Raw genomic sequence first — 56,986 nt, forward strand, 5'->3', positions numbered from 1 at the left:
ATCGGTGCGGTGGTCATCAACGAACCGGAAGCGGATCACCAGTTCGTCTCTTCCATGAAATATTTGGCTGCCTTACGCAAAATATCGCGTTCTTCTTTCAGGCGGGCGTTTTCCTGTTGCAGCTGACGTAGCTTCTCAGCATCGGTCAGTTGCCTCGCACTATCAGCACGTAAGCCCGCTGAAAGCTGGGGTTTCGTGCCAGTTCCGTACTTATCAACCCATACGCGAAGCGTGGAGCGGTTGATCCCTAAATCAGCGGCCGCAGCGTTCAACGACACCTGTGGATCGTTCTCGTACATCGCGACCGCGTCGCGCTTGAACTGATCCGAATAAACCTTCCTAGGCATGGAGGTAGATTACCTTTCCCCGACTCAACACAGCCGGACTCAGAGGTGTCTACCAAACAGGGGTCAGGTCCGGGTGGTTGCTGCTAAGGGGGATAACAGTTTGGGGGGTCGTACGATTGACAATCTGGTGTTTCGGTGGGTTGTTGATCAGATTGATCATGATGATCCGGATTTGGCGGATTCGTTGCGGTCTGCTCCTGCGTCGGTGATGAATGCGTTGCAGGAGAATATTCGTGAGGCGAAGGAGATGTTGTCGGATACGTCGTCGGCGACGGTGACGATTTCTTCGCCGTCGGGGGAGCGGGATGTGTTGATTACTCGTGATGAGTTCAACCGGGTGATTTCTGCTCCGATTCAGCGTGCGGCTGAGATGACGCGTGCTGTGTTGGGTGAGGCTGGGGTGACGTCTGCGGATACGCCGATTTATTTGACGGGTGGGTCGTCGCGGATTCCGTTTGTGCAGGATGAGTTGGGTCGTGTTGGGCGTGTGATGCGTCTTGATGATCCGAAGACGGTTGTGTGTCGTGGTGCGTTGGTGGCGACGTTGCGTGGGTTTACGCAGCCGGCGCAGGGTGGGGGTCAGCGTTCTGTTGCTCCGGGTGCGAATCCGTTTGGCGGCCCAGCCCAACCCCCGCAAACTACGCAAAGCCCGCAGCGTCCCCAAGGCCAGCCTGCCCCGGGCGGTGTGAGTCGGCCGATTGGACAAAACGAGACGGCGCAGCTTCCGCAGTCGCCACGGCCGGTCCAGCGAAGCCAGGCTGGCATGCCTGGTCAGCCGGGTCAGTTTGCTGGGGCCGGTGCCGCCGGTGGCGGTGGCCCATACGGGCAGGGTCCCAGCCAAGCGTCTGGGTTTGCGTCAGTGCCGTCGAGTGGTGCTGGTGGCAACAAGGGTGGCAAGGGTCCGTTGATTGCTGCTGGTGCGTTGGGTGCTGTCGCGCTGTTGGGTATTGGTGGCTGGGCAGTGACCCGTGGTGGGGATGATACTGACGGGTCGACCGAGGCATCCTCAACGGCACCGGCTGCGACCGAGTCTGAGTCTGCACCGGCAGATGGTGCGACATCGTCCCCGACAAGCTCGTCACCAACGAGCTCTACATCTTCTGCACCTGGTTCTAAGTACGTCACGATTGGTGAGCTCGTCGATGATGACTCATTCCTGCCTGAAGGATTCAAGGGCGCAGTCAGGAAGTGCGACATTGAGGGCGAACCCGCGAATGATATCTGGATTAAATGGATCGATGATCCCGCAGTGACTTCGCACTATTGCACCATGAAGTTGGCAGAAGGTGACACGGATGGTGTCCACAACGTGCAAATTCTCATGGACGACAACGCCACTGAGGCTATCGAAACCATGAAACGCAAGGATGGCAAAGATGAGTTCGAGGTCGAAGATGTTAGAGGTGGCGGCCCCGATGTCTACATTGTCAAACCCGAGAAGTACAGGTCGCCCCAAGCCGTTGTGCACTACCCAGACAAGCAGCTGGTGGCGCACTTCTCAGGCAAAGGCGACTCTGACGAGCAGGCGAAAGAGTACCTACAAGGCGAGTTGAAGAAGTTCGGATTCCGCTAAAAACCCGGCGAGCAGGTTGCTCGCGCTGCTTTGCCGTTAAAAAGAAACGCCCTACGGGCCAGCACCGCTGGCCACGAGGGCTTCTTTGAGCTTGTTTCGCGCCCGGTTGAGGCGGCTTTTCACTGTTGCAACGGGGATGCCCTGGTGCGCGGCGATCTCGTCGTACGACAGGCTCGCGTACTCACGCAGCACCAGGACTTCCTTGAAGTCCGGGTCCAACGACTCAAGGGTCTCACGCACCACCATCGTGGTGGTCACGCGCTGCTGGATGGGGGCGGCGCTATCAGCTTCCTCCGCACCGGCCTCATCGTCGGGAAGCTCGCGCTTTTTGCGCATGATGTCCAACGCAGCGTTGGACGTGATGCGGTAGAGCCACGTGGAGAACCTCGCCTCCGGTTTGAACCGTTCGATATTCTTCCACGCGGAAATCATGGCGTTCTGCATGGCGTCCTCGGCGTCGTGCTGATTGCCCGTCACCGACATCGCCACCGCCCACATCCGTCGGTTCGCATCGCGCACAAGTTCAGCGAATGCTTTCTCGTCGCCGTTCTGCGCGCGAGCGACCAACTGCTTTTCTGCGTCCCTATCCACGCGCCCTCCTTAAAGCCCTGCCAACGGGTCGTCAGCGCCGAAATCGTCCAAGTCGTCAGAACCGAAGTCATCGGAACCGAACTGGTCGAGATCATCGGAGCCGAGATCGCCGGAATCAGCCGAGCTGTCAGCGAACTCGTCCGGCTGGTCGGGCTCCGGCCAGTCGATCTCGTCGGCATCGTCAGCTGCGCCGGCATCGTCGGACGGAGGAGGGGCTTGTGCGCCGTCGTCAAGCGAGGACTCGTCGAAATCCGCCAGGTCGATGTCGCCCTCCTCCTCGTACGGCACGAGGCTGTCGGAGTCGGGAACGAGATCGCCGTCGGGTTCGGGTGTTGCGGGGTCAACCGCGATGTCGAGCATGCGCGCAAGCGCATCTTCGGACGGGGCACTTTCAGCGAAAAGAGAGCTGAAGGGCGGAAGATTCATGGTTTCAGTGGACTCAGTCATCGTCGGGACCTCCTTTCTTGAACAGGTGAGCGCGAAAAACCGCGTGTGTCTTCCGCCAGTGTAATGCTCCGAACGCAAGAAAGGTTCCCGGGGCTGTTTGGTTTTTCTCCTGGGTGCGGTGTAGTCTTTGACAGTCGCCGTTTTGGGGCGCGCCCTGCTGTAATACAGCATGCGGGCAGGGCTGCCTGGTAGAACCCCCGAAACGCTCAAAGAGTCTTAAGTGATATTCGGTGCCGTGGCATGCCGGCGCCGGACGAGTAGAAGAAAGGGGTAACCCGCTATGTACGCTATCGTCAAATCCGGTGGTAAGCAGCACAAGGTTGCCGAAGGCGACCTCATTCGGGTCGAGAAGATCGAGGGTGAAGCTGGCGATTCTGTGGCGCTCACCCCGGTTCTCCTCGTCGACGGCGCCAACGTTAAATCCACCGCCGATGACCTGTCCAAGGTCAGCGTCTCCGCCGAGATTGTGGAGCACGGCAAGGGCCCGAAGATCAACATTCTCAAGTACAAGAACAAGACCGGTTACAAGCGTCGCATGGGCCACCGCCAGCCCAACACCACGCTGAAGATCACTGGCATCAAGTAGGGAGATACACACATGGCAACCAAGAAGGGTGCATCCAGCTCCGCGAACGGTCGTGACTCCGAGTCCAAGCGCCTCGGCGTCAAGCGCTTCGGCGGCCAGCAGGTCAAGGCCGGCGAGATCCTCGTCCGCCAGCGCGGCACCAAGTTCCACCCGGGCGACAACGTCGGCCGCGGCGGCGACGACACGCTGTTCGCTCTGACCGAAGGTTCCGTCCAGTTCGGGATCAAGCGCAAGCGCCGCATTGTCAACATTGTCCCCGCTGACGGTGAGGGCGTGTCCTCCGAGGTCCTCGAGGCTGCGAACGACGCTAACCTCGTCGAGGATGAGGTCGTCGAGGAGAAGTCCGCTTCCGCTACCGCCTAAGCGCGGTTTGAGCGTCATGCGCCGGTGAACCCAACTGGGTTTCCCCGGCGCTTTTCGCTTAATGTCGACAAAAACGCGTGTGAAACACCGTGTGAAAGGAGCACCACAATGGCACAGTTCGTTGATCAAGCCGTCCTGCACCTGCAGGCCGGTGACGGCGGCCACGGCTGTGTTTCCGTGCACCGCGAGAAGTTCAAACCGCTCGGCGGGCCCGACGGCGGCAATGGCGGGCACGGCGGCGACATTATTCTGGTGGTGTCCCCGCAGGTGCACACCCTCTTGGACTTCCAGTACCGCCCGCACTTGAAGGCGAAGCGCGGCGGCAACGGCGAAGGCGACAACCGCAACGGCGCCCGCGGTGAGGACTTGGTGCTCGAGGTGCCGGTGGGCACCGTCGTGCGCGATGCGGACGGGGAGATCCTGGCTGACTTGAATGCGCCGGGCATGCGTTTCATCGCCGCCGAGGGAGGCTACGGTGGTCTGGGCAACGCTGCTCTAGCGACGGCCAAGCGCAAAGCGCCTGGGTTCGCGCTCAAAGGTGAGCCCGGCCAGGCGCACGACCTTGTGCTCGAGCTGAAGTCGATGGCGGATGTCGGGCTGGTCGGCTTCCCGTCTGCAGGCAAGTCCTCGCTCATCTCCACGCTCTCAGCGGCCAAACCGAAGATCGCCGACTACCCGTTCACCACGTTGCAGCCGAACCTGGGCGTGGTGGATGTTGGACACGACACCTTCACTATCGCCGACGTGCCGGGGCTGATCCCCGGTGCGAGCCAAGGCAAGGGCCTGGGCCTGGACTTCCTGCGCCACATCGAGCGCACCGCTGTCCTAGTGCACGTGGTCGACTGTGCCACGCTCGAGCCGGGCCGCGACCCGCAGTCCGACATCGAGGCGCTCGAGGCGGAACTGGATTCCTACGCCGAGCTCATCGAGGCCGAGAGCCTCGAATCGGGCCTGGGGGATTTGCGGGAACGCCCCCGCATCATCGTGCTGAACAAGATCGACATTCCGGATGCCCGCGAACTGGCCGATTTCCTCCATGACGACCTTGCAGAGCGCTTCGGCTGGCCGATCTACACCATCTCCACGGCTACTCATGAAGGTTTGGAGGAGCTGAAGTGGGCGCTGTGGGACGCGGTCAAGCAATCGCGCGCGGCGCGCCCCAAAGTCGAAGTGCAGACCGACCGGCAGGTTATCCGTCCGCGCGCTGTCGACCACCGCGACGAGATCACGGTCATTCCGGACCCCGAGTTCCCGGGCGCGTGGATGGTTGTCGGCGACAAGGTCGACCGGTGGATCCGCCAGACCGACTTCGAGAACGACGAGGCTGTCGGCTATCTGTCGGACCGCCTCAATAAAGCCGGTGTCGAGGACCAGCTGCGTGCGCTCGGCGCGAACGAGGGCGACACGGTAACTATCGGCGACATCTCCTTCGATTGGGAGCCGTCCATCGGCGGCGATCCGACGCTCGCAGGCCGTGGCCAGGACGCGCGTTTGGGTGGCACGCAACGTGCGTCAGCAGCCGAGCGCAAGCGCGCATCCCAGGCTCGCCGCGGACTTATCGACGAGTACGACTTCGGCGACGACCTGCTCGACCGCCGCGAAGCCGACCGTGAGCGTTGGCAGGGTTAGATGGATCTCCGCCGCGACATCGCCACAGCCAAACGCATAGTGGTCAAGCTGGGCACGAGCTCGCTCGTCGATACCTCATCCGCCGTCTCCCAGGCCAAGATCGACCGTATCGTCGACGCGATCGAATCCCGCATCGCCCGCGGTAGCGACGTTATTGTCGTCTCTTCGGGCGCAATTGCGGCGGGAATGACGCCGCTCGGGCTGAAAACCCGCCCGCAGGACTTGGCGACAAAGCAGGCCGCTGCCGCCGCCGGGCAGATCCACTTGGCGCAGTCGTGGGGCCAATCGTTCGCCCGTTACCGCCGGACCATCGGCCAGGTGCTGCTCACCCAGTCCGACGCCGGGGTGCGCGAACGCGCCCGCAACGCGCAGCGCACCATCGACCGGCTGCGGCAGCTGGGGTCAGTGCCGATTGTGAACGAAAACGACACGGTGGCGACGTCTGAAATGCGCTTCGGCGATAACGACCGCCTCTCCGCGATCGTGGCCACACTGATTTCTGCCGACGCGCTCATCCTGCTCTCCGATGTCGACGGCCTCTATGACCGCAACCCCGCCGACCCGGCCGCGAACTTCATCGAAGAGGTCCGCAGCGGCAAAGACCTAGACGGGGTCGTTGCTGGTGACGGCGGACGCTTCGGCACCGGCGGCATGGCGTCGAAGGTGTCCGCCGCCCGCTTAGCTACTCGTGGGGGAGTTCCGGTTCTGCTCACCTCCGCGGAGAAAATCGAAGAGGCGCTGAGCGATGCCCAGGTGGGGACCGTGTTCCACACCCGGCCCGATTCGCGCCTGTCCGCGTGGAAGTTCTGGGCACTCTACGCCGCTGACGCCGAGGGCATCCTGCGCCTGGACGAAGGCGCGGTCAAAGCTGTCACACGTGGCGGAACGTCGTTGCTCGCTGTCGGCATCACCAGTGTCGAAGGCGAGTTCCACGCCGGGAACATCGTGGAGATTCTCGGGCCCGACGGACAGGCAATTGGCCGTGGTGAAGTCGCCTACGGTGCTGCCGAGCTGCAAACGATGCTGGGCAAGCACACTGACGAGCTGCCTGCGCACCAGCGCCGGGCTGTTGTTCACGCGGACTATCTGTCCAACTACGCGTCGCGTCTGTAGGCAGGTTCGTTCTGACGGTAAATCACCACTGCCGATACACGAATGGGCGGTGAAGGGGGCATTAGTTTTTAATATCGCCTTTCGCTGCGCTGGCGCAGCGTTTCCGCAGGTCAGATTCGAGCGGTGGGGTCAAAAGGCGATAATCAAAATGTAGGTGCGCCCGTAACCTGACCGCCCGCATCTATCAGTAGCTCACGAGCCACCGTGCCTCCCGCACTTCAAAACTCTTATAGGCTCGAAACCATGAAGTTCGCTATGCTGCCCAAACCGTGGCCCCGTGCCGTTGCCGAGCTCGAGGGTGCCGGCCACGAGCACGTCGATATCGATGCCGATCCGGACGTGCTCGTCTATCACGGGGGAGCGGATGGTTTCCCGGAGCAGCTGCCAGAGAGTGTTCAGTTCGTGCAGTTCGCGTGGGCGGGTGTTGATGCCCTCGATGAGGCCGGGGTGATGCGCAATTCTGGTGTGCGCTGGGCCAATGCCGCGGGGCTGTATGACGATACGGTCGCCGAAACCACCCTCGCGCTTATCCTGGGCATCTTGCACCAGTTCCCGCGCGTGAAACCCGACGGGTCGACCACTCGCGACATCGCCTACGAGACGCGCTACCTTATCGAGGACATGACAGTGGCGGTCATTGGTGCCGGTGGAATCGGTAAGAAACTCATTGAATTCCTCTGTCCATTCCGCCCGCATGTGGTTGCAGTGAACCGCTCCGGCCGTCCTGTTGACGGCGCCGACGAGACTATCGCCATGGCCGATGCTGGCGACGTGTGGGGCCGCGCTGACGTGGTGGTTCTGCTCGCCCCACTGACGAAGGACACCCGCGGCATGGTGGACGCTGACGTGTTGGCGCAGATGAAGGACACCGCTGTGCTGGTGAACGTGGGCCGCGGGCCGCTCATTGTCACAGATGCCCTTGTAGACGCGCTGAAAAACGGCACGATCGGCGGCGCCGCGCTGGATGTCACTGACCCGGAACCGCTGCCGGCCGATCACCCGCTGTGGGAGCTGGACAACTGCCTGATCACGCCACATGTGGCGAATATTCCGCGCGTGGGCAAGGAGCGCATCGGTGGGTTGACATTGTCCAACTGGGAAGCGCTCGAACGCGGTGACGAGATGCCGACCGAAGTCGACGTGGAGGCTGGGTACTAGCGCTAGTCTTGGTCAGCATGACTATTACGCCTGAGCGCGCCGCCGAGCGCGACGATGTCCTCGCGAAAGCCCGCGCCGCGAAGGCCGTCGCACCCAGGCTGGCCACGTTGCCAACGCCGGAGAAGGACGCGCTGCTCCACGCCGCGGCCGACGAGTTGATTGCGCGCACCGACGACATTCTCGCGGCGAACCAGCGCGACATCGAAGCTGGCCGCGAGGCGGGCTTGGATGAGGCACTCATCGACCGGCTGGCCCTGAGCGCGGAACGCATTGAAGGCATCGCCGGCGGTCTGCGCCAGGTCGCAGGTTTGAAGGATCCGGTGGGGGAGGTGCTGCGCGGCGGCATCATGCCCAATGGCATCACGATGAAGCAGGTCCGCGTGCCGCTCGGTGTGATGGGCGTGGTGTATGAGGCGCGTCCCAACGTCACTGTCGATGCCTTCGGCTTGGCGCTGAAATCCGGGAATGTGGCGCTGCTGCGCGGGTCGAAGTCGGCGCGCCAGTCTAACGCCGCACTGGTCGGCATCCTCCAGGACGTCGCGGCATCCCGCGGCTTGCCGCGTGAGATCGTTCAGCTTTTGCCGTGCGATACGCACGATTCGGTTCAGGACCTCATCACCGCTCGCGGACTGGTCGACGTGGTCATTCCCCGCGGCGGCGCTCGCCTGATCGAAGCTGTGGTGACGAATGCGACCGTTCCTGCCATCGAGACGGGTACCGGCAACTGCCACTTCTACATCGACCGCGACGCGGATCTGGATTCCGCCATCGAGATGCTGCTCAACGGCAAGACGCGGCGTGTTTCGGTGTGCAATGCCACAGAGACGGCGCTTATCGACGCTGCCTTGCCCGCTACCGACCAACTCCGCATCATTACTGCGCTGCAGGAGGCTGGGGTGAGGGTGCACGGAGACGTCGATAAGCTCTCGGCGCTTGGTGCGCGCGACATTGCTCCGGCGACGGACGTGGACTGGGCCGAGGAGTATCTCTCCATGGATATTGCCGTGCAGATTGTCGACGGTGTCGGCGGCGCGATCGAGCACATCGCGCGCTTTTCGACGATGCACACCGAAGCCATCGCGTCTCTGAATGCGATTACTTTGCAGAAGTTCGCTGCGGAGGTGGATGCAGCGGCCGTCATGCTCAACGCGTCCACCGCGTTCACTGACGGGGAGCAATACGGAATGGGGGCAGAAATTGGAATCTCCACCCAGAAGCTGCACGCCCGCGGGCCGATGGCGTTACCAGAGCTGACCAGCACAAAGTGGATCCTCGAGGGGGCCGGGCACACGCGACCCTGACTGGAGCTTTGCCCCCGCGGGGGTAACGGCGCGACGTGCTTCGCAAGGCCGCAGGGGGCGGTAACCACGGCCGTTACTGCATCAGCCCGTCCCAATGGGGCAATTTAATTTCAGGCCGTTTCGGATCTTGGGTTGATCGAGTAAGATATCGGTAGGTTTACCGCACTTGGTTATCCCTAATCACCCCCCCCTGAGTAGAAGGAAAATAGCATGCGACCTGCACGTAAGCTCGCTGTGGCGACAGTTGCGTTAGCAACGAGCGTGTCTTTGATCACGGTTGCGCACGCCGAGGAGGCTGCGGAGAAGCCGAAGGACACCTCCTCAGCCCCGTCTAACGCCGCTCAGACGGCCACGAGCTCGTCCCCGTCATCTCCGACTAAGGCTTCTCAGCTGGATCCGGAAAAGGGTCCTCCGCCGATTCTGCTTATTGATGGGGGTGCGAAAGTAGTTGCACTCGTTGACGACAAGTACGTCCCGGCTGAGCTCCCCCCAGAACAGACAACGCCCGTTAAGCCCGACGGCAATGCACCTCTGCCGAGTCCCGCGCCGACCACAACAGTGACTCCAGCGCCGGATCCGGCACCGATTGTGGTTTCGGCTGTGGCCTCAATGTTGCTTGTCTTCGGCGGCATGATGGCAGTATTCAAAGCGATGTTCCCCACTGCCTCGTTCAAGATGTACGATATGCCGGACGGCACCTTAGAACCCTACCGGAAGCTTTAACCTGCGCAGATTCTGGTTAGATTGGCCTCAATGAATTCAGAAGCCTTTCCCACCGAGAACTCCCACCATCCCGGCAGCCCAGAGGCAAGCAACTCTGGCTCGGGTGGTGGGAGTGGTGTTTCTGGCCCACGCCGGATTGGCATCATGGGCGGGACCTTCGATCCGATCCATAACGGCCACCTCGTGGCGGCTAGCGAAGTCGCCGACATCTTCGACTTAGAAGAAGTGGTGTTCGTGCCCACGGGTGAGCCGTGGCAGAAGGCTGACAGGAATGTCTCCGACGCGGAGGACCGATACTTGATGACGGTCATTGCGACTGCGTCGAACCCCCGCTTCCACGTCTCCCGTGTGGATGTGGATCGGCCGGGGCCGACATACACCGTCGATACGCTGCGCGATATGGCCCAGCTCTACCCGGGGGATGACTTGTTCTTCATCACGGGGGCTGACGCGTTAGCCTCCATCATGTCGTGGCGTGACTGGGAGCAAATGTTCGACCTCGCTGAGTTCGTCGGCGTCACCCGCCCCGGATACGAGTTGGCGGAGGACATGCTGCCGGAGGTGCACCAGGAGCGCACGCATCTCATCGAGATCCCCGCGATGGCTATTTCCTCGACCAACTGCCGTGAACGCGCCGCTGACGGACGCCCGGTGTGGTACTTGGTGCCGGACGGGGTTGTCCAGTACATCGCAAAGAACAACATGTACGTCGGGTGGAAATGACCACCCGCCACATGGGAGAATACACACTGCCCATCACCGCACGTAAGGACCTGAACGTTTGACTGCTTCCGATACTGCCCGCGAACTTGCCGTTGTCGCCGCAAAGGCGGCTGATGAGAAGCTCGGCCGAGACATCGCCGTCATCGATGTCTCCAATGTCTTGGCCATCACCGATGTTTTCGTGATCGTCTCGGGTGATAATGAGCGCCAGGTCGCCGCGATTGTCGATGAGATTGAAGATGCGCTGACTAAAGCTGGTGCCGAACCAAAGCGTCGCGAAGGTAACCGCGAGTTCCGCTGGGTGCTGCTGGATTACGGTTTGTTTGTGGTGCACGTGCAGCGCGACGCTGAGCGCGAGTTCTACGGTTTGGATCGTCTGTACACAGACTGCCCGCTCATTGAGGTTGAAGGCATCGAGCCGCCGCAGCGCCCCGGCCAGTTCACCGACGACGCGGGGGTGCGTAACCTCGAATCCATCGAGGACCTTCCGCTCGCCGGCGAGGGCCCTGCCAGCGACGATCTGTAGGAACCCCGCCATGACCCCCACCCGACGCCTGATCATGCTGCGCCACGGCCAGACCACGTATAACGCCGGCGGGCGCATGCAGGGGCAGCTGGACACGCCGCTGTCGGAGAACGGCGTTGAGCAGGCGCGTGCGGCCGCGGCGTGGGTCAAAGACCATGAGCACCCGGTGGTCAAAATCGTCTCGTCTGATCTGATTCGCGCCCGCGACACCGCGGAGATCATCGCGGAGCAGCTCGGCATTGACGTGGAGCTGGATCCGCGCCTGCGTGAGACGCACTTGGGTTCGTGGCAGGGGATGACGCATCACGACGTCGACGCGGAGTTCGCAGGTGCCCGCGCGTCATGGCGCCACAATCCAGGCTGGGCTCCGCCGGGCGGCGAGTCGCGTCTCGACGTTGCGGCGCGTGCGCGCCCGCTTATCGACGATCTGATGAACACCTTCCAGGACTGGGACGGCAACACAGTTCTTTTTGTTGCCCACGGCGGCACGATCTCGGCGCTGACGTCGAACCTGCTCGGCCTCGACGTCCCCCAGTACCCCCTGCTCAAAGGGTTGAACAACACCAACACCTCCCAGTTGATGGCCCGGCCCCGCTTCGAGGGCGCCGAGACTGCCGACGGATTCGTTTCTCCCGTCAACCCTGATGACGTGCAGTGGTACCTGGAGGCCTGGAATCAAGGGTTGGCGCGCTAATGGCTATCCGGGTGGTCACTGACAGCGCGTCTGGTATCCCGCAGGACATGGCAGACGAGCTGGATATTACGGTTCTTGACCTGCACGTCATGAATGACGATGAGGACAAGGAAGACACCACGTCCGGGCTGAGTTCCCTGGAGCTCGCTGCCGCGTATGCCCGCCAGCTGGAACGTGGCGGGGACGACGGGATTGTCGCGTTGCATTTGTCGAAGCGTCTGTCCTCGACATGGTCGGCGGCGGTGAGTGCCTCAGCTGTCTTCGGCGACCTCGTACGCGTGGTGGACACTAATTCGGCCGGCATGGGCGTGGGGACGGCCGCTGTCATCGCCGCGGCCTTTGCCCGTGCGGGCGCGGACCTTGACGGATGCGTGGCCGCCGCCGAAGGGACTCTCGCCTTGACCGAGACGTGGCTTTACCTGCCGCAGCTCGACGAGATCCGTCGTTCCGGCCGCATTTCCGCCACCACAGCTGTCCTGTCTGCGGCACTGCTGGCCACGAAGCCGATTCTGCGGCTGAACGACGGCAAGCTGGAGCTGGCTATGAAGACGCGCACGCAGTCGAAGGCGTTCAGCAAACTCGTCGGTCATGTGGCGCAGCGCGCTGACGACATGGCTGTCTGGGCTGCAGTCCAGTACAGCGGTGACAAGGAGGCGGCCGACGCGCTGCGCGATGCGCTCGAGGAGGCTCTTCCGGAAGGCTCCACGGTAGGGGTGTACCCGATGACCGATGTGATCACCGCGCACACAGGTGAGGGTGCGATCGGGTTGACGGTCCTGTTTGCCACACCTGCCGTCGATTAGCGCTCAGGGGCCCTCAGAGCTGTGGAGTTCTTGGGCTTTGTGGATAACGTCAGCGGTTCGGTGACGTGTCATCACGGTTATCCACAGGAAAAGCGATGGGGGCTTCACGTAGCACTGACACGCGCATACCTTGAGCGGCATGACCACGACGAAGGCAGCTGAACGCCTCAAAGAACTAACACGGCCGACGGGGGAAGAAGACGTCATGCGCGTCGAGTACCCCGAAGCGCGCCTGACCGTCACGCCCCGGCAGGCCGGGGTAGCGGTGGCTGTCGTGGCCGCCCTTGTCATCGGCTGGTTCTTGCTGCGCGACGGGCCATCGTCAGCAGAATCCTTGGAACCGCAGTGGTCAGCGTCCGAAACCGAAGAGGGGGCTAGTCCCGAAACCATCGTCGTGTCGGTGGTGGGGGCTGTGGCGAATCCAGGGTTGGTCACGCTCGACAACGGCGCACGCGTGGCAGATGCACTGGAGCAGGCATCCCCGCTCCCCGAGGCGGACACGATGACGCTCAACCTGGCCCAGTTGCTTGTCGACGGTCAACAAATCCACGTCCTTGCCCACGGGGAATCCCCACCGCTCCCGCCTGCAGGCGACCCAGCGGGAGGCCCCGGGGGAGCCGGAAGCGGGAGTGATTCAGGCGGTGGGATCTCATTGAATTCCGCTTCTGCCGGTGAACTGACTGAGTTGCCCGGGGTTGGTGAAGCTACTGCCGCGGCGATCGTCGCTCATAGGGAAGCCAACGGGCCTTTCACGGCTGTGGAGCAGTTGATGGATGTCAAGGGCATCGGCCCGGCGAAGTTCGACGCGGTCAAGGACCTAGTGACCCTCTAACGAGAACCGGGCAAGAGGGGGAGGGGAGAATGTCCGAGCTGCGTCTTGTGCCCGCCGCCGCGACCGTGTGGGGCGTGACTCTCGTGGCCATTATGTTCGGGATCCAGCCTGGAGCGCTTCTCGTGGTTGCCATCGCACTGGCAGCTCTCGCGCTTCGACAACCGGGGCATGCCATGCTCACTGCTGGGTTAGGCGCCTGCGCGCTGGCGGTGACATGGGCGCGGATTGTCGCAGCGCAGGCGTATGAGATCGGGCACACTGTCGTCGGGACCATCAGCGGCACACCACGGGAAGTGACCGGCGGAGGCTGGCTGGTGAAGCTGTCCGTGAACGGGTATCCCGCGGCGATTCCGGTGTTCACGGAGACGGTACCGGATGGCGCTGCTGCTGGATCCCTTGTGGAGGTGTCGGGCCAGGTGGGGGAGAGCAGCCGACCCGGGGTGGGGACGGTTGTCATCAACGGGGACGTGGCCGTGCTCGGGCCACCAACGGGGTTCGCCGCCTGGGCGGGGGACGTGCGGGAAAAGTTCGCGGTCGCTGTCGAGAACGCTGTAGGCGAGCATGCCCAAGGCCTCATCCCCGGCATGGTTCTCGGAGATGTCTCACTGCAATCCGCCACAGAGCAGCAAGCGTATGTCGACACGGGCTTGAGCCACTTGAGCGCGGTGAGCGGAGCGAACTGCATGTACGTCGCTACATCGGCTTTATTGGCGGCACGGATGATGCGGGCGGGTTTGCGCGTGCAGCTCGTCGCTGCTGGGTGTGCGCTGCTCGTCTACGCGGGACTGGTCGGACCGGAACCGAGCGTGCTGCGGGCGTCCGTGTCGGGCCTGGTCGGGTTTGTGGCGGTCATTAGTTCAACCCGGGCCGAGCCCATCCACGCACTGTGCCTGTCCGTCATCGGCCTGGTATTGGTCGACTCGGATCTCGCCGTGGACTTCGCCTTCGCGTTATCGGTGGCGGCGACAGCCGGCATCGTCGCGGTGTCACCGCTGTTCTACCGGATGCTCGCACCCCTTGGATGGCCGGACATTCTCAACCGGGCACTATCGGTAGCGTTGGCAGCCGATCTGGCTACCGCCCCAATCATCGCGGGGATGGTGGGGCGGGTCTCTGTGGTGTCTGTGATAGCCAACGTTGTGGTCAGCCCCGTTACGGGGGCGGTGACGGTGCTGGGCATGGCGGCAGCGATCCTTGCGCAGATTCATTCTGCCCTCGCGGCACCGGTGCTGTGGGTCGTAGCGCCTATGGCGGGGTGGATCCGCACCGTGTCTGAGATCGGTGCGGGGCTACCGGGGGCGACTGTCAGCGCCGCGCCACTGGTGGTGGTTGTGTGTTACGGATGGATCATCGCGGGCTTTTGGGCCAGGCGGCCGAGACTGACCGTGGCGTGCGGGGCGGTAGTTCTCACCATCGCAGTGGCCGGAGGAACCACGAACTCCCCGGGGTGGCACGATCCAGGGGATGTTGACGCAGAACAGGCACATGTCGTGAACACAGAAGAGGACGTGGAGCCGGTTCCACCCGGCACGACATTGGTGGTCGTGCTTGATCGGGAAGCTGGCCAACAGTCACGGCCGGTGTTCACCCGCAGCGGCATTCCGGTCATATACACAGGACGGGAGGGCATACAATGACGGTCATGCTCCACCCGGTCCACTTCGTCGTCGGCGAGGATGACTTCCTCGCTGAGCGCGCGACGCAGAACATCATCGCCCAGGTCAGCCCAGCCGCCGAGGTGACCACTCTGCGCGCCGGGGACGTCACCGAGGGTGAGTTGCTGCAGGCGACCAGCCCCTCGTTGTTTGCCGAAGAGCGCGTCGTAGTCATCAAAGACACCGACCTCGCCGGCAAAGAGCCCACCGAGCTGCTGCTCCAAGCGGCCGTGGATCCCGCACCGGGCATGACGTTGATCATCGTGCACAGCGGAAAGGGTCGCAATAAGTCCTACGTGCAGAAGTTCCGCAAGGTGGCGGAAGTCCATGCCGCGGACCCGCTGAATCAGCGCGACCGCCAGGGCTGGGTGATGAACGAATTCCGCAGCCACGGCATCCGCCCCACCCCCGACGTCGTCGGGGCGCTGCTCGAATCGGTCGGCTCGGATCTACGTGAGCTCGCCTCTGCGATCGCGCAGTTGGTGGCCGACACCAAAGACGCGAGCGGCACCAACAGTGAGATCACAGTCGCCGACGTGCGGGCCTACTACACCGGCGTGGCCGAGGTGTCCGGCTTCGATATCGCCGACCAAGCCGTTGCCGGGCGCACAGACCGCGCACTGGCGAGCACTCGGCGCGCGCTGCAATTGGGCATAAGCCCGGTAGCGATCGCGGCAGCGTTGGCGCACAAGGTGGGCGACATCGCCAAGCTCTACCAGACTCGCGGCAACCCGGACCAGGTCGCGCGCACCATCGGCATGAACCCGTATGTGGCCAAGAAGACAATGCAGATTGCCCGCGGCTGGTCGGGGGACGCGGTGAGCCGGGCGGTCATCATCGTCGCGGAACTCGACGCGGAGGTCAAAGGCCAGGGTGGTGACCCGGACTTCGCCATCGAGGACGCAGTGCGCCGCATCGCCCAGCTCGCCGCCTAACGGTGCGTGCTATTCTGCGGACCGTGACCGACAACCAGCAGATCCCAGACGATGTTCAAGAGTTCGCCACCCGCCTGTTCAACATGGCGCGTACCGGCGACATGACACTGCTGGACTACGTTAACCAGGGCGTTGACCCGGATTTGAGCAACCAGGATGGCAATAGTTTGCTCATGCTCGCCGCCTACGCGGGCCAGCTGGAGGTGGTGCGCGGGTTGATTGCGTGCGGGGCGGACGTCGATAAGCAAAATGCGCGTGGGCAGTCTCCGCTCGCAGGCGTTGTGTTCAAGAAGGAGGACGCGATCGTGCAGGTGCTTATCGACGCTGGAGCTGACCCGCACGCTGGCGCCCCCTCCGCCATCGACACTGCTCGGATGTTCGGCCGCGACGACTTGGTGGAGTTGATGGGCGGGTGAATCCCGCCGACTTCGCGGTCCTCTTCCTGCTCAATCTCGCCGGGGTGATCACCCCGGGGCCGGATGTCGTCCTGATCACGCGGCTGGCCACTCGGTCGTGCAAGCACGCCGCGGCGGCATCGCTCGGTATCTCGCTGGGCGCGTTGATGTGGATCACTCTCACTGTGCTTGGCGCGGCGGCGGTGTTGACGGCGTTTCCGCGCGTGCTGGTGCTGCTGCAGGTTATCGGCGGAGCCTGGATTGTGTTCATGGGGGTGGCGATGGTGCGGCAGGGCATGCGTGACCGCGGCCAGCCGCCTGCAGATCTTCAGGACGCAGTAGATCGTCTCGGATCAGTTCGCGCGGCATTCTTCACAGGGCTGGCCACGAACTTGTCCAACCCGAAAATCGTTCTGTTTCTCGCAGCACTCATTGCCCCGCTTCTGCCGCCGAGTCCGTCGCTTGGCACGGCGCTGCTGGTGATCGTGGCACTATGGCTGCCCGCACTGCTGATCTTCCTGCTCATCAGCGTCGTGGTGTCCACCAAACGAGTGCGCCGTAAGTTGCTCGGTGCTGGTCCCTCCATAGACATCGGAGCCGGCGCGTTCTTCATCGCGGCCGGCTCCGGATTAGTCATCCGTGGGGTAACGGGTTAGCCCAGAAAGAAGTTCACCGTCTCGCGGGTGGCGCTCGGGTTGGTGAACCAGGTGTGGCCGCCGCCGCTGACCTTCTGCACCTGGGTCTTCGCCTTGCACCCCTGCGGGTCGAAGACAGTGGTGTTGCCAACCCGGCGGTTGTTCACGCTGTTCATGTTGCAGCCGTTCTTCCCGCCGAAGTCCCAGAAGACACTGCGCACGTCGCGGTACTGCCCGCCGTGGCGGTTTCCGCCGTTGTAGGAGACTATGTCGTCATTGTCGGCGTGCATGATGAGTGTTTTCACACGGCCTGAGGCGCAGTTGGTCACCGTCGGGTTGTAGTACGCGCCGGAGACACCGGCCACGCCGTCGACCAGGTCAGGGGCATGGCACGCCAGAGCGAGCGCCATGCCGCCGCCATTAGACAAGCCCGCCGCGTAAACACGGCTACGGTCGACGTTGTGGGTGCGCGCCAGGTCGTTGACCACCGCGCGGGTGTAAGTGACGTCAGTGTTCACCGAGGTGTTGGCGTACGGTGCACCGCCCCAGGCGTTGTTGACGCCCTGGGCGTAGACGATGATGGCGCGGCTGCCGGCCGCAGACTCGAACTTCTCATAGCCGCGGGCCTGGTCGGCGCTGTGCTGCCATCCGCCGAAACCGATGATGACGGGGTAAGCCTGGCCCGGGTTGTATCCCTGGGGAACGACCACGGTGTAGTGGCGCTGCATTCCCCCCACCTGGACGGTGCGCTTGATCGTCTGCGAGCCGGCCCCGGCACCCGCCTTGGGCAGGAAATCCAACAGGTCAGAAGACATCTGCGTCAGCTGGTTCAGGTTCGTCTGGGAGGACAGGTTAGGGATGTCCGAAGAGCTTTGCGCACCCGCTGCGGGCACCCCTGCTGCGACGCTGAGTGCAGCCGCCATGAGTGCTGCTGCACCCCGTCGTTTAAAATTCATGAGGGGATCATACGACGGGGCCCCCGGGCTGTCACTTTAACCCCCGCGAATTCATCAAACTTTCAGCAAAAACCCGCCCACCGCAGTTGCGGAGGGCGGGTAAGCGGTGAACGCAGCCGGAGCTTAACCGAGCTTGTTCAGGGCGCGGGCCATGTTGGACTTCTTGTTGGCAGCGTTGTTGCGGTGGAAGACACCCTTGGACACTGCCTTGTCCAGCTTGCGGGAAGCAACACGCAGCTGCTCTTCAGCGCCTGCCTTGTCGCCGGCCTCAACAGTCTCGTTGAACTTGCGGATCTCGGTGCGCACTGCGGAACGGACTGCCTTGTTGCGCTGGCGGCGCTTCTCGTTGGTGAGAACGCGCTTCTTCTGCTGCTTGATGTTAGCCATGAAAAATACCTCTTAGCTTTGTGATGATCTTGTGCGATTCTGTACGCACCTCACGCGAACCCAAGGTCCTGCCCGCGGTCCATGCCGACGTGAAACGGCAAACGGTGCAAACAACGTGAACACCCTAGCAGTGCGACCCCCGCGCACCCAAAACGGTGAAGACGAGCTATGCCCAGTCGAAGCGCTTGCGCAAGTGCTCAGCCACGCGCTCGAAGCGCCGCGCCGGGAATAGGGCACCGCGACGGCGCAGGTCTGTTTCCGGAATGGACAGCGTCTTATCCATGCGCACCCAGCACGGCTCGCCGGAGGGTTTCCACTCGCCGGAACCGATGGGCATCCAGTCTTTTTCGTCAGCGTGGTTCTCGTCGGCGGAGATGAGCAGGCCCAGCACGTCGTGGCGGTCGCGGCCGACAACGAGCATGGAGCGCTCCTTCGGTGGGGTGGTGGGCACGTTGAACCACACGACCTCCCCGGGCTCGGCTTGGCCGTCCATGTCGGGAGCGTAGAAAATGCTGCGGGCAATGTCGCCGGTGGGCACGACACGGGTGCGGGCTGCGCGGCGGTGCTGGTTCGCCTCGGTGTACCCGAGGCGCTCATTGATCAAGTCCAGACCTTGATCCAGCGGCGAGGCCTCTTTATCCCGTTTGTCCCGGTTTTTCACCCACCGGAGAAGGCCGCGTTCGTCCGCGGAATCTGCCGATTCGCGGCGCCACAACTTCATAGCCACCTAGCCTAATGCCCGACAGATTCCGGAACAAGCATTTATGCGTCGGTGAATCATGGTGTCCGTGGCAGAGCTCTCGGGCCGGGTAGGCGCTGAGTCTGTGGTTGCCGGCACTGCGGTAAGGTGACCTGCGTGGCTAGGGCAACAAATTTCGCGTTGGAGACGTTCACGGATCCGTCCAAGATCCGCAACTTCTGCATTATCGCGCACATCGACCACGGCAAGTCGACGTTGGCGGACCGCATCCTGCAGCTGTCCAATGTTGTCGACGCGCGCGATATGCGCGACCAATACCTCGACAACATGGATATCGAGCGCGAACGCGGCATCACCATCAAGGCGCAGAACGTCCGCCTGCCGTGGATCCCAACCAGCGGACCCCACGAAGGGGAACAGGTCATCCTGCAGATGATCGATACCCCGGGCCACGTGGACTTTTCCTACGAAGTCTCTCGTTCGCTCGATGCGTGCGAGGGCGCCATTTTGCTTGTCGACGCAGCCCAAGGCATTGAAGCCCAGACCCTGGCCAACCTCTACATGGCCATGGAGAACGATCTGGAGATCATCCCGGTCCTGAACAAGATCGACTTGCCGGCCGCTGACCCGGAAAAGTACGCCGAGGAAATCGCCCACATCATCGGCTGCGAACCGGATGAGGTGCTGCGCGTTTCAGGAAAGACCGGCATGGGTGTGCCGGAGTTGCTGGATAAGGTCGTGGAACTGATTCCGCCACCGTCCTCACGGAGTGAAGACGGTGAAACTAACGACGCCGACGCGCCCGCCCGCGCGCTGGTTTTCGACTCTGTCTACGACACCTACCGCGGTGTGGTCACCTACATCCGCATGATGGACGGCAAGCTCGAGTCCGGCCAAAAGGTGAAGATGATGAACACCGGGGTCCAGCACGAGATCCTGGAAATCGGCATTGTCTCGCCGACCATGCAAAAGGCAAAGGGGCTCGGCCCGGGCGAGGTCGGCTACCTCATCACCGGCGTGAAAGACGTCCGCGAGACCCGTGTGGGCGATACTGTCACCTGGGCGAACAAGGGTGCCGACGAGCCGCTCGAGGGCTTCGAAGACGTCAAGCCCATGGTCTACTCGGGGCTGTTCCCCGTGTCCCAGGAAGACTTCCCCACGTTGCGCGAGAGCCTGGAAAAGCTGCAGCTTAACGACGCTTCTTTGACCTGGGAGCCCGAGACCTCCGTCGCCCTCGGCTTCGGTTTCCGCTGCGGATTCCTGGGCCTGCTGCACATGGAAATCACCCGCGACCGCCTCGAGCGCGAATTCGACCTAGACCTGATCTCCACCGCGCCGAGCGTGACCTACCGCGTGGTGGCGGAAGACGGCACCGAGCAGCTCGTGCACAACCCCTCCGACTGGCCCGGCGGCAAGTTGCAGGAGGTCTACGAGCCCGTTGTCAACATGACCATCATCGTCCCGCAGGAATTCGTGGGCACGACGATGGAGCTGTGCCAGTCCAAGCGCGGCACCATGAAGAACATGGAGTTCCTCTCCGAGGAGCGTGTGGAGCTGCGCTACATCATGCCGCTCGGTGAGATCATCTTCGACTTCTTCGACATGCTCAAGTCCCGCACGAAGGGCTACGCCTCCCTCAACTACGAGGATGCCGGCGAGCAGGAAGCAGACCTGGTGAAGGTCGACATTCTCCTCCAGGGCGAGCCGGTGGATGCGTTCTCTGCGATTGTCCACCGCGACTCCGCGCAGTGGTACGGCAACAAGATGACCAAGAAGCTCAAAGAGCTCATTCCGCGCCAGCAGTTCGAGGTGCCCGTCCAGGCCGCCATCGGCTCGAAGATCATCGCCCGCGAGAACATCCGTGCGCTGCGCAAGGACGTTTTGTCCAAGTGCTACGGCGGTGACATCTCCCGTAAGCGCAAGCTGCTGGAGAAGCAGAAGGCCGGTAAGAAGCGCATGAAGAACATCGGCTCGGTCACCGTGCCGCAAGAAGCGTTCGTCGCGGCGCTGTCGACCGACGAGGAATAGTGATCCGGCTCTTCGCTGCACTGTTTCCTTCGGAGGAAGCGCGCGAGCACCTCGTTGCGGCGCTGCGTCCAATCAGGAAATTCTCCCGGCAGGAGATCCGCTGGACCGACCCCGACAACTGGCACGTGACCCTGGCGTTCTACGGCGATCAGCCGAACGATGGAGCTCAGATTAGTGAGCACCTCGCACAGGTGAGCGCTTTCCATACCGCGCCGACGTTGCACGTCTCCGGCGCCGGGGCGTTTGAGCAGAGGACATTGTGGATGGGGCTCGGGGGCGACCCGATCAAAGAGCTCATGGCCGAGTGCGCCCTGCCGGATATGGATGTGAGACAGCGGCCGCACATGACGGTCGGCAGGGCCGGGAAACGCTCCCGCGACCCTTACGCCATCCCGGACATCGTCCGCGCATTGTCTGTCTACCGCGGCCCGGAATTCACCTGCGATGAACTGTGTCTTGTCCAATCCCACCTCGGGGAAGGTCGCGGCGGAGGGCCCCGCTACGAGGTCCTTGAGCGCTTTCACCTGTAGTACGGCGGCACAGGCGGGTACTGCGCAGGCGGGGGATACTGTGGCTGCTGGTACTGCACCGGTAGAGGATTCCGCGATGGGGGATACTGCAGGGGCTGCGGAACCGGTTGTTGGGGGTGTTGCGGCTGCGGCATCTGGTGCGGCGGAACGTGGCCTTGCAGTGCAGGGTGCGGCGGGTACGGAGGTGGCGCAACGGCGGGGTAGTGCACACCGGGCTGGGGTCGGGCCGGGGCGGGTTCGCGGGCTGGCGGCGAGAAATTCCAGAACACGATGAGCAGAATGGCGAACAGGACCCACGTGGACAGTTCGGAAATGAAGATCAGCGAGGGGCGCTCCGTGATGTCGGCGTCGATTCCCATCAGGGCGTACCACTCGACGGACATGTTGTTGCCCGCGTGGAAGGCGATGGCCACCTCCAAGCCGCCGGTGCGGTGGACCAGGATGGACGCGAAGACGGCGAAGATGGCGACGAAGAACAGGCCGGCAGGGTCGTAATCGTGGGCTAACACGAAGAAGGGAATGGGCAGCAGGTACGCCAACCAGGGTTTGCGGATCCATGCCCCGACGATCTGCGGTAATGCCCCGCGGTAGATGATCTCCTCCGCGGCGCACTGCAACGGGGTGTAGGCGGCCACGATGAGCAGGATGATGAGGGAACGCTCGTCAAAATCGGGCAAGAAGGTGCCGGTGGAGGCGAAAACGGCATCCAGGAGCGATGTGACGATGTGAAAGGCCGCGACAACGAGCGCGGCCCGCCCGAACAAACCCCACCGGAATCGGTTGTTCACCGACCACAGTGCACGCGGGCGGCGTCCCGTGATGCGCGCCGCGAGAAACGGAGCTGGGATCATCGCAGCCAGGCTGCCGTAGAGCAGGAACTTCATTGCCGGGTCGGATTCGTCGAGTTCTTCGAAGGTACCCCTCAGTGGAAGCGGATAATCGACAGCCACCAGTGCGAACCCGACGACAAGGATGAACGCGAGCATCAAGGCGAAACTAAAGGCTGTCAGCAGGATCAGCTCGATGAACGGGTGCCACGGCGTGTACTTTCCCAGCCGGTGTGTCCGCGCGAGCCGGTGGTAAGGCAAGCTCATGCCTGTCTAACGTTCGGAGTCTGCCGTTTGTTCGCCCGTTTCGGATTCGACATCGGAATCAGGGTCGTCCTCGTCGACTCGGTCGTCGACTTCCTCGCGGGTGTAGCCGTCTTCCCATGTGTCGGTTTCGTAGTCGTAGCCGACGCGGTTGCCGTCTTCGTCATAACGCTCGTACCAGCTGGTGTACTTGTCATCGGAGGAGTCAAAGTCCTTGCCTGCACCGTCACCGTAGCGCGACTCCTTGATTACCAGCTCGAAGTTGTCGCCATAATCCTCAAGGCCGTGCCACACCGCGTACTGCAACGCGGACTCCGCGTAACGGTCACGGATGGTGTGCGGATCAGTGGTCAGGTCGCGGACGAAGGAGAACAACAGGCCCAACACCACCAGCGAGAAGGGCAGGGCAATCAGCACCGTCAGCGACTGCAGGCCGCTTAGGGCATCCTCGCCGCCGGCCAGCAGCATCACCACGGCCACGCCCATCATGCACAGGCCCCAGAAGATGGAGACCATCTTGTTGGATTCCGGGTCGCCCTTCGAGGACATGGTGCCCATGACCACGGAAGCAGAGTCTGCGGTGGTGATGAAGAAGACGGCCAGGATAGCGATGAGCAGGTAGGGGGTGAAGTTGGATAGCGGAAGAGCGTCGAAAAGCGAGAAAAGCACTTGTTCTGGCGTGGACTCGCCGTCGAACCCGGGGACGCCGTCGCGGGAGAAAGAAATCGCGGTGCCGCCGAAGATGCTGAATGCCAGGATGAGGATGGCGGTGGGCACGGCCGTGGTCATGAGGATGAATTCGCGCAGGGTGCGGCCGCGGGAAATTTTTGCCAGGAACGTGCCGACGAACGGCGCCCAGGAGATCCACCATGCCCAGTAGAACGCAGTCCACTCGGATTGGAACGCCAGCGTCTCTTCGCCCCAGGACAGCGAGCGCGACGCCATGTTGAAGAACTCGTGGAAGTAGTACAGCGTGCCCGACGGAACTAGGTTGATCAGCAGCAAGGTGGGGCCGGTGAGGAAGATGAAGAGTATTGACGCGAAAGTCAGCGTGATGTTGGTGTTCGACAGGATGCGGATGCCCTTGGACACACCAGAGACCGCGGAGATGACAAAGCCCAAGGTGAGGGCCCCGATGATGGTCAGCAGGATCGGGTTGCCCACCTCTAGGTCAGTGACAATGCCGAGACCTTCACCGATCTGCAGGGCGGCGATACCGAGCGACGCCGCGGTTCCGAACAGGGTGGCGGCCACAGCCATGATGTCGATGGTGCGGCTGAGGATGGTGTCGTTCTTCGACTCGCCCATCAGCGGCGCGAAGAGTGAGGACATCAACAGCGGGCGGCCGCGGCGGTAGGTGGAATAGGCGATGGCCGCGCCCACGAGGGAGTAGATCGCCCACGGGTTCAAACCCCAGTGAAAGTTGGACTGGGCGAGCGCTTGGTGCATGGCGGTCTCCGTGCCGGCCTCGTTTGTCAGCGGTGGCGGATCGAGGAAGAACTGCAGCGGTTCAGACGGGCCGAAGAAGAAGATGCCCACGCCGATGCCTGCGGCAAACATCATGGCCACCCACGAGAAGCGGCCGAACTCCGGTTCCTCGTCGTCCTTGCCCAGACGGATCTGGCCCATGCGGCTGAGCGCAATCACCGCAACGAGAAGCACGCAGACGAACATCACGATGTTGAACAGCCATCCGGCGTGCTCCATGCCCCAGGCGAATGCTTCACCTGCTGTCTCCGAAACCGATTCCGGGTTGTAGACACCCCACGCGATGAACCCCACGATGAGCGCTGCCGCGACACCGAAGACGACCTTGTCCACTCCGAATTCGTAGCGCTGCTCTTCAACGCTGATGCCGCGGATCAGACCGGGGTGCATCCCGTCGGGGTACTTGTCTTTGTCGCGGGCCTTCAGGCTGGCGTCGGGGTGCATCACCGAGCGGATCGGCTTCGGCAGGGGGCTGCCGGAGGGCCGTGTGCTTCTCGTGCTGGACATGAAGTATCGCCTTCCTGGGTTTTAGGTGTGCTCAAGATTCAACCAGGTTCTGGCATACTTATCTGATGATCTCCACAATCATCCCCCCGAACGCGCGTACGCGGGAACATACGCTTCAGGTCCCGTGGGACCGCGAGCGCCCGGAGCTGGGCACCTTCGAGCTGTTCGCGCGCGAGCTCTACGCGCACGGGGACGGAGAGAGCCTTCCGCCACTGTTGTTTCTCCAAGGCGGCCCCGGCAACCCCGCACCGCGCTTCATGCAGGGCTGGATTCCGGAGGCGTTGCAGCACTACCGCATCTTCCTCATGGATGAACGCGGCACGGGTCGTTCCGGCAAGATCGACCGCAGCACGCCGGAGCTTATCGACGCACGCATTTTGTCCAAACTCCGCTGCCCCGACGTCGTCGCTGACGCAGAGGATTTGCGCCGGCACCTGGGGTTTGCGAAGTGGGACGTGCTGGGCAACTCGTTCGGCGCGCTGTGCACTGGAAGTTACCTCTCGTGGGCACCGGGCGGCATCGGCCACGCGTATCTCACCGGAGCATTGCCGCAGCTGGGCTGGTCGCCCGAGGTGTACAACGAGGTCACACTCGGCCTTTTCCACGCGCGCATCGAGGACTTCTACGCCACGGTGCCGAATGCGCAAGAGCGCGTCCGGGAGATCTGCGACCATTTGAACAACGTCGAGGAATTCCTGCCCACGGGAGAGCGGCTCACCGCGAACCGGTTCCGTTTCGTCGGTGTCGCGCTCGGCGAGGAGCAGGGTTTTCATTCGTTGGCGATTTTGTTGGAGGAGCCGTTTGACCGCCGTCAAGCGGACAAGCGGTTGCGCAAAGACTTCCTGGCGATGGTCAATGACTTTGTCTCGCTGGAACGCAACCCGCTGTGGGCGGTGCTGCACGAAACGCTCTTTGGCGGGCCGGGGCAGGCGCCGAACTGGGCGGCGGAACGCACGATGGCCGGACGGCCGGGCTTTCGGCTTGACGCAGACCCGACGAACCTGGACGAGCCGTACTACCTGCTGGGCAACTACTTCTTCAAACACCACTTCGACGAAGATCCGGCACTGATCCCGTTCCGCGAAGAGGTGCACAAGCTCGCGCAGAAGACGGACTTCTCCCGGGTGTTCAACGAGGAGCAGCTCTACGTCAACGAGGTCCCGGCAGTAGTTGCTCTATACGAGCAAGATATGTTCATTCCCTTCGAGATGGCCTGCGAGAACGCAGCGAAGATTGGGAACATGAAGGTCTGGTCGCACCCCGATTGGGCCCATGACGCGATCTATGCCCACGGCGCAGAACTGTTCCGTGGGATTTATGACGCAATGCACGGCGAGGGTGCTTCGCAGGGTTAAACTATCCGGCATGGACACCATGTTCGAGACTTTGGATGCCATGTTTGAGTACACCGAAGAGCACGTCCTCGACCCCGCGCTGTTGTTCTACATCTGCCGCTAGCCGGGGCTTGCTAGAGCTCTCCTGCTAGCGGGTAGGAGGCTTGGGCTCCGTGCCGGGTCACGGAGAATGCGCCGACCTTCGCGGCGAAGCGCGCGGCGTCCACGATGTCTGCGCCGTGGACGAGCTGGTGGCACAGCGCACCCGTGAACGCGTCGCCCGCCCCGACCGTGTCCACCGCCTGCACACGCGGAGAGTCGATCTTCTCGCTCATGCCGTCGGCTGCGACGAGTGCACCGTCTGCGCCGAGCGTGATCACCACGGAAGCAAAGCCAGCCTGCATCAACGCGTCCAGCTGCTTCTGCGGGTCGTCTGGGGAGGCGTGGCCGAGCATCTCCAGCACGCCGGCAGCCTCATGCTCGTTCACCACGAGCGGATCGGCCCGCAGGAGAACGTCTTGGTCGACGTCGATGACCGGCGCTAGATTGATCACCACGCGCCCACGGCTCAGCTCGACCGAGCGCTTGAAACCGTCAGCAGGGATTTCGCCTTGCAGCAGGACAAGTTCCGCTGTCTCGATGAGAGCTTTTTGCTTCTCGACGGCACCAGCCCCCATCTCCCCATTCGCCCCCGGCACCACGATGATCGTGTTCTCTCCGTCCTCAGCGACGGTGATCACGGCTAAGCCAGTGACTTCCGTGCCGATGATAACTCCACTGAGATCTACCCCCGCTTCTTTCAGTAGAGCGGTCGCGTCCTCGGCGTTGGTGTCGTCGCCGACAGCGCCGACCATGGCGACGGAACTGCCCAGCCGCGCGGCGGCAACGGCCTGGTTCGCGCCCTTGCCGCCAGCGGAGATGCCCCCGCCAGTGCCCAGAAGAGTCTCGCCCGGATGGGGGTGGCGCGCGACGCCCACGGTCAGGTCTGCGTTGATGGAACCGACCACAACAATCTCTGCCATACCCCCAGGGTAGGGAAGTACTGCAGGGTGTGCGGGGCCGGGTTACTCTCATCGCATGAAGCGTCTCCTCCCTGCCATTTTCTCCACCGCACTGGCCGTTGCCGTTCCTGCTGTTTCGCTCACCGCCGCCCCGGCTCACGCTCAGCCGTTGGGTCACGTGAACTTCAACCTCCCGCCGAACTCCAAGGTCACAGTGCCGCAGCTGCGCGATCCGAACACCGGATCCTCGACCGGACAGGTTCCCCGCGAGGCTAGCGGCGCCCCGCAACCGGTGCCGTTCAGCCCGGATTACCTGGCCGGCTACATTTCCGATATCTCGCCTTACCAGTACGGCATTTACGCCGAGGTCAACCGCCTCTTCCCGTCCCTGCGCGACAACCGCCCCGACGTGATGGACTCCAACCTGCAGCAGGTCATCGCCATCAACAATGCTGCATCCTCCGACCCGGAGCTGGTGCGCCGCGCTCAGGTCGACGCTGTCGCCTCCTCCGACGAGCTGCTGGTGACGCTGTCGGAGGGTCTTGGCGAGGAATTCGGCAAGCAGTTCCGCGACGCCCTGCGCGAAGGCCGCCTACCCAAGACGCAGTACCTGCTGGGTAACGGCTACCTGGCCCGCTCCGGCGGCATCGCCAGCTCCACCTTCGCCGAGAAGCAGATCTTCAACTACAACCGCCCGCACGTGGTCGCCCCGGATCGCATCAAGCGCTACAACCCGCCGGGGGAGGACCTGTACCTGACCTCGAAGTCTTTCCCGTCCGGCCACACCAACCAGGCTGCGCTGGTCACTTCGCTGCTGGCGTACATGGTCCCGGAGGCTGCCCCGCAGCTCCACTACCGTGGTGCTGAAGCCGGTCACAGCCGGATCGTGCTGGGGGTGCACTACCCGCTCGATGTCATCGGCGGGCGCATGTCCGGCCAGGCTGCTGCTGCGGATCGTCTGAATGACCCGAAGATGCGCAACGCGTTCGACCAGGCTGCCGCTGAGCTGCGCGCCGAGATGCAGTGGCGCACCGGCAAGTCCATTCCGGAGCTGGTGGCATCCGATAAACCGTATGTGCCCACCGCGACGGCCGTGGAGCAGACCACGAAGTGGAACACCTACGACTTCAAGCCGATCTACCGCACCGACGCCCCGATGATCGTCCCGCAGGCAGCGCCGACGCTCATCGCGGCGAGCTTCCCCGAGCTCAACTACCACCAGCGCGCGCAGGTCATTGCGCAGACCGCCACCGCGCCGGGCAACCCGCTGGACTGGCAAGCGGAGGGCGGTTCCTGGCAGCGCGTCAACCTGGCCGCGGCGACGTCTGCGAAGGTCAACGTCAACCAGGACGGATCGGTCACCGTTCTGCGTTAGCGGCGATCTCCTTCCTGCGTTTGAGCGCTAATACTCGAACGCAGGGATGGAGGCCAGCAGCTTGCGCGTGTACTCGTGCTGCGGGTTCGCCCACACGTCTTCGGTCGGGCCGGTCTCCACGATGCGGCCCTTGTGCAGCACCGCGATCGTGGGGCACACCTGCCGTACGACGGACAGGTCGTGGGAAACGAAGATGAGGGTGAGTTTGTCGTGGACCACAAGGTCGTCGAGAAGCTCGAGCACCTGAGCCCGCACTGACACGTCGAGCGCCGAAACTGGCTCGTCGGCAATGAGGATTTCCGGGCGCGGGGCAGCGGCGCGCGCAATGGAGATGCGTTGGCGCTGCCCGCCGGAGAACTCGTTGGGAAGACGATCGCCCGTGCCCTCCAGGCCGACTTGGGCCAGCACCTCATCCGCGCGTTGCTTATCGGTGCCGGATTCACGGATCGAATCGCGCACTTTCCGGCGCGGATTCAGCGAGGAGTAGGGGTCTTGGAAGACCATCTGCAAGCCGCCGTCGACACGCACGGTGCCACTATCTGGCTCACCTAGACCTGCGATGAGTCGCAGCAACGAAGTCTTGCCCGAGCCCGATCCACCGACGATGCCGAGGCGCTCGCCTTTGCGGACGGTCAAAGAGACGTCATCAAGCGCGAGCGTGTCACCGCGGCGCCAGGTGACGTGGTCAAGTTCAACGATCGGCTTATCCGCGTCGCGCACCAGCGCCGGTTCCCCCGGCCGCGACGCCGCGACCAACTGTGCTGTGTAGTCCACCTGTGGATTCTTCAGGTCCGCGTTGGGGTCAACGATGCGCCCGTCCTTGAGCACGATGATCCGGTCCGTCATCCGGGAGATGACGCCAAGGTCGTGGGTGATGAACAGCAGCGCCATGTTGCGCTCCCGGACCAGGCGGTCGAGCAGATCGAGGATCTGCGCCTGAACGGTCACGTCGAGGGCTGTGGTTGGCTCGTCGCAAATAAGCAGGTCCGGGTCGCCGGCAATAGCTAGGGCGATGAGCACGCGCTGGCGCTGGCCGCCGGAGAGCTCGTGCGGATAGGCGGCGGTGCGCTCAATGCCGACCTCGCGCAGGAGTTCGCGCGCGCGATCTAGCGAGCTGGCCTCAGCGACTTGGCGCTCGACCGTCATGAGCGGGTCAAGTGCGGTCATCGGTTCCTGGAAGACCATGGCCACGGTGGTGCCGCGCATGCTGCGGGTCACTTCTTGGCCATGCACGGTGATCGAACCGGAGACCTTCAGCCGCGGGTCGACCAAGCCCATGATGGACATGGCGGTCATGGATTTGCCGGAGCCGGACTCACCGATCAGGCCCACGCGCTCACCGGGGGAGATGTCGAAGGAAATGTCCTCCAGGATCCGGGGGATCGAGAGGCTTTCTACCTGCACCAAGGGAGTTGTCATCGTTTCACCTTCCAGGCGGTCTGGAGGCCGTCGCTCAGCAGATTGAACCCAAGTACTGTCGCCGCGATAGCCAGCCCAGGCCACAGCGCGAGGTGGGGTGCGGTGGCCAGATAGGCCTGGGAAGCCTGCAGCATCCTGCCCCAGGAAGCGTACGGGGCGGGCGTGCCCAATCCGAGGAAGGACAAACCGGCCTCAGCGAGGATGGCCAGCGCGAGCGCGACGGAGACCTGAACAATGAGGATCGCAGCGATATTGGGCAGCACGTGCCGCCACGCGATGACCGGGCCGGGCACGCGAGAGACCCGGGCGGAGAGAATGTAGTCCTGCGCCATGACCTGCAGTGTGCCTACCCGCGCCACGCGTGCGAAGCCGGGGATGCCCGCGATGCCGATCGCCAGCACCACGATCCACATTGACGCGCCGAACACCGCGGTGAACACGATGGCCAACAGCAAAGCGGGGGAGGCCAACAGCAGGTCGTTGGAGCGCATGATGAGTGTCTCAATCCAGCCGCGGGACATGCCCGCCCACATGCCCAGCGGCACTCCGATCAGTGCTGACAACGCGACCGAGCCGAACGCGACCAGCAGCGAGATGCGGGCACCGTCCATGATGCGGCTGAGCATGTCGCGGCCGTACTGGTCCGTGCCCATCCAATGGGTGGCGGAAAACGCCTCCAGTCGCTGTTCGGGGTTCGCTTGGACAGGGTTGTACGGCGTCCACACCAGCGCGATGAGCCCCAGCGTGACGACGATACCGACCAGCACCGCGCCCACCCAGAAGGTCGCAGGGAACCGTCTCATGCTTGCCTCCTCAAACGCGGGTCGACCAGCCGGTAGAGCAGGTCCACCAAGAGAGTCACGGCCAGGGTGAACACGACCAGCAGCATCATGATGGTTTGAACGGTAGTCAGGTCGCGGGTGGCTACAGCGTCGAGAAGCATCGAGCCGACACCCGGAATGACGAAGACTCTTTCAATGACGACAGCGCCCACAATGAGCGTGCTCATCTGGAGACCAGCAACGGTGAGTACCGGCAAGAGCGCGTTTTTCAGTGCGTGCCGGTAAAGCGCTTCGCGCGTGGACAGCCCGATGGAACGTGCTGTGCGCACGTAGTCTTTATCCATTTCTTCTGCGACGGCGGAGCGGACGTATCGGGTGAGGATGGCCGCTTGCACGAGCGTCAAAGACACCACTGGCAGTACGAGGTGGGAGAGGAATTTCCCGAATCCCGCATTCGGCGGCGACCAGCCGTTCGCCGGGAGCCAACCGAGCCACACGGAAAACACCGCGATCGCGAGGATGCCGGCAAGGAAGCTGGGCACAGCAATGCCAATCTGCGTCAGAGCCCCGAGCATCGCTGAGTTCCGCCGCGCCAACAATGTGCCCAGCGGGATGGCGATGAGCAAAGAGAGCACCATGGCGGATACCGTCAGGATCAGCGAGACCTGCACCCGGTCCCACACCAGGGGAGTGATCTCCTGCTGGCTGGACAGTGAGACACCGAAGTCGCCGGTGAGCAGGCTGCCGATCCAGTCGAAGTACTGCACCACAAGCGGCCGGTCGGTACCGAGCTGCGCCGCCAACGCCGCGACATCCTCGTCCGTTGCGGTCACGCCGAGCGCGATGCGCGCCGGGTCGCCCGGAACTGCGCGCAGCAGCACGAAGATGATCACGCTGGCGGCGAACAGCATGAGCACGAACCGCAACAGAGCGAGTCCGATCTGCTTCATTTCTTCTTCACCCCCGCTAGGTCGAGACCGTCAGTGACCACGTTCGGGTCCACACCGGTCACTCCGGGTGCAGTGACCACGATGTTCGGGGCATTGGCCAACGTCAGGGCGCCCACGTCCGCCATGATGGTGTTCACCGCTGCTTGCATCCCTGCGACCTGCTCTTGCTGGTCACCGGCGTCGGCGAGGGCGAAATCCTCGCGTACCTTTTCAGAGTCGTAGCCGAGGTAATACTCCGGATTGCCGAACAAGTTCTGCATGTCCCGCGGCTCCACGTGCGCGATGAGCGAGGCCTGGTAATCCGCCTGTTTGAGCACTTGACCCAACCACACGGCGGGGAACTCGACGGTCTCCAGCTTCACGTGAAAGCCGACATCGGATAGCTGCGAGAAAACCAGCTCCGCCGCGTCCTGGGCGTAGGGCAGCGAGGGGATGGTCAGTGTGATCTCGGGTTCGCGGCCGGCAAGAAGCTCGCGGGCTTTGTCCGGATCAAAGGGATAGTAATCCTGCCCCGTGAACCACGGGTCTGTCGGCGGTACGGGTGCGCCACCGGTGTCGGTGGCCATCCCAGACCAGACGACGTCATTGAGTGCGCGTCGATCGATCGCGTAGGCTACCGCGCGGCGCACAGCCGGGTCGTCGAAGGGGGCGCGCCGGTTGTTGAGGCTCAGTACTACTTCGCCGTTGGTGGTGCCCACCTGAACATCGAAATCGTCGGGAAGCGTCTGCAGCAGCTCAGGGGCCTGCAGCGACCACACCACATCCACATCGCCGACGCGCAGTGCGTTGACCGAGGAGACCGCGTCGGAGAAGTACCTGATCGCAGCGTCCTGCTGTGCGCCTTCACCCCAGTAGTCTTCGCGCGCGTCGAAGGAGATCGACTCGCCCACCGCGAAGTGCTTCACGGTGTACGGGCCCGTGCCTACAGGTGTCGTGGCCAGCGCGTCAACACCGCTCGGCGTCATCATGGCGCCCGTGAGCGTGCCCATGGACCACAGCCAGCTATTCGACGGCGCGTCGAGTGTCACCTTCAGCGTGTGCTTATCCGCAGCCTCTGCCCCCACCACCGGGTCCATCTGCGCCTTCAAACCGTTGGTCCAGGAGTCCTTGACGTAGTTGATGGAGAACGCGGCCGTTTCAGCAGTGAACTCGTCCCCGTTGGAAAAGGTCACGCCCTCTTTGAGGTGGAAGGTGTACTCGGTTCGGTCATCGCTGATGTCCCAGCTCTCGGCGAGGAACGGGGCGGGGTTGCCGGATTCGTCGATACGCACGAGCGTTTCGTAGACATTGTTCATGAGCGCCTGCGGAATCGCCGCGCCTGATGTAGTGGTGAAATCGAGCGACTCGGGCGCGGACGTGGTGCCCACGACGACGCTGCCGGGCTCGATCCGCCCCACGTTTGTGGCTGTGCTGCCTGCGGAACACCCTGCTAGTGCCCCTGCTAGGGCAAGAGCAGCAGCGCACATGACTGGTTTCATAGGCGCTGAGGTTACCAAAAAGTTAACAGGGGGTCTTGTTCGGCTAATTGTTATATTCACCGTAGTCACCAGGCTGCGTGCCCGGATCGATGATGCTGAACTTCACCGGCACCGGCCCGCCGCGGACATTCGACATGACCAAGCGCATCATGTCGCCGCGGAAGTCATACTCCGCATACTCGATGTGCTCGCCCTGAAACGTCGACGCGCGCAGTTCCACGTGCCACAGCGGAGCGCCTTCTTCGATTTCCAGCAACGTTGCCTGCTCCGCAGTCGCTGTGGTGATCTGGCCGATGCGCACAGCGTTGTCGGCGTTGATCCCGTGCTGCGCCAAGATCTCGTGCACAGACTCGTTGTCTTCCGACATCGCGAGCAGTCGCTCACCGATCTTGAACGGAAACACCAGACGCTCGATCACGGCGGGCACACCGTCTGCGGAACGCACCCGTTCGACCTCGACAACCGGGTCGCCCTGCTCAAGCTGGAGGGCCCGAGCTGTACGGTCATCAGCCGGTTCGCGAGCTATCCGCAGGATTTTCCCGCCGGATGTGCGGCCTTGCTCCTTCATCAGGGCAGAGGCGGATAGGAGAGCGTCGAAGCTGCTTGTCGACGGCGCGAGCAGAACAATGGAGCGGCGTCCGCGGCCGGAGGAGATCAGGCCGTCGGCACGCAACGTGGCCACCGCTTGGCGCACCGGGCCGCGGGAAGAATCGAACTTCTCGCACAGCTCAGCTTCGGAGGGAAGCGGATCGCCGGGGGCAAGTTCGCCGCTTTGGATCAAATCTTGGAGGTACTCGGCGATTTCCTCGTGCTGCTGCCGGCGTGAAATGATCCCCACTCCTCTTGATATGCGTTCATCCGAATGTGTTCAGCGGCCTTTACTTTAATGAACTGCCCATGAGCGTTGTCGACAGGGTCAGTGCCCGCTAAGCCCACGCATCCGAGAGGATCTCCATCGAGCGCAGCGACTCTTCGTGGGTGGGGGACTGCAGGGAAATCATCAGCTCATCGGCTCCAGAAAGCTCCTGGAACTGCTCCAGATAATCGGTGATCTGCTCGCTTGTGCCCTGGGCCGTGTAGCGCAGCATGCCCACGATCTGCTGGCCCTGCGGCGCGTTCATCACAGCGTCAAGCTGTTCCTCGCTCAGCACGCGCCCCTGGCGACCCAGCAGCGCGCGGACACGAGCACGATGCACTAACTCCGTTTGCCGCGCAGCGTCCTCTTCGCTGTCCGACGCCGTCACGTTCACCGCCGCAATCACATACGGCTCCTCGCAGTACTCGGAGGGTTGGAAGTTCTCGCGGTAGTACTTCGTCGCCTCCACCAGGTGGGTCGGCGCAAAGTGCGAAGCGAACGAGTAGGGCAGACCGATCTTCGCCGCCAACGAGGCACCGAACATCGATGAGCCGAGAATGTACAGCGGCACGTTCGTCCCAGCCCCCGGGACCGCAGTCACGCCCGGGATGACGGGTTTGCCGGCCAAGTAACCCTGCAGCTCCAAGACGTCGTTGGGGAAGTTGTCGGCGGCGCGAGGGTCACGCCGCAAAGCAGCGCCCAGCGTCTGCTGATCCGTGCCGGGCGCGCGGCCCAGGCCAAGGTCAATGCGGTCCGGGTAGAGCTCGGCGAGGGTGCCGAACTGTTCTGCAATGACGTACGGCGAGTGATTCGGCAGCATGACACCGCCAGCGCCGAGCCGGATCTTCTCCGTCTTGGCAGCGATGTGGGAGATGAGCACCGCCGGCGAGGACGAGGCGATCGACGGCATGTTGTGGTGCTCGGAGTACCAGACACGGTCAAAGCCCAACCGTTCACCCGTCTGGGCCAATTCGACCGACCGCTGCATGGATTCACCTGCGGTCTCGTTGTCGCGCACGGTGCAAAAGTCGAGGAGGGACAGGGTTGCTCGCGTGGAAGAAGAAGTTGACTGATCCATGCTTGGTACAACGCTGTGCGTCGCCGATCATTCCCAACCTTGCGGACGGTTGTGAGGTCAGTTTTGCGGAGTGCCCAGGTGACCGATCAGGGGAATTCTGTGCTGAGCATGGACAGTGGAACTGGGTTGCTGCGCGAAGTGGTGACCGCGAAACGGGCTTTGTCGAAGAGGTAGCGGTCATCGGAAGATTCAATCCGCCGACATCTGACGAAGATGCCGGCCGACGAAGTGTTGGCTTGCTAAACGCGCTCGGCGTCGGCGTTCTCAGTGACCGCGTACGGCTCGTCACCGTCGACGGTTCGCTGCGTGCCGATCTCCATTGGAGCAGCCGGGCGTGCCAGGTCGATGATCACGCCGATGACGAATGCGACAGCGGTCGGCAGCAGCCAGCCGAGGTCGTACGCCTGCATCGGGGACCAGCTGACCAGCGGGGTCAGGGCGTCAGCACCCCAGCCCAAGCTGATGAAGGTAGAGATGAGTGACCACGCGACAGCAACCCAGATGGGCAGGAAGAAGCCCCAGCGCAAGCGCGTGCGGGAGCGGAAGAGCGGCTCGATGAGCGTCACGAAGATCAGCGCAATGGCAGGCGGGTAGAGGAACCCGATCACCGGAGCCGCGACAGCCATGACGAAGTTCAGGCCTTGGGTGGCCATGACTGCAGAGGCGACAGCGAAGATGATGGCCCAGGTGCGGTAGGAGCCAGCGACCTGCTCGGAGAAGTACTCTGCGGTGGCGGTGATCAGGCCGATCGCGGTGGTCATGCAGGCCAGCACAACGATCAGGGCGAAGATGATCTGGCCGGGCTTGCCCATTATCTGCAGGGCGGCGTCAGAAAGCAGTGGTGCGCCGTTGTCGTACTGCTCGGCGTTCGGCATTGCGCGGCCGATCAGACCCAGGCCGAGGTAAATGAGCGCGAGCATGATGCCGGCGCCGAGACCTGCGAAGATGGTGCCGCGGACCAGCGGCGTGCCCTCGCCCAGGCCCTTGAAGCGCAGGGAAGAAATGATCACGATGGAAAACGCCAGGGCAGCGATGGAGTCCATCGTCAGGTAGCCCTCGAGGACACCGGTGGTGTAGGCGTTATTCGCGTAATCCTCGCTCGGAGTGTAGCCCTGGTTGGTCATGGTGAAGATCGCGGTGCCGATCATGATGATCAGCAGGATCACCAGCGCCGGGGTGAGGAACTTGCCCAGAGTATCGGTGATCCGGGTGGGGTTCCAGGACAATGCCAGAGCAATGCCGAAGAACACGATGTTGAACAGCGCACGCGGAACAGTGCCCTCCCAGCCGAACACCGGTGTCATGGCCACCTCGAAGGAGACGGCACCGGTACGCGGCAGAGCGTAAAAGGCGCCGATGGACAGGTAGGCCAGGATCGGGAAGATGACGCCGAAGAACGTGCCGGCGCGCTGCGCGAGGTCACGGACGTTTGAGCCGGACAAGGCAATGGCGATCACAGCCAGCACCGGCAGCAGAGCACCGGTGGTGAGGAAGCCGAGGACCGCTGGCCAGAAATTATCGCCGGCTTGAACGGCCAACATCGGCGGGAAAATCAGGTTGCCCGCGCCGAAGAACATGGAGAACAGCGCCAGCGCGGTGACCACAACAGCGGTCTTCGAAGCACCGCCCTGTTCTGAGCCCTTCGCTTTGCCGGTAACAGCAGTAGACATAACGCCTCCCGGGGGAAATGAACGAATTAGTAGGGGTTACCCTAGCATTCCGCCGGCTGGGATCAAGATCCTATTGCATGAAAATCCTCGTGGGTGCCCCTGTTCGTACCCGTTCTCACACATGCGAAAGACCGCATTTTCGTGCCGTCGAAAACCGCGTTCCGTTACCCCAGGTCGAATGTGACGCAGGTGAAACCAGTTACTTGACACGTGGACGGCACGAAAGTGACTGAGCTAATGCTTTTCGACGCCTCCGTCTAACCCAGCTCCCTGATCGCCTTCAGCGGGATATCCACCCAGTCGGGGCGGTTATTGGCTTCGTACACGACCTCGTACGCAGCCTTATCGGCCACGTAGGCAGCCAGCACCGCGTTCATTTCCGTGCCGTACCCCGCGAGGAGATGACCCGTGTTTCCAAGCTCCGCGTACCCGAAGGATCGCACCATTCCCGCCACGTCGCGCAACGCGTGGTCCGGTTGGCGGCGCTGCTCCAAAGGGCGAGCGGGCTCGCCCTCGAAGTCGATGAGGTACCAGTGCCCGGTGCCGGTATCCGGCTCCGAGGCAGGAACGTACAGTGTCTGGCCGAGGTGAAGGTCGCCGTGGATGCGTTGGACGGGCAGGTCACCGTCGGGAATGCGGGAGTAGATCTCACGCAGCGTTCCCTCGTGCGCGCGGAGCTGTTCGGCCTGGTCGACCAGCTCGTCGAGGTGCGCGTTAAGGGAGTCCCGAATCTGGCTGGCCAGGACGTTGTCCACGGCGAAGGCCGATGCGAGAGCGTCGTGCACGGTGCGGATAGCCGCGCCAAGGGCGTGGGAGTCCGAGTCGCTGAGTCCGTTGGTGGTGGCGAGTTGGAAGCCGTCGCGTCCGCCGTCGATAAGCTCCTGCGTCATGGCCAGCGTGCGACCGTCGCGCACGAGGTGACCGCGCACCCCGGCGACGTGCGGGCAGTCCGCGATGCCGGTGAGCAACTCGACATCGGGGTTGAGGCCGTCTTCGAGTTTGCGGAAGACTTTGAGGATCCAGCGCTCGTCGACCACGAGCGACGTATTGGACTGGTCCGCGCCGAGCGGGCGGGCGGTGCTGCCGGACATGTCGCCGTGGACCTCGCCGAACTCGGCGAGCCCTTCGAGGTACGCCTGTGCGCCGGCGTCGGTGTGCAACGAGTCCTCGTCATCGGCCACGAGGACCTGGTAGAAGTCCGTGGTGGCGCCGTGCTGAACGTCCAGGATCTGCCACTCGTAAGAGCCCAAAGGCACCGAGGCGGAGACGGTCTGGGAATCGATCGGTTCCGATTTCGCGCCGTAGAAACGGGTCGCGTGCAAGTCCATGCAACTACCTCCAGGAGACGTCGAACCAGAAGTGGCCGTGCGGGGCGAGGGTGACCAGCCAGGGCAGCTCTCCGATCGCGGGGAACTCGACGTTGCCGGACAGCTCGCGCGGCACCACACCGTTCAAGTGCGACAGGCGCATTTCCACTGGCTGCGGGCGGGAACTCAAGTTGTTCACGCACAGGATGCGCTCGTTGCGGCCGGTCTCATCGTTGTATTCGCGAATGAAGGCGAGGACCTGCTCGTTGTCGTGCTGGACCTCCTGGTAGTCGCCGCGGCCGAACGCCCGGTACTGCTTGCGGATGTGCACGTGATCGCGCACCCAGTGCAGCAGCGAGTTCTCGCGGCCCATCTGGGATTCGACGTTGATGGCTTGGTAGCCGTAGGTGTCGTTGCGGATCGCAGGTAGGTAGAGACGCTCCGGATCGGCTCGGGAGAAGCCGCCGTTGCGGTCAGCGTTCCACTGCATGGGGGTGCGCACGCCGTCGCGGTCAGGCAGCCAAATGTTATCGCCCATGCCGATTTCATCGCCGTAGTACAGGAACGGTGAGCCCGGCAGCGACAGCAACAGGGCATGCGCCAGCTCGAGGCGGTCGCGGTGGCCGCCCAACAGCGGGGCGAGGCGACGGCGAATGCCCACGTTGGCGCGCATGCGCGGGTCGGTGGCGAAGTTGGTGTACATGAAGTCGCGCTCGTCGTCGCTGACCATCTCGAGGGTGAGCTCGTCGTGGTTGCGCAGGAAGATGCCCCACTGAGCGGTCTCGGGAATGTCCGGGGTTTCGCGCAGGATGTCGATGATCGGTTGGGCCCGCTCTTGCCTGATGCCCATGAAGATGCGCGGCATGACGGGGAAGTGGAACGCCATCTGGCACTCGTCACCTGTGCCGTCCTCGCCGGAACCGAAGTATTGCACCACTTCGTTTGGCATCTGGTTGGCTTCGGCGAGGAGGAAACGTCCCGGGTATTCCTCGTCGAAAATCTTGCGGACGCGTTTGATGAACTGGTGGGTCTCCGGCAGGTTCTCGCAGTTCGTGCCCTCGCGCTCGTAGAGGTAGGGGATGGCGTCCAGGCGGATGCCGTCCATGCCCAGGTCGAGCCAAAAGCGGATCACGTCGATGACAGCATCCTGCACCGCCGGGTTGTCGTAGTTCAGGTCCGGTTGGTGGGAGAAGAAACGGTGCCAGAAGTACTGCCCGCGCACCGGGTCGTAGGTCCAGTTGGATTCTTCGGTGTCGATGAAGATGATGCGGGCTTCGTTGTACTTCTCCGGGTCATCCGTCCACACGAAAAAGTCACCGTAGGGCCCGTCTGGGTCGCGGCGGGACTCCTGGAACCACGGGTGGGTATCGGAGGTGTGGTTGATGGGGAAGTCGGTGATGATGCGTATGCCGCGTTTATGTGCAGCGTCGACAAGCGAGACGAAATCGTCCACCGTGCCGAACTCCGGCAGCACCTTGCGGAAGTCGCGGATGTCGTACCCGCCGTCACGCAGCGGAGAATCATAGAACGGCGGCAGCCACAGGCAGTCCACGCCGAGCCACTGCAGGTAATCGAGTTTTTCCTCGACACCGCGCAGCGTGCCCGAGCCCGAATTATCTGGGTCGAAAAAGGCGCGCACGAGCACCTCATAGAACACTGCGTCCTTGTACCACTCCGGGTCCGGCCGCTGCCACGGCTCGTTTCCGGGAGCGGGAGCCGGCGAGGCGAACTCGCTGGCATCAGTTTCAATGAGGTACCCCTGGGCGTCCATCTGTTCGTCCATGAGCTCCGAGGTTAGCGTCAGGAGCGGATCGCTGCAGACATGCGATCAACGGCCTCGGCGAGGATCTCCGGGCTGGTGGCAAAGTTGAGGCGTGCGTGGTGCTCACCGCCGGAGCCGAACGTCGCGCCTTCATTGAGCGCCACCTTCGCTTTTCGACGCAACCAGCCCGCCGGCTCCTTCTCATCCCCAATCGCCGTGCCCGCGAAGTTTAGGAACATGAGATACGTCGCTTCTGGTCGGGTGAACTCAATGCCGGGGATGGCCTCGGGCAGAGTCTCAATGAGCCAGTCGCGGTTCTGCTCAAGCGCCGCCAATTGGTCCTCCAGCGCGGGCGTGCCGTAGCGGTAGCATGCCTCCGCTGCGACAATGCCCAGCGTGCCGGTGCCGTCTTTGGCCACACCGGTCAGGCTGTGCCAGGTTTTCACGTCCTCGTCGTTGGAGAAGATCATCTGGGCGCACTTCAGGCCGGCAATGTTCCACGCCTTCGATGTGGCCGTCACAGTGATACAGACGTTCGCTGTGGTCTCGTTGATGCCGGCGGCGCAGATGTGTCCGCTTTGGCCGTTTATTCCGCTTGCGGAATAAACGATGGGGGCGTGAATCTCGTCGACAAGCACTCGCGCGCCGTACTTATCCGCGATGGCGCACAGCTGGGTGAGCTCTTCTTCGTCGAACGTGTAGCCCCACGGGTTGTTCGGGGCGGCTAGCAGGATCGAGCCTGCGCCATTGCGGAACGCGGCATCGATCTCCATGAAGTCTAGGCCGCCCTTCGCACCGACCTCGACCATTTCACGGCCGGCCGTCGCCGGGATCTCCAGAAACGGCGGGTAGGAGGGCACCGGAACGATGACGGGAGAGTCCGGCTTGGTGAAGTACTGAACACCCAGCAGCATCCCACGCACAACATCGGCAACTGGAAAGACCCGCGCCGGGTCAGGCCGCCAGCCGTAGCGTGCAGCGTAGAAGTCGCTCAACGCGTCGCCGAGCCTGTGGTGTGCCGGGGTGTAACCAAGGGTCTCGTGCTCCACGGCGTCCTGGATTGCGCGCTTGACCGGCTCAGCGGTGGGGAAGTCGGATTCCGCCACCCACAGCGGCAAAACGTCGTCGTCGAACTGGGTCCACTTGCGGGTACCGCGGGTGCGGAGGGTCTCAAGGCTAGGGAATTTCATAAGGTCCAACTTACGCCTTCCAACATTGGCTGGAAATACAACAACCCGGTCACGAGGACCGGGTTGTGAGAAGATGCGACGATCTACATCGCCGCCCGTGGCCCCAATTCTATATACTCGCCACGAACTACTGCAAGGGGGAATTGTGGGTGAGTTGCCGGCTTGGGGCCAACTTCTTGGTGAAGCACGATTTCACACTTACATGTCCGAGTCAGGTGAAGATACTCACAGGGCGATCGAACTCTATCAGTGGAGTACTGCCCTGGCTGGAGCTTTCGTACCTCAGCTCGCACATTTCGAGGTTCTTACCCGTAATTCCCTGAACTCAGCATTACGCGTGTGGAACAGCCGACAACCCGGATACCTCAACGTATTCGACTGGGCTTTAGACGATCAAACAGCACCCCGCTTGTACTCGCTTATTGGCAAGGATCTGGGCCGTGCGCGTGTGTGGGCACGACAGCAAGCCTCAGACCGCGAAGTTGGACATCCTCGAAGGAATGCGGCCATTACTCATGACGACGTGCTCGCCCAGCTGACTATGGGAACGTGGGTCAAGCTTCTTGGGGCAGGTGCGAAGCAAGATGCTGCCGCGAAGCAGACATCGAAGGACATCTGGGTGGAACATCTGCACGTGGCTTTTCCGAACGCAGGGAGCGTGAACATTGCCGATCCGGGGCGGAGGAGAAGCCTCGGGGCAAGATATGCTCGCATTGCTAAATTGAGAAACAGGATCTCCCATCACGAGCACTTACTCCACGTAGACGTTCGACGTCGCGTCAACGACCTGTTGTCCGTGTTGGGTGAGATCAATCCGGACCTTCCAGCGTGGGTTATGGAAGGGAGCCGTATCCGGCAAGTCAACTCCCAGGACCCTCGAAAAACGCGCTGAATCGGGCTCAGATCTCACCGAACTGGGTCCACTTGCGGGTACCGCGGGCGCGGAGGGTCTCAAGACTAGGGAACTTCATAGCTTCCACGCTAGCGCTTGACCTTGCCCTAACGGCAAACTTTATTCTCGCGGACATGATTGATCGTTCTATCTACCCGATGCCCATGTTCGTGACTTTGCCTGTGACTGATCTCGGTGCTGTGGAGGAGTTCTACCACGCCGCCGGCTTCATTTCCCTGGCCACCATTCCAGGTGAGGACGGCAGCCCGGCTCTGATCCACTTCCGGCGCCAGCGCTACCAAGACATCCTCGCAGTCCCCTCCGGCGACATCACGCCGGGCTCATCCTCGGTGACGTTCGCCGCCCACGACGATGACCTAGGTGCCATCGCCGAGGCAATCCGGGCGACCGGAGCCGCCGTGGAGGGACCGGTAGACACTCCGTGGTACACCACCGATGTCACCGCCACCGACCCAGACGGGCACACCATCGTGTTCACCAAGCAGCGGCCGCAGGAGGCTGCACAAGCTCAGGAGTGGGCGGACACCTTCGAGAGGCAGTAGTGGCTAGTCGTCGGCGCCGTCTGTGCCGTCAGTGTCATCTGTGTCGGCGGCATCTTGAAACCCGAACGCCTTGAGCCGCTCCCTGTCAGCAGCCGAGCTGGACGCAGTGAGCGCCAGTAGCTCCGAGTAAATGCCCCCGGAGGCTGCCAGCTCGGCGGGTGAGCCCATCTCGTCGATCCGTCCGTCCTTGAAGGTGATGATGGTGTCGACGTCGGCGATCGTCGATAAGCGGTGGGCGATCATGATGGTGGTGCGATCCTTCATCAACTCGTCCAGGCCGGCTTGAACGGCGCGCTCGGATTTGGTGTCCAACGCCGATGTCGCCTCGTCGAGCACCAGCACTGGCGCGTCCTTGAGCATCGCGCGGGCGACCGCGACGCGCTGCTTTTGGCCGCCGGACAGGCGCAAACCGCGCTCGCCGATGACCGTGTCGTAGCCGTCCTTGAAGGACGAGATGAAGCCGTGCGCGTTGGCGCGCTTAGCCACGTCTTCAATCTCGGCATCGCTGGCATCCGGCTTGCCGTACGCGATGTTCTCCCGGATCGTGCCGGAGAACAACGCCGGTTCCTGAAAGACCACGCCGGTGGAAGCGCGGACGCGCTCAATATCGGCGGTGTTGATGTCTTTGCCGCAGACTTTCAAGCGGCCCTGCGTAATGGGGTATAGGCCCAGCAGTAGGTTGACCAGCGTGGACTTGCCGCCGCCGGACTCTCCAACGAGTGCGATCTTCTCCCCGTGGCGGGCTGTGAAGCTGACGTCCTCGAGCACAGGCTCACCGGGCGTGTAAGCGAAGGAAACGTTGTCGAAGGCGACCATCGGCTCGCCCTCCTGCAGGGCGGGCACCGCGGCGGTGTCCACCTCCGGAACATCGGACGCCTCTGTGGCAGCGACGATCTGGGAGTTGGCGGCTTCCTCGATCGGCTCGTCCATCACCTTGAAGTAGTCGCGGGAGCCGGCGATGGCGCGCTGAGCGGAGTCCACCAGGAAGCTCATCATTTGCACCGGCTGCTGGGCCATCGTGACCATCTGGACCAGCATGACCATGTCGCCGATGGAAAAGCGGCCGTTCAAGGTCTCGCGGAACAGCACAAGATAAATGAAGAAGAAAATGACGTTCATGGCCATGCTGCGCCCGACATCCATTGAATGCCACCAACGGGACTGCGGCCGGGTCAGGTTGATCGTCTCGCCGTAGCGGGTACCAAAGGAATCCAGCTCCCGGGCCTCCGCAACGAAAGACTTGGTCACCTTCACCTGGCCGACGACCTCCGCGAAGCGGCCGTTGGCCAGGTCGATCTCTTCGTTCTTGGCCTGCTCGAACTTCTGCCAGCGTTTTGAGGTCAACGCCGTAAGCACCAAGTAGATCGGGAAGAGCATGAGCAGCAGCACGGTCAGCGGCCAGTAGTAGAAGGCCGTGATGCACAGAATCGCAATGAGCTGGAGGAACATCGGCAGCAGCGAGTTGGAGAAGCTCTGGATCGTCTGCGTGATGTTCATGATCGAGCGGTCCAGCCGCGCGATGATCGTTCCTGTCACCTGGCCGTCGAAGTAGCTTTGCGGCAGCGACAACAGTTTGGCGTAGTAGCGGGTGGACAGCGCCTGCCGGATGCGCGCGGAAACGACATCGCCCAAATAGCCGCCGATGTTGCGGCCTAACGTCCACAACGATTGGGTCAGCAGGAGGGCGGCGGCCAGCCACGTGAGCGTCGTTAAGCTTCCACCGTCGACAATGGTGTCCGTCGCTTCGCGAAGAATGAATGGGGTGAGCAAGTTCAGCGCGACCGTCAGTGAGGAAATCACCACGATGCCGAGGTAGTACGGCCACAGGGCGGAGGCGCTCTTCATGACGCGGAAAAGAGGTTGCACGTGTCCACAACATACACCTGGGTGCGCGTGTGTTCGGATCCGTGCTGTCGGCGCTGTACAGTGAGGGGACCTGTTGGTTTGAAACTTTTCGCAGAAAGGCGCCCCATGGCCCGTACCCCAGTACGCATTGCCGCTGTCCTCGCGGCGAGCTCTCTTGCGCTCGTCGCCTGCGTCGACGACGAAGGCATCGTGGACCAGGAAGGCACCCTGACCCCGACGACGGGTGTGGCCACGCCGACCGAAGAGCCGGAGGCGTTTGAAACCAACGACGTCTCACCGGAGGAGACTGACGAGATCAGCGGTGAGATCGTGGAAGATCCGGGCATGAGCGTCCATTACAAGTGGCAGGGCACCAAGTCCGCCCCGAACGGTGGCACCGTGGTCACCATCGCTGTGACGAACACCGCCGACGCGATCATGCCCCCCGAAGCACTCGGTGAGCCCCGTTTGACGTACTCCGGTGACAACGCCAGCCGCCTCAGCGCCGAGGAAGCCGGCATTGAGATTGAAGGCCTGGACATGCCGCTGGGCAAGGGCGCCACCGCCAATCTCCAGTTCGCGTTCGACGTGAGCACAGGCAACCTCTACGATGCTGAATTCCAGATCGGCAACGTCGTCTTCACCGGGAACCTGAACAACTAATGGAGCAGGTAGTTCTGTGCGACGATGACGGCCGCCCCACCGGCACCGCCGACAAATTCGAGGTCCACACGACGGACACGCCGTTGCATTTGGCGTTTTCCGCTTGGCTTTTCGACGCCTCCGGCCACCTCCTCATCTCCCGCCGCGCGTTAGGGAAGAAAACCTGGCCGGGTGTGTGGACGAACAGCTTCTGCGGTCACCCCGCCCCAGGCGAAGCTACCGAGGATGCCGTTGTCCGCCGCGCCCAGCAAGAGCTCGGCCTGCCGGCGTCCGCTCTGGCCGATCTGCGCTGCGTTCTGCCGGACTTCCGCTACCGGGCTGTCGACTCCTCTGGGATCGTCGAGCACGAGATCTGCCCCGTCTATGTCGTGCGCCTTGCCGGCGGTGCCGAAGCTGCCCCGAATCCCGATGAGGTGGACAGCACTAAGGGGGTGAACCCCGCCGATCTCATCACCGCCGCTGAGGCGATGCCGGCGGTCTTCTCCCCGTGGTTGGTGGAAGAACTGGCCCGCCCCGAACTGCGTGCAGTGCTCGAGGGGCAGTAGTCCGCACACTGGGGTTGGCGGGCTAGACCTCCCGGAACACGCCGCGCAGGTAGCCGAGCGGGTCGGTGACCAGCTCCGCGTTCTCCCCTGAGAGGTCAACCCGCAGGACGGTTCGGTCGGGTTTGTACTCCGGCCAGCCAGGCTCGCCGGTGTGGGCGTAGCGGATGAGCCAGCCATTGAGGCCTTCGCCCGCACGGTACGGCGGGGCGCCGAACAGCGGTGCCAAATCGGCGGAGTGGCGGGCACGGGTGCGGGCGTCGGAGGTCAGCTCGGCCTGCCACACTCGGCCCGGCGCACCCTCGGCAACCTGGTCGACCCAGCGGCGGATCAGGTTGGCGGAAAAGAACTCCCCGTTGATGTGCTTCGGGTTGCGGGCTTTAAGCGCTTTGAAGAAAGGGACGTACTGCTCCCGTTTGAGGCCCATGCCGATGCCGGGCGCGGCCATGTTGAGCCGCGCGGTCTTCAAGGTGTCGTGGATGGCACTGGAATTGAACATCTCCTCATCGACGGAGGAGATCACCAAGTCCACCTCGGCCATCTCTGCGGTATCCAGTGGAGCGGGACCAAGCGCCATATCGGTGATATACCGGGTGCGCACTGCGTTGTATCCGCGCCTGAGCTGCTTCGGGCTCGCAGCGTTGAGGGAACCGCGGGTCAGAGGGATCCCCGCACCGGCACGAATGAACTTCTTCCGCTGCTCGAAGGTCAGGCGGGGGAAGGCAGGGGAGAGGGCCACAGCGCGCCGAAACGCGCCGCGGTAATGGTCGCGCCGCATCAGCCACAGCACCACATTCGCGCCGGCGGACTGGCCGGTCAGCGTCACGTTAGTAGGGTCACCACCGAACGCCTCAATGTTCTTCTGCACCCATTCCAGTCCCAGGGACACGTCGTCGACGGCGCGGAAGTGCGCGACCCTGTCGTCGTGGAAGGGGACCAGCCCCTCCAATTTCAGGCGGTATCCGATCCGGACCAGGATCACGCCGTTTGAGGCCAAGGCGTCACCGGGAGTTGCTGCATCCTCATGGTTGCCCATTTCAAAGCGGCCACCATGAATGTGGACCACCACGGGCAGGTCATCAGTGTCTGTTGCCCCGAGCGGGGCCGTGATGGTCAGGGCGGTGCGTTCGGGGTGGGGCGTAGATGCGTCGATAAGCTTGCCCGTTGGCGCTGGTTCCGCATCGTCGAAGGGGGCCGGAATGTGCGAGTACTCAATCGAATGGAAGTGGGCGATGCGGCCGTCGACGCGGCCGATGATCGTCCCGGCGGGGCAGGTCACCTCAACAGGGTTGCTCATGCGGTCTAAGCTTAGTGATCAATGATTGACATCGGGTTCAGCTTGACGCAGTCCAGCCCATGGGTGCAGGTGCCCATGGTGCTGGCGTTCGCGCTGCCCGCTGCCGGCATCGCGGCGGTGGGAATGGTGCGCGCGGTGGACTGGGTGGCAGCAGTTTTGGGCGATAAGGAACCGAAGGTAGATTAAGGCGCTATGGCCAACCCGGAAGACCTGCGCAAAGAGGACATGCGTCTGCCTAAGGAGCGCAGGAAGTACCCCCGCAGCCGCGTCACGCAGGCGCTGTGGATCCTCATTGCCCTGGTGCTCGTGGCGGGGATCGTCGGGTTGTTCTAACCCGTTGCTCTAGCCCGGGTTAGCGCCGCGCAGATGCCTCCGCCACCCGGGCGAACAGGTCGATGCTGGTGAGGTCCTCGATCAGCACCGGTTCGCCGTCGGAGTTGGAGAGCGGGACGCACCAGTTCTTGTACTGTTCGGCATTGGTGCCCGGCTGGTTCTGGATCCGCACATCACCCACCATGTCCACGAGGTTGGTGCAGGTCAAAGCCGACCCGGTACCGGCGATGAAGCGCGTCAGGCCGAGCACGAGCTCTTCGGCGTCGCCGCGCTCGTCGCGGCCGAGGTTGTCGAAGTCGTAGTCGGCCAGCGGGGTGCCCTCAAACGCACCGTGATCGCGGGCGTTTGCCAAGACGTGGCCCTGCCAGGCGACATCCTTCGCGTCGAGCTCTTCAAAGGAGTCCTCAACAATGCCGAGGGCGTCGCGCAGCTCGTTGTGCGCGCCCTTGAGGTAGCCGGCGGTCGGCGGCAGGTCGTGCGTGCCGACGGAGCTCATCGACAGGTTGCGGTACTCCTCCGGGTTCATCGGGCGATCGCCGGCGGGGGAGTGCTCGAACCAGATCACAGACGTGCCCAGCACGCCGCGGTCACGCAGCACGTCCTGCACCCACGGCTCGAAGGTGCCCAGGTCCTCACCGACCACGACGGCCCCGGCGCGCTCCGCCTCAAGGGCGAGAATGCCCAGCATCGCCTCGTGGTCGTAGTTCATGTACACGCCATCCAGCGGGGACTCCATCCTCGGAATCCAGAACAGGCGGAACAGGCCGAGAATGTGGTCGACGCGAATGCCGCCGGAGTTCTTCAGCACGGTCCGCAGCAGGTCACGCCACGGCTTGTATCCCGCTTCGGCCAGCTTGAAGGGGTGCCACGGCGGCTGGGACCAGTCCTGGCCCTGCTGGGAGTACCCATCCGGCGGGGCACCCACGGATGCGTCCTGGACAAGCACGTCGGCCAACGTGTTGGCGTCTGCTCCGCCAGGGTGAACACCGACAGCTAGGTCTGTCATGATGCCAATGCGCATCCCGGCATCCTTGGCGCGATGCTGCGCCTGCGCCAGCTGAGTGTCGGCGAGGAACTGCAGCCACATGTAGAACTGCGCGAGGTCGTCGTACTCCTCGGTGATGATGACCGCGTGGCGCCGCTCGTCCTCACGGGTCAGCTCGGTGTAGGCGCACCAGCGGGCGAAGTTGACCAGGCCCTCGCCCTGGTTCTCCACATACTCGTCGAAGGCTGATTGGTCAGATTCCTCGAAGATGTAGAACATTTCGTTGAGGATGGCCAGTTTGGTGTCAAAGATCGTGTCGCGGTCAATGAACTCCGGCGAGCGGTTCATCGCGCGCAGCTCAGCCGAGAGCTCGGCGATCTCCTCGCGGGTCTCCTCATCCAGCTGCGCGAACTCAGGCACGTCTTCCACCGCGATGTAGATCGGGTTGACAAAGCGCCGTGAGGTGGGCAAATACGGCGAATCCTCCACCGGCGGGAACGGTTCTGCGGCGTGCACCGGGTTGATCAGCAGATAGTCCGCGCCTTGCGCCGCGACGACCTCCGCGAGCTCAGCCAGATCGTGGAAATCGCCGATTCCCCACGAATTCTCCGAGCGCACAGAGTACAGCTGCGCCATCACACCCCACACCGGGTCCTTCAGCAGCTCCAGGTTGGTCGTCAGCACGCGTGGAGTCACCACCAGCGTGCAGGTTTCCTCAATCTCGCGCTCATCGCTTTTCGACGACAAATGGATCGTATGCCACCCCATCGGCACATCCCCGCGCGTGTGGAATGTGGCCTCGCCCCAGTTCACACCGTCATGGAACGTCGGAGCTGCCCAGTTCTCGTCCTGGTAGACCTCGGAGGTGGAGCCGTCTTCCAGGGTGATCCACACATCGGCCGGAGCGCCCTCCGGCACGTGCACGTTGAAGTGGGTCTCTTCGCCCTCGCGGGCGATGACAACGGGAGGCAGGGGGCGGGTATCCCAGTGCACACGCCACGCACCGAGGGCTTCGTGGAGTTCCTCGTCTGCAGGATCGTCGGAAAGCGGAACGTCGAGCGCGCGCAGCAATTTCACCATGGATGAATGGGGCGAAGACACGATTTCGTTGTTCATGCCCCGGTAGGTCAGGCCGAAACCATAGGCGGTTGCTAGTTGCTCGAGGAGTTCCGTGTTAGCCACACTGAGCTATTCTGCCAAAGAACGCAATTTTTGGCTGGGAAAGAATTGTCGCAGGTCACAGTGGGAGTATTGTGTGACTATGACTTCTCCCGAGACCAAAATCTACAGCACCCCGGCCGGTTTCGAACTGGCGCCGGACGACAACTGCCTGACCCTGGCCGTCAAGACCATTGAGAAGCGTCCCAGCGCGGCGATTTTCTCCCGCCCCGCCGGGCATGACTGGCAGGAAGTGAGCGGTAAAGAGTTCATCGCCCAGTTCCGCGCCGTGGCGAAGGGCCTGGTGGCGAACGGCGTTGAGCAGGGTGACCGCGTGGTCCTCATGGCAGACTCCAGCTACGAATGGGCGCTGATGGACTTCGCCATCATGGCGGCCGGAGCGGTGAGTGTTCCGGTGTACCCGTCGTCGTCGGCAAGCCAGGTGCAGTGGATTGTCGAGGACTCGGGCGCGAAAATCGTAGTCTGCGACACGGAAGCGAACCGTGCGCTGTACAACAACCTCGTGCTGCGTGAAGACGGTACGGCCCCGCTGGTCGATTCTCCGACGCAGCTGAAGCGCTCGCTTGCCTTCGCTACCGGCGGTGTGGGCCTGCTCGTGGAGGACGGCCGCGGCATCGGCGATGACGTCATCGACGAGCGCATTGCCAACATCTCCCACGACGACCTGATGTCCATCGTGTACACCTCGGGCACTACCGGCCGCCCGAAGGGCTGCCTGCTGACCCACCTGGTGTGGGCATCCCAGGCAATGGCCCTGTTGCACAATCCGATCGGCTCCGGACTGGCCGCGAAGCCGGGCACCCGCTACGTGACCATCCTCCCGCTGGCGCACGTTCTCGCGCGTGCCGTGCACCTTGCCGCCACCATCGGCGGCGCCCACCAGACACACTGGTCTGACACCCGCACCATTCCGATGGCGCTGCAGCGGTTCGAGCCGTACATGATTCTCGCTGTCCCGCGCGTGTACGAAAAAGTCCGCGATGGCGCGTACAACAAGGCGGCGGATTCCTCGCCGATCGCCGCTCGTCTCTTCCTGCAGGCGGAAAAGGCTGCGATCGCATACTCCAAGGCCATGGACACCCCCGAGGGGCCGTCCAAGCTGCAGGAGGCGAAGCACAAGGTCTTTGACAAGCTCGTGTACAAGAAGCTGCGCGACGCTGTCGGCGGCAAGGCCGTGATCACCATTTCCGGCGGCTCCGCGATTTCTGCGCAGCTGCTGCACTTCTTCCGCGGCCTGGGCTTGACCATCTACGAAGGCTACGGCCTGACCGAGACCGCCGCTGCTGCGACGGTGAACAACCCGGAGCACATCCGTATTGGCACTGTGGGCCAGCCCAACAACGGCTACTCCGTCAAGATCAACGAAGACGGTGAGATCTGCTTCAAGGGCGATGGCGTGATCAAGGGCTACTGGAACAACCAGAAAGCCACCGACGAAGCGATTATCGACGGCTGGTTTGTCACCGGTGACCTCGGCGAGATCGACGAAGACGGATACGTGAAGATCACCGGGCGCAAGAAGGACCTGATTGTCACCGCCGGCGGCAAGAACGTCTCCCCCGGACCGATGGAGGATATCCTGCGTTCCCACCCGCTGATCTCCCAGGCGCTTGTGGTCGGCGACGGCAAGCCCTTCGTCGGTGTGCTGGTCACCCTCGACGACCAAGAGGTGGCGCGCTGGAAGAAGGAGCACAGCATCCCCGAGGACATGGAAATCGGCGAGCTGGTGAGGAAGAGTGCCGAGTTGCGCGCTGAAGTCCAGGACGCCGTCAACGAGGTCAACCGCAGTGTTAGCCAGGCAGAGCAAATCAAGAAGTTCCGGATCCTCGACCAGGATCTGACCGAGGAGTCCGGCGAGATGACAGCCACGATGAAGATCAAGCGCAACGTCGTCTTCGAGCGGTACAAGAAGCAGATCGATAGACTTTACCGCTAAAACTTCACACGGGGAACAGATTCCTGTTATTTTGGCCACACAAAACTGTTTGTGTGGCCAAACTTATGGCCTAGGAGTGCCAAAGGAGCTCCCCATGACCTTGAAGACCTTCACTGTTGATGCCCCGTTCACCGTCGCCCCCGACGAAAACTGCTTTTCGGCATTAGTAGCTAATGCTGAGAAGCGGCCGGACATTGTCTTGTTCACCAAGCCCGAAGCCCACGAGTGGGTGGACGTGACCGCCGCCGAGTTCGTCGCGGAGGTCCGTGAAGCGGCCAAGGGTCTCATTGCCCTCGGTGCCCAGAAGGGCGACCGCATCGCGCTGCTGTCCGGCGCGCGCTACGAGTGGCCGGTCGCTGACTTCGCCATCATGGCCGCCGGGCTGACCACCGCAGCGATCTACCCGTCCAGTTCGCTCGAGCAGGTGCAGTGGATCGTCGAAGACTCCGGCGCGGTCATCGCCCTTGGCGAGACCCACGACCACGGTGTGCTCTTCGAGCACGTCACCAACTCTCATCTGCGCGAAATCCTGCTTTTCGACGACGGCGGCATGGACAAGCTCAAAGAAGCCGGCCGCTCCGTTTCTGACGAGGAACTCGACGAGCGCATCGCGGGCATCTCCCACGATGACATCGCCTCCCTCGTCTACACCTCCGGCACCACCGGCCGCGCCAAGGGGTGCATGATCACCCACCTGAACTGGATCTTCCAGGTCCGCGGTCTGTTGGCTCACCCGGCCGGCCAGGTAGCCCGCCGCGGCAACAAGGTGGTCACTTACCTTCCGCTCGCCCACGTCATGGCGCGCTCGGTCCACCTCGCCGCCACCCTCGGCGAGACCACCCAATCCCACTGGCAGGACGTGTCCACCATCGCGGCCGAGTTCCAGCGGGTCAAGCCCGATCTGGTTCTAGGCGTCCCGCGCGTGTATGAGAAGGTGCGCGATGCTGCTCGTCGTAAAGCATCTGATGGCTCCGCGATCGGCGCGAAGATCTTCGCCGAGGCCGAAAAGACCGCCATCGCATACTCCGAATCGCTCGATGCGGGCGGGCCGTCACTGGTGCTCAAGCTCAAGCGCGCCGTCTTTGACAAGCTGGTCTACTCCAAGATCCGCGAAGCGCTCGGTGGCAAGATGGAATACGGCATCTCCGGCGGTTCCGCACTCGGCGTGCCGCTCGGCCACTTCTACCGCGGCGCTGGCCTGCCGGTGTACGAGGGCTACGGCCTGACCGAAACCTCCTCCGCCGCCGCCTTGAGCTTCGGCGACGACCGCAAGATCGGCTCCGTGGGCAAACCGATGATGGGCTACACGGCGAAAATCAGCGACGAGGGCGAGATCTGCTTCGCCGGCCCGGGCGTGTTCACCGGGTACTGGGGCAATGAGGAGGCCACGAAAGAAGCGCTTATCGACGGCTATTTTCACACCGGCGACCTCGGCGAAATCGACGAGAAGGGAAACATTTCGATCACCGGCCGCAAGAAGGATCTGCTGGTCACATCCGGCGGCAAGAACGTCGCCCCGCAGCCGCTCGAGGAACTGCTGCGCCAGGATCCGCTGATCTCCCAGGCAGTCGTCGTCGGGGACGGAAAGCCCTTCATCGGTGCGCTCATCGCGCTCGACGAGGACGCCCTGACATCCTGGAAGGAAGCCCGCGGCATCGACCCAGACACCCCCACCTACAAGCTGGCGAAACGCAACGACCTGCGCATGGAAATCCAAGACGCCGTCAACCGCACCAACCACGCTGTTTCGAAGGCTGAGGCGATCAAGAAATTCCGCATTCTCCCGCGCGATCTCACCGAAGCAGACGGCGAGCTCACCCCGTCCCTGAAAGTCAAGCGTCCGGCCGTGTTGGAGAGCTTCGCGCACCAGATGCGGAAGCTCTACGGATAACTTCTCGGCGTGCCGTACGGGTACCTGTGAACTTCTGGCATAGAGTCAACCACCGACACTGACGGTGTGTCAGCCAGGGAAGCCAGAAGGAGGCGAGTGTGCACCGGACTGCTGCGACGCTACGCCACCGCGAGCTCACTCAAGAGGTCTACAATATCGGCGATGAAGTGGTCGAATACATCGAGCACATCGCCGAGGCGATCGCCGACTACGACGGCGAACTGACCGACGACTGCCTCGCCGAATTCGCCGAGATCGTCGACGACGCCCGCACCGATGCGCGCCGCGTGGTCGGTGAGCTGATCGGCCTGCGCCAGGCGCTCGTCTCCGGTGTGCGGGCGGGCTCTATCTCCGCCGCACTGCCGTTGGAGGAGCGCATCCCGGAGCCGGAAACTCTCGACGCCTCCGCGCTGTACGAGCTGTTCCCGCTCAGCTCGCCCGCCCCGGTCAAAGACATGTCTGAGGCGTGCACCCAGCGCACCGACCTGATCGTCCAGCACCTGGGTGAAGTCGTCGAGTACACCCTCGAGCAGACGGACATGGTCGCCCAGAACCTCGCGGCGGTGTCCCTGCCGCAGCTTTACTTCCGTGTCGGTGAACTCGTTGAGTCTGCCGTCGACGGCTGGCTCGACTCCGTCGTGGCTGAGCACCCGGGTTTCACCCGTGCCATGCGCGGCTGTAACCCGCCGGCGTTCCTGGAGGAGCGCGCGCGTGTCGACGCCATCGTCGCCAAGGTCGCGGCGAAGCGCTCCCGCCGCGGCGCGTAGGCCCCACAGGGCGCGCGTAGGGCGCGCCGCGGCGCTAGAGCTCAACCCGAACTCAACCTCACTAACCCCACTGGCCACATCGGCCTCACTGGCCCCGCCGGAACCGCCCATGGGCACCGTCCTGGCCCGCCTCCAGATATAGTTTGCATCCTTGTCGGGGAAGCTAAATCTGACCTGCGCTTTTAGAGCTTGAACCGGCAAGGATGCAAACGATATCTTGGCGGGCTTTAGAGTTGACCCCATGGCCAATTCTGATGGTTCTACTTCCAGCCGCGGCAGGGGTGCGAACGCTGTGCGCGTCTTAGAGGTGATGGGCGCGGGCAGTGGGCGCGGCGCGGACAGGGACCACTCGGCCGGGTTCGGCGTGTACGTCCACGTCCCGTTCTGTGCGACACGGTGCGGGTACTGCGACTTCAACACCTATACACCGTCGGAAACGGAGACTTCCTACGCGGCCTACCTGGACGCGTTGGAGCGTGAGTTGGAAATGGGCGCGGCCAGTACAGACCTCACCGGTGGGGTCGACACGGTCTTCATCGGCGGCGGCACGCCGTCGCTGCTAGGGGCGGACGGTTTGGGCAGGATCCTGGACACTATCAAAAGAACCTTCGGGGTGAAACCGGATGCGGAGGTGACTACGGAGTCGAATCCAGAGTCGACAAGCCCGGAATATTTCGAGGGTCTCAAAAGGGCGGGGTTCACGCGGGTGTCGTTGGGGATGCAGTCTGCAAGCACGCCGGTGCTGAAGATCCTGGACCGCCAGCACACCCCCGGCCGTGCTGTCGCCGCGGCAAAGGATGCGCAACGGGCCGGGTTTGAACACGTCAATCTCGACCTGATCTACGGCACCCCGACAGAGACGGAAGATGATGTGAAGAAGAGCCTCGACCACGTCCTCGACGCCGGGGTGGATCACGTGTCCGCCTACTCACTCATTGTGGAGGACGGCACCGCGATGGCCCGGAAGATCAACAAGGGCCAGCTGCCGGCCCCGGACGAGGATACCTACGCGGACCGCTACGAACTCATCGCCAGCACGCTGGAAGAAGCTGGGTTCGGCTGGTACGAGGTGTCCAACTGGGCTAAGCCGGGCGGGGAGTGCCAGCACAACTTGATCTATTGGCGCGGCGGGAACTGGTGGGGTGCCGGCCCGGGCGCGCACGGGTATGTCGGCCGGACGCGGTTCATGAACGTCAAGCGGCCGGAAACATACAACCAGAAACTGGCGACGGGTCAGCTGCCCATCGCCAGTGAGGAAACCATCACGGATGCCGAGCACCACTTCGAGCAGATCATGCTCGGCCTCCGCCTCAAAGAGGGCATCCCGCGCAGCTGGATCCAGCCAGGCGCTGAAGCGGTGCTCCGCAAGCACCGTGACGCCGGTCTTCTCACGACAGGTGAGCGCATTGCGGTCACGGATAAGGGCCGTTTGCTTGCCGACGGCATCGTCACCGACATCTTGGCCGCCGAGTAAGTCAGCGCTACACTCGGTTTAGCAGTCAACAAAGGAGAGTGCTAAACATGGCGGGTCCCGCACGCGACCGTAGGCAGGCGGTGCTGCGCGCGATCGTCGCGGACTACATCGCGTCGCAGGAGCCGGTCGGGTCGAAGACCCTGGTGGAGCGGCACAAACTGAACGTCAGTTCCGCCACGATCCGCAACGACATGGCGGTGCTGGAGGCGGAGGGCTTCATCGCCCAGCCGCACGCGAGCTCGGGGCGTGTACCCACGGAGAAGGGCTACCGCGCCTTCGTGGATGCCATTAACGACGTCAAGCCCCTCTCGCTGCCGGAGCGCCGCGCGATCTCCGACTTCCTCGAGTCCTCTGTGGACTTGGAGGACATCATGCGCCGTTCGGCCCACCTGCTCGCGCAGCTGACCCGCCAGGCCGCCGTGGTGCAGCTGCCGACCCTCAGTGTCTCCCGAGTGAAGCACTGCGAGGTCGTGGCACTCACCCCCACGAGGTTGCTGCTCGTGCTCATTACTGACACCGGCCGCGTGGACCAGCGCAACGTCGAGCTCGCCGGTCCGATCAGTGATGAGGAGACCGCGCAGCTGCGGGATCTACTCAACCGCGTCTTGGAGGGCAAGACGATGTCGGATGCGTCGACTGCCCTGGCGACGATTGCCCAAGACGCCCCGGATCATGTGACCAGGGCGATTGCTGTGGTGATTGATACGCTCGTCGAAAAGCCAAGCGACCGTGTGCTTATCGCAGGCGCAGCGAACCTTGTCCCGATGACCACGGATCTGCTTAGCGTGGTCGAGGCACTCGAGGAGCAGGTTGTCGTGCTCAAGCTACTGGCAAACCTGCCTGAGCTGGGCAATGTGTCGGTGGTGATCGGGCAGGAGAATGAGGATGAGGAGCTGAGCAAGGCCAGCATCGTGACCACGGGTTACGGTGCGGCGGGCGAGACGCTGGGTGGTCTGGGGGTCCTCGGCCCGACGTACATGGACTACCCCGGTACGATTCAAAAGGTTGCGGCGGTGGCGCAGTACATTAGCCACATTCTCGCCGGAGAGGAAAGGATTTAGATGGCCCGCGATTACTACGGCATCCTCGGGGTTGACCAGAACGCGTCGGATGCGGAGATCAAGAAAGCTTATCGACGTCTCGCACGCAAGTACCACCCCGACGTGAACGACACGGATGAAGCCGCGGAGAAGTTCCGCGAAATCTCCGTGGCGCAGGAGGTGCTGCTGGATCCGCAGAAGCGGGCGATCGTCGACCGTGGCGGGGACCCGATGGAGCAGGGGGCCGCCGCGCCGGGCGGTGGCGGCTTCGGCTTCGGTGACATTTTCGAGGCGTTCTTCGGTGACGCTGGCGCAGGCGGCGGCCGCGGCCCGCGCTCGCGCGTTCAGCCCGGAAACGACGCACTGTTGCGCACCAGCATTTCGCTGGCGGAGGCGTACTCCGGAACCCGCAAGGACGTCACCGTCGACACCGCAGTGGTGTGCGAGCACTGCCGCGGCACTGGATCCGAGTCTGAATCCAAGCCCGTCACCTGTGATAACTGTGGCGGGCAAGGCCAGGTTCAGCAGGTGCAGCAGTCCTTCCTGGGCAACATCATGACAACATCGAGCTGCCCTAAGTGCCAGGGCTTCGGCGAGATCATCACCGACCCGTGCCAGAAGTGCGGCGGTCAGGGGCGCGTGCGTTCCCGCCGCGACATCA

At 63.0% G+C, this 56,986-nt stretch carries 53 protein-coding genes and 1 pseudogene (1 of these 54 cut by a window edge); 32 read left to right on the forward strand and 22 right to left on the reverse strand.

Annotation, left to right across the window (positions count from 1 at the left end):
* Window positions 1-347: pseudogene (locus KBX18_RS07780) on the reverse strand (transposase); the annotation flags it as partial.
* Here KBX18_RS07780 and KBX18_RS07785 point away from each other — a divergent pair.
* Complete coding sequence (locus tag KBX18_RS07785) at window positions 346-1,920, forward strand: Hsp70 family protein (protein WP_255995524.1); 1,575 nt, start codon at window positions 346-348, stop codon at window positions 1,918-1,920. The pseudogene KBX18_RS07780 and the gene KBX18_RS07785 sit on opposite strands and share 2 nt — an antisense overlap.
* Before the next feature lie 51 nt (window positions 1,921-1,971).
* Here the strand turns inward: KBX18_RS07785 and KBX18_RS07790 are convergent, their stop codons facing one another.
* Both KBX18_RS07790 and KBX18_RS07795 read right to left on the reverse strand, forming a co-directional pair.
* Complete coding sequence (locus tag KBX18_RS07790; protein WP_255995525.1) at window positions 1,972-2,511, reverse strand: sigma-70 family RNA polymerase sigma factor; 540 nt, start codon at window positions 2,509-2,511, stop codon at window positions 1,972-1,974.
* A gap of 9 nt (window positions 2,512-2,520) precedes the next feature.
* Window positions 2,521-2,958 carry a hypothetical protein gene (locus KBX18_RS07795; protein ID WP_255995526.1) on the reverse strand — a complete coding sequence of 146 codons (438 nt, stop codon included), beginning with the start codon at window positions 2,956-2,958 and terminating at the stop codon, window positions 2,521-2,523.
* Between the two features lie 280 nt (window positions 2,959-3,238).
* Here KBX18_RS07795 and rplU point away from each other — a divergent pair, with 280 nt between their 5' ends.
* The 16 genes from rplU (at window position 3,239) to KBX18_RS07875 (ending at window position 17,050) form a co-directional block, all read left to right on the forward strand.
* Complete coding sequence (gene rplU, locus KBX18_RS07800; protein ID WP_255995528.1) at window positions 3,239-3,544, forward strand: 50S ribosomal protein L21; 306 nt, start codon at window positions 3,239-3,241, stop codon at window positions 3,542-3,544.
* Between the two features lie 12 nt (window positions 3,545-3,556).
* Window positions 3,557-3,907, forward strand: a complete 351-nt coding sequence (gene rpmA / locus KBX18_RS07805) for a 50S ribosomal protein L27 (protein ID WP_255995529.1) — start codon at window positions 3,557-3,559, stop codon at window positions 3,905-3,907.
* A gap of 108 nt (window positions 3,908-4,015) precedes the next feature.
* The gene (gene obgE / locus KBX18_RS07810; RefSeq protein WP_255995530.1) at window positions 4,016-5,536 is read left to right on the forward strand and encodes a GTPase ObgE; all 1,521 of its coding nucleotides are present in this window, start codon (window positions 4,016-4,018) and stop codon (window positions 5,534-5,536) included.
* Window positions 5,537-6,649, forward strand: a complete 1,113-nt coding sequence (proB, locus tag KBX18_RS07815; RefSeq protein ID WP_255995531.1) for a glutamate 5-kinase — start codon at window positions 5,537-5,539, stop codon at window positions 6,647-6,649. It abuts the gene before it with no gap.
* A 243-nt stretch (window positions 6,650-6,892) separates the two neighbouring features.
* The gene (locus tag KBX18_RS07820) at window positions 6,893-7,807 is read left to right on the forward strand and encodes a D-isomer specific 2-hydroxyacid dehydrogenase family protein (RefSeq protein WP_255995532.1); all 915 of its coding nucleotides are present in this window, start codon (window positions 6,893-6,895) and stop codon (window positions 7,805-7,807) included.
* A 17-nt stretch (window positions 7,808-7,824) separates the two neighbouring features.
* Window positions 7,825-9,108, forward strand: coding sequence for a glutamate-5-semialdehyde dehydrogenase (locus tag KBX18_RS07825; RefSeq protein ID WP_255995534.1), 1,284 nt, complete (start codon window positions 7,825-7,827; stop codon window positions 9,106-9,108).
* A gap of 210 nt (window positions 9,109-9,318) precedes the next feature.
* The gene (locus tag KBX18_RS07830; protein ID WP_255995535.1) at window positions 9,319-9,831 is read left to right on the forward strand and encodes a hypothetical protein; all 513 of its coding nucleotides are present in this window, start codon (window positions 9,319-9,321) and stop codon (window positions 9,829-9,831) included.
* Window positions 9,832-9,861: 30 nt separating this feature from the next.
* Complete coding sequence (gene nadD / locus KBX18_RS07835) at window positions 9,862-10,554, forward strand: nicotinate-nucleotide adenylyltransferase (protein ID WP_255995536.1); 693 nt, start codon at window positions 9,862-9,864, stop codon at window positions 10,552-10,554.
* Window positions 10,555-10,612: 58 nt separating this feature from the next.
* Window positions 10,613-11,080: a ribosome silencing factor gene (gene rsfS / locus KBX18_RS07840; RefSeq protein WP_005289207.1), complete on the forward strand. Its 468-nt coding sequence runs from the start codon at window positions 10,613-10,615 to the stop codon at window positions 11,078-11,080.
* A 10-nt stretch (window positions 11,081-11,090) separates the two neighbouring features.
* Window positions 11,091-11,774 carry a histidine phosphatase family protein gene (locus tag KBX18_RS07845; protein ID WP_005289212.1) on the forward strand — a complete coding sequence of 228 codons (684 nt, stop codon included), beginning with the start codon at window positions 11,091-11,093 and terminating at the stop codon, window positions 11,772-11,774.
* Window positions 11,774-12,577, forward strand: a complete 804-nt coding sequence (locus KBX18_RS07850) for a DegV family protein (protein WP_255995538.1) — start codon at window positions 11,774-11,776, stop codon at window positions 12,575-12,577. Before KBX18_RS07845 ends, KBX18_RS07850 begins: the two co-directional genes overlap by 1 nt.
* Before the next feature lie 139 nt (window positions 12,578-12,716).
* Complete coding sequence (locus tag KBX18_RS07855) at window positions 12,717-13,409, forward strand: ComEA family DNA-binding protein (protein ID WP_005289218.1); 693 nt, start codon at window positions 12,717-12,719, stop codon at window positions 13,407-13,409.
* A gap of 29 nt (window positions 13,410-13,438) precedes the next feature.
* Entirely contained in the window at window positions 13,439-15,046 is a 1,608-nt protein-coding gene (locus KBX18_RS07860) for a ComEC/Rec2 family competence protein (protein WP_255995539.1), read from the forward strand.
* A complete protein-coding gene (gene holA, locus KBX18_RS07865; protein WP_005289224.1) occupies window positions 15,043-15,999 on the forward strand; it encodes a DNA polymerase III subunit delta in 957 nt (318 codons plus the stop codon). The genes KBX18_RS07860 and holA overlap by 4 nt, the downstream gene beginning before the upstream one ends.
* 83 nt (window positions 16,000-16,082) lie before the next feature.
* Window positions 16,083-16,415: an ankyrin repeat domain-containing protein gene (locus tag KBX18_RS07870; RefSeq protein ID WP_050748870.1), complete on the forward strand. Its 333-nt coding sequence runs from the start codon at window positions 16,083-16,085 to the stop codon at window positions 16,413-16,415.
* Complete coding sequence (locus KBX18_RS07875) at window positions 16,412-17,050, forward strand: LysE family translocator (protein WP_255995540.1); 639 nt, start codon at window positions 16,412-16,414, stop codon at window positions 17,048-17,050. Before KBX18_RS07870 ends, KBX18_RS07875 begins: the two co-directional genes overlap by 4 nt.
* Here KBX18_RS07875 and KBX18_RS07880 read toward each other — a convergent pair.
* The 3 genes from KBX18_RS07880 to KBX18_RS07890 all read right to left on the reverse strand — a co-directional run bounded on the left by KBX18_RS07880 (window position 17,047) and on the right by KBX18_RS07890 (window position 19,093).
* Window positions 17,047-17,985: a PHB depolymerase family esterase gene (locus KBX18_RS07880; RefSeq protein ID WP_255995541.1), complete on the reverse strand. Its 939-nt coding sequence runs from the start codon at window positions 17,983-17,985 to the stop codon at window positions 17,047-17,049. The genes KBX18_RS07875 and KBX18_RS07880 overlap by 4 nt on opposite strands.
* Window positions 17,986-18,108: 123 nt before the next feature.
* The gene (gene rpsT, locus KBX18_RS07885) at window positions 18,109-18,372 is read right to left on the reverse strand and encodes a 30S ribosomal protein S20 (protein ID WP_005289234.1); all 264 of its coding nucleotides are present in this window, start codon (window positions 18,370-18,372) and stop codon (window positions 18,109-18,111) included.
* Between the two features lie 166 nt (window positions 18,373-18,538).
* Window positions 18,539-19,093: a type II toxin-antitoxin system PemK/MazF family toxin gene (locus tag KBX18_RS07890; RefSeq protein WP_005289238.1), complete on the reverse strand. Its 555-nt coding sequence runs from the start codon at window positions 19,091-19,093 to the stop codon at window positions 18,539-18,541.
* A 135-nt stretch (window positions 19,094-19,228) separates the two neighbouring features.
* Here KBX18_RS07890 and lepA point away from each other — a divergent pair, with 135 nt between their 5' ends.
* Entirely contained in the window at window positions 19,229-21,100 is a 1,872-nt protein-coding gene (gene lepA, locus KBX18_RS07895; RefSeq protein WP_005289240.1) for a translation elongation factor 4, read from the forward strand.
* Window positions 21,100-21,630, forward strand: coding sequence for an RNA 2',3'-cyclic phosphodiesterase (gene thpR / locus KBX18_RS07900; protein WP_005289244.1), 531 nt, complete (start codon window positions 21,100-21,102; stop codon window positions 21,628-21,630). Before lepA ends, thpR begins: the two co-directional genes overlap by 1 nt.
* Here the strand turns inward: thpR and KBX18_RS07905 are convergent.
* Together KBX18_RS07905 and KBX18_RS07910 are read right to left on the reverse strand one after the other, a co-directional pair.
* A complete protein-coding gene (locus KBX18_RS07905; RefSeq protein ID WP_255995542.1) occupies window positions 21,621-22,724 on the reverse strand; it encodes a CPBP family intramembrane glutamic endopeptidase in 1,104 nt (367 codons plus the stop codon). The two genes, thpR and KBX18_RS07905, sit on opposite strands and share 10 nt — an antisense overlap.
* Before the next feature lie 6 nt (window positions 22,725-22,730).
* Window positions 22,731-24,653 (reverse strand): BCCT family transporter, encoded by a 1,923-nt coding sequence (locus KBX18_RS07910; protein ID WP_255995582.1) that lies wholly within the window; start codon window positions 24,651-24,653, stop codon window positions 22,731-22,733.
* Between the two features lie 128 nt (window positions 24,654-24,781).
* On the opposite strand from KBX18_RS07910, the gene KBX18_RS07915 reads away from it, so the two are divergent.
* Window positions 24,782-26,071 (forward strand): alpha/beta fold hydrolase, encoded by a 1,290-nt coding sequence (locus KBX18_RS07915; protein WP_255995543.1) that lies wholly within the window; start codon window positions 24,782-24,784, stop codon window positions 26,069-26,071.
* A 113-nt stretch (window positions 26,072-26,184) separates the two neighbouring features.
* Here KBX18_RS07915 and KBX18_RS07920 read toward each other — a convergent pair whose 3' ends face one another.
* Window positions 26,185-27,072 carry a ribokinase gene (locus KBX18_RS07920; RefSeq protein ID WP_005289255.1) on the reverse strand — a complete coding sequence of 296 codons (888 nt, stop codon included), beginning with the start codon at window positions 27,070-27,072 and terminating at the stop codon, window positions 26,185-26,187.
* 55 nt (window positions 27,073-27,127) lie between these two features.
* On the opposite strand from KBX18_RS07920, the gene KBX18_RS07925 reads away from it, so the two are divergent.
* Window positions 27,128-28,426, forward strand: a complete 1,299-nt coding sequence (locus KBX18_RS07925) for a phosphatase PAP2 family protein (RefSeq protein WP_005289257.1) — start codon at window positions 27,128-27,130, stop codon at window positions 28,424-28,426.
* Window positions 28,427-28,453: 27 nt separating this feature from the next.
* Here KBX18_RS07925 and KBX18_RS07930 read toward each other — a convergent pair whose 3' ends face one another.
* From KBX18_RS07930 to KBX18_RS07975, 10 genes are all read right to left on the reverse strand, one after another.
* Window positions 28,454-29,833 carry an ABC transporter ATP-binding protein gene (locus tag KBX18_RS07930; protein WP_255995584.1) on the reverse strand — a complete coding sequence of 460 codons (1,380 nt, stop codon included), beginning with the start codon at window positions 29,831-29,833 and terminating at the stop codon, window positions 28,454-28,456.
* 8 nt (window positions 29,834-29,841) lie between these two features.
* Window positions 29,842-30,648, reverse strand: coding sequence for an ABC transporter permease (locus KBX18_RS07935; RefSeq protein WP_255995544.1), 807 nt, complete (start codon window positions 30,646-30,648; stop codon window positions 29,842-29,844).
* A complete protein-coding gene (locus KBX18_RS07940; RefSeq protein ID WP_255995545.1) occupies window positions 30,645-31,577 on the reverse strand; it encodes an ABC transporter permease in 933 nt (310 codons plus the stop codon). The genes KBX18_RS07935 and KBX18_RS07940 overlap by 4 nt, the downstream gene beginning before the upstream one ends.
* Window positions 31,574-33,055 carry an ABC transporter substrate-binding protein gene (locus KBX18_RS07945; protein ID WP_305083012.1) on the reverse strand — a complete coding sequence of 494 codons (1,482 nt, stop codon included), beginning with the start codon at window positions 33,053-33,055 and terminating at the stop codon, window positions 31,574-31,576. Before KBX18_RS07945 ends, KBX18_RS07940 begins: the two co-directional genes overlap by 4 nt.
* A gap of 43 nt (window positions 33,056-33,098) precedes the next feature.
* Window positions 33,099-33,893: a GntR family transcriptional regulator gene (locus KBX18_RS07950; RefSeq protein WP_005289273.1), complete on the reverse strand. Its 795-nt coding sequence runs from the start codon at window positions 33,891-33,893 to the stop codon at window positions 33,099-33,101.
* Between the two features lie 88 nt (window positions 33,894-33,981).
* Complete coding sequence (locus tag KBX18_RS07955; RefSeq protein ID WP_255995548.1) at window positions 33,982-34,989, reverse strand: LLM class flavin-dependent oxidoreductase; 1,008 nt, start codon at window positions 34,987-34,989, stop codon at window positions 33,982-33,984.
* Window positions 34,990-35,228: 239 nt separating this feature from the next.
* On the reverse strand, window positions 35,229-36,659 hold the full coding sequence (gene brnQ / locus KBX18_RS07960; protein ID WP_255995549.1) for a branched-chain amino acid transport system II carrier protein: 1,431 nt from the start codon (window positions 36,657-36,659) through the stop codon (window positions 35,229-35,231).
* 257 nt (window positions 36,660-36,916) lie between these two features.
* A complete protein-coding gene (locus tag KBX18_RS07965) occupies window positions 36,917-37,987 on the reverse strand; it encodes a trehalose synthase (protein ID WP_255995550.1) in 1,071 nt (356 codons plus the stop codon).
* Window positions 37,988-37,991: 4 nt separating this feature from the next.
* Entirely contained in the window at window positions 37,992-39,749 is a 1,758-nt protein-coding gene (gene treS / locus KBX18_RS07970) for a maltose alpha-D-glucosyltransferase (RefSeq protein WP_255995551.1), read from the reverse strand.
* A gap of 17 nt (window positions 39,750-39,766) precedes the next feature.
* Window positions 39,767-40,918, reverse strand: a complete 1,152-nt coding sequence (locus KBX18_RS07975) for a MalY/PatB family protein (RefSeq protein WP_255995552.1) — start codon at window positions 40,916-40,918, stop codon at window positions 39,767-39,769.
* 1,026 nt (window positions 40,919-41,944) lie between these two features.
* Here KBX18_RS07975 and KBX18_RS07980 point away from each other — a divergent pair.
* The gene (locus tag KBX18_RS07980; protein ID WP_255995553.1) at window positions 41,945-42,373 is read left to right on the forward strand and encodes a VOC family protein; all 429 of its coding nucleotides are present in this window, start codon (window positions 41,945-41,947) and stop codon (window positions 42,371-42,373) included.
* Between the two features lie 3 nt (window positions 42,374-42,376).
* On the opposite strand, the gene KBX18_RS07985 is transcribed toward KBX18_RS07980, so the two are convergent.
* On the reverse strand, window positions 42,377-44,239 hold the full coding sequence (locus KBX18_RS07985) for an ABC transporter ATP-binding protein (RefSeq protein WP_255995554.1): 1,863 nt from the start codon (window positions 44,237-44,239) through the stop codon (window positions 42,377-42,379).
* 105 nt (window positions 44,240-44,344) lie between these two features.
* Here KBX18_RS07985 and KBX18_RS07990 point away from each other — a divergent pair, with 105 nt between their 5' ends.
* Together KBX18_RS07990 and idi are read left to right on the forward strand one after the other, a co-directional pair.
* Window positions 44,345-44,881 carry a hypothetical protein gene (locus KBX18_RS07990; protein ID WP_255995555.1) on the forward strand — a complete coding sequence of 179 codons (537 nt, stop codon included), beginning with the start codon at window positions 44,345-44,347 and terminating at the stop codon, window positions 44,879-44,881.
* On the forward strand, window positions 44,881-45,426 hold the full coding sequence (gene idi / locus KBX18_RS07995; protein ID WP_005289304.1) for an isopentenyl-diphosphate Delta-isomerase: 546 nt from the start codon (window positions 44,881-44,883) through the stop codon (window positions 45,424-45,426). Before KBX18_RS07990 ends, idi begins: the two co-directional genes overlap by 1 nt.
* 22 nt (window positions 45,427-45,448) lie before the next feature.
* Here the strand turns inward: idi and KBX18_RS08000 are convergent, their stop codons facing one another.
* On the reverse strand, window positions 45,449-46,720 hold the full coding sequence (locus KBX18_RS08000; RefSeq protein ID WP_005289307.1) for a carboxylesterase family protein: 1,272 nt from the start codon (window positions 46,718-46,720) through the stop codon (window positions 45,449-45,451).
* Between the two features lie 21 nt (window positions 46,721-46,741).
* Here KBX18_RS08000 and KBX18_RS08005 point away from each other — a divergent pair, with 21 nt between their 5' ends.
* Together KBX18_RS08005 and KBX18_RS08010 are read left to right on the forward strand one after the other, a co-directional pair.
* Window positions 46,742-46,906 carry a hypothetical protein gene (locus KBX18_RS08005; protein WP_005289311.1) on the forward strand — a complete coding sequence of 55 codons (165 nt, stop codon included), beginning with the start codon at window positions 46,742-46,744 and terminating at the stop codon, window positions 46,904-46,906.
* Between the two features lie 6 nt (window positions 46,907-46,912).
* Window positions 46,913-47,053: a hypothetical protein gene (locus KBX18_RS08010; protein WP_005289314.1), complete on the forward strand. Its 141-nt coding sequence runs from the start codon at window positions 46,913-46,915 to the stop codon at window positions 47,051-47,053.
* 19 nt (window positions 47,054-47,072) lie between these two features.
* On the opposite strand, the gene malQ is transcribed toward KBX18_RS08010, so the two are convergent.
* Window positions 47,073-49,220, reverse strand: a complete 2,148-nt coding sequence (malQ, locus tag KBX18_RS08015; protein WP_255995557.1) for a 4-alpha-glucanotransferase — start codon at window positions 49,218-49,220, stop codon at window positions 47,073-47,075.
* A 79-nt stretch (window positions 49,221-49,299) separates the two neighbouring features.
* Between malQ and KBX18_RS08020 the strand changes: the two genes are divergently transcribed.
* From KBX18_RS08020 to dnaJ, 6 genes are all read left to right on the forward strand, one after another.
* A complete protein-coding gene (locus tag KBX18_RS08020; protein ID WP_255995558.1) occupies window positions 49,300-51,153 on the forward strand; it encodes a long-chain fatty acid--CoA ligase in 1,854 nt (617 codons plus the stop codon).
* A gap of 94 nt (window positions 51,154-51,247) precedes the next feature.
* On the forward strand, window positions 51,248-53,044 hold the full coding sequence (locus KBX18_RS08025) for a long-chain fatty acid--CoA ligase (protein ID WP_255995559.1): 1,797 nt from the start codon (window positions 51,248-51,250) through the stop codon (window positions 53,042-53,044).
* A 98-nt stretch (window positions 53,045-53,142) separates the two neighbouring features.
* Entirely contained in the window at window positions 53,143-53,811 is a 669-nt protein-coding gene (locus KBX18_RS08030) for a hypothetical protein (protein ID WP_005289323.1), read from the forward strand.
* 310 nt (window positions 53,812-54,121) lie between these two features.
* Entirely contained in the window at window positions 54,122-55,285 is a 1,164-nt protein-coding gene (gene hemW / locus KBX18_RS08035; protein ID WP_255995585.1) for a radical SAM family heme chaperone HemW, read from the forward strand.
* Between the two features lie 47 nt (window positions 55,286-55,332).
* Window positions 55,333-56,346, forward strand: a complete 1,014-nt coding sequence (gene hrcA / locus KBX18_RS08040; RefSeq protein WP_005289329.1) for a heat-inducible transcriptional repressor HrcA — start codon at window positions 55,333-55,335, stop codon at window positions 56,344-56,346.
* Window positions 56,347-56,986: the 5' portion of a molecular chaperone DnaJ gene (gene dnaJ, locus KBX18_RS08045; RefSeq protein ID WP_255995560.1), read on the forward strand. The gene runs 491 nt beyond the window's last position; the window shows 640 of its 1,131 coding nt (coding positions 1-640); the start codon lies at window positions 56,347-56,349; its stop codon lies beyond the right edge, outside the window.

Source organism: Corynebacterium sp. CCUG 69979 (genome assembly GCF_024454095.1).
Taxonomy (GTDB): Bacteria; Actinomycetota; Actinomycetes; order Mycobacteriales; family Mycobacteriaceae; genus Corynebacterium; species Corynebacterium genitalium.

What these genes read in the sequence shown, in the direction of transcription:
- KBX18_RS07785 (WP_255995524.1), top strand. Translation starts at nt 346, where the DNA reads ATGGAGGTAGATTACCTTTCCCCGACTCAACACAGCCGGACTCAGAGG.
- KBX18_RS07795 (WP_255995526.1), bottom strand. Translation starts at nt 2,958, where the DNA reads ATGACTGAGTCCACTGAAACCATGAATCTTCCGCCCTTCAGCTCTCTT.
- rplU (WP_255995528.1), top strand. Translation starts at nt 3,239, where the DNA reads ATGTACGCTATCGTCAAATCCGGTGGTAAGCAGCACAAGGTTGCCGAA.
- rpmA (WP_255995529.1), top strand. Translation starts at nt 3,557, where the DNA reads ATGGCAACCAAGAAGGGTGCATCCAGCTCCGCGAACGGTCGTGACTCC.
- obgE (WP_255995530.1), top strand. Translation starts at nt 4,016, where the DNA reads ATGGCACAGTTCGTTGATCAAGCCGTCCTGCACCTGCAGGCCGGTGAC.
- proB (WP_255995531.1), top strand. Translation starts at nt 5,537, where the DNA reads ATGGATCTCCGCCGCGACATCGCCACAGCCAAACGCATAGTGGTCAAG.
- KBX18_RS07820 (WP_255995532.1), top strand. Translation starts at nt 6,893, where the DNA reads ATGAAGTTCGCTATGCTGCCCAAACCGTGGCCCCGTGCCGTTGCCGAG.
- KBX18_RS07825 (WP_255995534.1), top strand. Translation starts at nt 7,825, where the DNA reads ATGACTATTACGCCTGAGCGCGCCGCCGAGCGCGACGATGTCCTCGCG.
- KBX18_RS07830 (WP_255995535.1), top strand. Translation starts at nt 9,319, where the DNA reads ATGCGACCTGCACGTAAGCTCGCTGTGGCGACAGTTGCGTTAGCAACG.
- nadD (WP_255995536.1), top strand. Translation starts at nt 9,862, where the DNA reads ATGAATTCAGAAGCCTTTCCCACCGAGAACTCCCACCATCCCGGCAGC.
- KBX18_RS07845 (WP_005289212.1), top strand. Translation starts at nt 11,091, where the DNA reads ATGACCCCCACCCGACGCCTGATCATGCTGCGCCACGGCCAGACCACG.
- KBX18_RS07850 (WP_255995538.1), top strand. Translation starts at nt 11,774, where the DNA reads ATGGCTATCCGGGTGGTCACTGACAGCGCGTCTGGTATCCCGCAGGAC.
- KBX18_RS07855 (WP_005289218.1), top strand. Translation starts at nt 12,717, where the DNA reads ATGACCACGACGAAGGCAGCTGAACGCCTCAAAGAACTAACACGGCCG.
- KBX18_RS07860 (WP_255995539.1), top strand. Translation starts at nt 13,439, where the DNA reads ATGTCCGAGCTGCGTCTTGTGCCCGCCGCCGCGACCGTGTGGGGCGTG.
- holA (WP_005289224.1), top strand. Translation starts at nt 15,043, where the DNA reads ATGACGGTCATGCTCCACCCGGTCCACTTCGTCGTCGGCGAGGATGAC.
- KBX18_RS07870 (WP_050748870.1), top strand. Translation starts at nt 16,083, where the DNA reads ATGGCGCGTACCGGCGACATGACACTGCTGGACTACGTTAACCAGGGC.
- KBX18_RS07880 (WP_255995541.1), bottom strand. Translation starts at nt 17,985, where the DNA reads ATGAATTTTAAACGACGGGGTGCAGCAGCACTCATGGCGGCTGCACTC.
- rpsT (WP_005289234.1), bottom strand. Translation starts at nt 18,372, where the DNA reads ATGGCTAACATCAAGCAGCAGAAGAAGCGCGTTCTCACCAACGAGAAG.
- KBX18_RS07890 (WP_005289238.1), bottom strand. Translation starts at nt 19,093, where the DNA reads ATGAAGTTGTGGCGCCGCGAATCGGCAGATTCCGCGGACGAACGCGGC.
- KBX18_RS07905 (WP_255995542.1), bottom strand. Translation starts at nt 22,724, where the DNA reads ATGAGCTTGCCTTACCACCGGCTCGCGCGGACACACCGGCTGGGAAAG.
- KBX18_RS07910 (WP_255995582.1), bottom strand. Translation starts at nt 24,653, where the DNA reads ATGCACCCCGACGCCAGCCTGAAGGCCCGCGACAAAGACAAGTACCCC.
- KBX18_RS07915 (WP_255995543.1), top strand. Translation starts at nt 24,782, where the DNA reads ATGATCTCCACAATCATCCCCCCGAACGCGCGTACGCGGGAACATACG.
- KBX18_RS07920 (WP_005289255.1), bottom strand. Translation starts at nt 27,072, where the DNA reads ATGGCAGAGATTGTTGTGGTCGGTTCCATCAACGCAGACCTGACCGTG.
- KBX18_RS07925 (WP_005289257.1), top strand. Translation starts at nt 27,128, where the DNA reads ATGAAGCGTCTCCTCCCTGCCATTTTCTCCACCGCACTGGCCGTTGCC.
- KBX18_RS07935 (WP_255995544.1), bottom strand. Translation starts at nt 30,648, where the DNA reads ATGAGACGGTTCCCTGCGACCTTCTGGGTGGGCGCGGTGCTGGTCGGT.
- KBX18_RS07940 (WP_255995545.1), bottom strand. Translation starts at nt 31,577, where the DNA reads ATGAAGCAGATCGGACTCGCTCTGTTGCGGTTCGTGCTCATGCTGTTC.
- KBX18_RS07945 (WP_305083012.1), bottom strand. Translation starts at nt 33,055, where the DNA reads ATGAAACCAGTCATGTGCGCTGCTGCTCTTGCCCTAGCAGGGGCACTA.
- KBX18_RS07955 (WP_255995548.1), bottom strand. Translation starts at nt 34,989, where the DNA reads ATGGATCAGTCAACTTCTTCTTCCACGCGAGCAACCCTGTCCCTCCTC.
- brnQ (WP_255995549.1), bottom strand. Translation starts at nt 36,659, where the DNA reads ATGTCTACTGCTGTTACCGGCAAAGCGAAGGGCTCAGAACAGGGCGGT.
- KBX18_RS07965 (WP_255995550.1), bottom strand. Translation starts at nt 37,987, where the DNA reads ATGGACTTGCACGCGACCCGTTTCTACGGCGCGAAATCGGAACCGATC.
- treS (WP_255995551.1), bottom strand. Translation starts at nt 39,749, where the DNA reads ATGGACGAACAGATGGACGCCCAGGGGTACCTCATTGAAACTGATGCC.
- KBX18_RS07975 (WP_255995552.1), bottom strand. Translation starts at nt 40,918, where the DNA reads ATGAAATTCCCTAGCCTTGAGACCCTCCGCACCCGCGGTACCCGCAAG.
- KBX18_RS07980 (WP_255995553.1), top strand. Translation starts at nt 41,945, where the DNA reads ATGATTGATCGTTCTATCTACCCGATGCCCATGTTCGTGACTTTGCCT.
- KBX18_RS07990 (WP_255995555.1), top strand. Translation starts at nt 44,345, where the DNA reads ATGGCCCGTACCCCAGTACGCATTGCCGCTGTCCTCGCGGCGAGCTCT.
- idi (WP_005289304.1), top strand. Translation starts at nt 44,881, where the DNA reads ATGGAGCAGGTAGTTCTGTGCGACGATGACGGCCGCCCCACCGGCACC.
- KBX18_RS08000 (WP_005289307.1), bottom strand. Translation starts at nt 46,720, where the DNA reads ATGAGCAACCCTGTTGAGGTGACCTGCCCCGCCGGGACGATCATCGGC.
- KBX18_RS08005 (WP_005289311.1), top strand. Translation starts at nt 46,742, where the DNA reads ATGATTGACATCGGGTTCAGCTTGACGCAGTCCAGCCCATGGGTGCAG.
- KBX18_RS08010 (WP_005289314.1), top strand. Translation starts at nt 46,913, where the DNA reads ATGGCCAACCCGGAAGACCTGCGCAAAGAGGACATGCGTCTGCCTAAG.
- KBX18_RS08020 (WP_255995558.1), top strand. Translation starts at nt 49,300, where the DNA reads ATGACTTCTCCCGAGACCAAAATCTACAGCACCCCGGCCGGTTTCGAA.
- KBX18_RS08025 (WP_255995559.1), top strand. Translation starts at nt 51,248, where the DNA reads ATGACCTTGAAGACCTTCACTGTTGATGCCCCGTTCACCGTCGCCCCC.
- hemW (WP_255995585.1), top strand. Translation starts at nt 54,122, where the DNA reads ATGGGCGCGGGCAGTGGGCGCGGCGCGGACAGGGACCACTCGGCCGGG.
- hrcA (WP_005289329.1), top strand. Translation starts at nt 55,333, where the DNA reads ATGGCGGGTCCCGCACGCGACCGTAGGCAGGCGGTGCTGCGCGCGATC.